Origin of the sequence: Siphonobacter sp. SORGH_AS_0500 (assembly GCF_002838835.1) — a bacterium.
Taxonomy (GTDB): domain Bacteria; phylum Bacteroidota; class Bacteroidia; order Cytophagales; family Spirosomataceae; genus Siphonobacter.
The window spans coordinates 115,344-173,014 of the sequence record NZ_NHPP01000002.1 but is presented as its reverse complement, the minus strand read 5'-3'; the positions used below and the strand labels follow the sequence as shown (position 1 = coordinate 173,014).

At 45.4% G+C, this 57,671-nt stretch carries 54 protein-coding genes and 1 pseudogene (2 of these 55 cut by a window edge); 30 read left to right on the top strand and 25 right to left on the bottom strand.

Translation table 11 applies throughout. The features are described from left to right. The 7 genes from BWI96_RS02860 to BWI96_RS02830 all read left to right on the top strand — a co-directional run. Nucleotides 1–14, top strand: the 3' end of a protein-coding gene (locus tag BWI96_RS02860; RefSeq protein ID WP_232793551.1) for a GtrA family protein. 529 nt of this gene lie to the left of the window's left edge; 14 of the gene's 543 nt are visible here — the last part of the coding sequence; its start codon lies beyond the left edge, outside the window; its stop codon occupies nucleotides 12–14. A 224-nt stretch (nucleotides 15–238) separates the two neighbouring features. Then, the gene (locus tag BWI96_RS02855; protein ID WP_106635352.1) at nucleotides 239–430 is read left to right on the top strand and encodes a hypothetical protein; all 192 of its coding nucleotides are present in this window, start codon (nucleotides 239–241) and stop codon (nucleotides 428–430) included. 50 nt (nucleotides 431–480) lie between these two features. Further along, a complete protein-coding gene (locus BWI96_RS02850) occupies nucleotides 481–1,089 on the top strand; it encodes a hypothetical protein (RefSeq protein WP_157830191.1) in 609 nt (202 codons plus the stop codon). A 36-nt stretch (nucleotides 1,090–1,125) separates the two neighbouring features. Next, the gene (locus BWI96_RS02845) at nucleotides 1,126–2,376 is read left to right on the top strand and encodes a hypothetical protein (protein ID WP_106635182.1); all 1,251 of its coding nucleotides are present in this window, start codon (nucleotides 1,126–1,128) and stop codon (nucleotides 2,374–2,376) included. 2 nt (nucleotides 2,377–2,378) lie between these two features. Next, on the top strand, nucleotides 2,379–4,403 hold the full coding sequence (porU, locus tag BWI96_RS02840) for a type IX secretion system sortase PorU (protein ID WP_106635181.1): 2,025 nt from the start codon (nucleotides 2,379–2,381) through the stop codon (nucleotides 4,401–4,403). A 131-nt stretch (nucleotides 4,404–4,534) separates the two neighbouring features. Further along, nucleotides 4,535–5,746 carry a type IX secretion system outer membrane channel protein PorV gene (porV, locus tag BWI96_RS02835; protein WP_106635180.1) on the top strand — a complete coding sequence of 404 codons (1,212 nt, stop codon included), beginning with the start codon at nucleotides 4,535–4,537 and terminating at the stop codon, nucleotides 5,744–5,746. A 148-nt stretch (nucleotides 5,747–5,894) separates the two neighbouring features. Further along, nucleotides 5,895–7,181, top strand: coding sequence for a pitrilysin family protein (locus BWI96_RS02830; RefSeq protein WP_106635179.1), 1,287 nt, complete (start codon nucleotides 5,895–5,897; stop codon nucleotides 7,179–7,181). A gap of 341 nt (nucleotides 7,182–7,522) precedes the next feature. Here BWI96_RS02830 and BWI96_RS02825 read toward each other — a convergent pair whose 3' ends face one another. The 3 genes and pseudogenes from BWI96_RS02825 to cysS all read right to left on the bottom strand — a co-directional run bounded on the left by BWI96_RS02825 (nucleotide 7,523) and on the right by cysS (nucleotide 10,568). After that, a complete protein-coding gene (locus tag BWI96_RS02825; RefSeq protein WP_106635178.1) occupies nucleotides 7,523–7,939 on the bottom strand; it encodes a hypothetical protein in 417 nt (138 codons plus the stop codon). A gap of 77 nt (nucleotides 7,940–8,016) precedes the next feature. Further along, nucleotides 8,017–9,030, bottom strand: a complete 1,014-nt coding sequence (locus BWI96_RS02820) for a M28 family peptidase (protein ID WP_106635177.1) — start codon at nucleotides 9,028–9,030, stop codon at nucleotides 8,017–8,019. Nucleotides 9,031–9,079: 49 nt separating this feature from the next. Then, nucleotides 9,080–10,568: pseudogene (cysS, locus tag BWI96_RS02815) on the bottom strand (cysteine--tRNA ligase). A 249-nt stretch (nucleotides 10,569–10,817) separates the two neighbouring features. On the opposite strand from cysS, the gene BWI96_RS02810 reads away from it, so the two are divergent. The 8 genes from BWI96_RS02810 to BWI96_RS02775 all read left to right on the top strand — a co-directional run bounded on the left by BWI96_RS02810 (nucleotide 10,818) and on the right by BWI96_RS02775 (nucleotide 18,459). Next, nucleotides 10,818–12,083, top strand: coding sequence for a hypothetical protein (locus BWI96_RS02810; protein WP_369804056.1), 1,266 nt, complete (start codon nucleotides 10,818–10,820; stop codon nucleotides 12,081–12,083). A gap of 186 nt (nucleotides 12,084–12,269) precedes the next feature. Continuing rightward, entirely contained in the window at nucleotides 12,270–13,700 is a 1,431-nt protein-coding gene (locus BWI96_RS02805) for a DUF1800 family protein (protein ID WP_106635176.1), read from the top strand. Between the two features lie 27 nt (nucleotides 13,701–13,727). After that, on the top strand, nucleotides 13,728–14,924 hold the full coding sequence (locus BWI96_RS02800) for a DUF1501 domain-containing protein (protein WP_106635175.1): 1,197 nt from the start codon (nucleotides 13,728–13,730) through the stop codon (nucleotides 14,922–14,924). A 38-nt stretch (nucleotides 14,925–14,962) separates the two neighbouring features. Then, the gene (recO, locus tag BWI96_RS02795; protein ID WP_106635174.1) at nucleotides 14,963–15,640 is read left to right on the top strand and encodes a DNA repair protein RecO; all 678 of its coding nucleotides are present in this window, start codon (nucleotides 14,963–14,965) and stop codon (nucleotides 15,638–15,640) included. A gap of 183 nt (nucleotides 15,641–15,823) precedes the next feature. After that, nucleotides 15,824–16,006, top strand: a complete 183-nt coding sequence (gene rpmG / locus BWI96_RS02790) for a 50S ribosomal protein L33 (protein WP_106635173.1) — start codon at nucleotides 15,824–15,826, stop codon at nucleotides 16,004–16,006. Nucleotides 16,007–16,098: 92 nt separating this feature from the next. After that, nucleotides 16,099–16,251 carry a DUF4295 domain-containing protein gene (locus BWI96_RS02785; RefSeq protein ID WP_106635172.1) on the top strand — a complete coding sequence of 51 codons (153 nt, stop codon included), beginning with the start codon at nucleotides 16,099–16,101 and terminating at the stop codon, nucleotides 16,249–16,251. Nucleotides 16,252–16,393: 142 nt separating this feature from the next. Beyond that, nucleotides 16,394–17,371: a signal recognition particle-docking protein FtsY gene (gene ftsY, locus BWI96_RS02780; protein ID WP_106635171.1), complete on the top strand. Its 978-nt coding sequence runs from the start codon at nucleotides 16,394–16,396 to the stop codon at nucleotides 17,369–17,371. Nucleotides 17,372–17,439: 68 nt separating this feature from the next. Beyond that, nucleotides 17,440–18,459, top strand: coding sequence for a restriction endonuclease (locus BWI96_RS02775; RefSeq protein ID WP_106635170.1), 1,020 nt, complete (start codon nucleotides 17,440–17,442; stop codon nucleotides 18,457–18,459). Between the two features lie 320 nt (nucleotides 18,460–18,779). Here BWI96_RS02775 and BWI96_RS02770 read toward each other — a convergent pair whose 3' ends face one another. Together BWI96_RS02770 and BWI96_RS02765 are read right to left on the bottom strand one after the other, a co-directional pair. Next, nucleotides 18,780–19,190 (bottom strand): VOC family protein, encoded by a 411-nt coding sequence (locus tag BWI96_RS02770; RefSeq protein ID WP_232793550.1) that lies wholly within the window; start codon nucleotides 19,188–19,190, stop codon nucleotides 18,780–18,782. 132 nt (nucleotides 19,191–19,322) lie between these two features. Beyond that, nucleotides 19,323–19,796 carry an Lrp/AsnC family transcriptional regulator gene (locus BWI96_RS02765; RefSeq protein ID WP_094808287.1) on the bottom strand — a complete coding sequence of 158 codons (474 nt, stop codon included), beginning with the start codon at nucleotides 19,794–19,796 and terminating at the stop codon, nucleotides 19,323–19,325. Between the two features lie 412 nt (nucleotides 19,797–20,208). Between BWI96_RS02765 and BWI96_RS02760 the strand changes: the two genes are divergently transcribed. The 6 genes from BWI96_RS02760 (at nucleotide 20,209) to BWI96_RS02735 (ending at nucleotide 26,675) form a co-directional block, all read left to right on the top strand. Continuing rightward, the gene (locus BWI96_RS02760) at nucleotides 20,209–21,336 is read left to right on the top strand and encodes a DNA polymerase III subunit delta' (protein WP_106635168.1); all 1,128 of its coding nucleotides are present in this window, start codon (nucleotides 20,209–20,211) and stop codon (nucleotides 21,334–21,336) included. A gap of 23 nt (nucleotides 21,337–21,359) precedes the next feature. Further along, nucleotides 21,360–22,283 carry a hydroxymethylbilane synthase gene (hemC, locus tag BWI96_RS02755; RefSeq protein ID WP_106635167.1) on the top strand — a complete coding sequence of 308 codons (924 nt, stop codon included), beginning with the start codon at nucleotides 21,360–21,362 and terminating at the stop codon, nucleotides 22,281–22,283. Nucleotides 22,284–22,287: 4 nt separating this feature from the next. Next, nucleotides 22,288–22,992 (top strand): peptidylprolyl isomerase, encoded by a 705-nt coding sequence (locus tag BWI96_RS02750; protein ID WP_106635166.1) that lies wholly within the window; start codon nucleotides 22,288–22,290, stop codon nucleotides 22,990–22,992. A 39-nt stretch (nucleotides 22,993–23,031) separates the two neighbouring features. Further along, nucleotides 23,032–23,946 (top strand): SDR family oxidoreductase, encoded by a 915-nt coding sequence (locus BWI96_RS02745; protein ID WP_106635165.1) that lies wholly within the window; start codon nucleotides 23,032–23,034, stop codon nucleotides 23,944–23,946. Between the two features lie 76 nt (nucleotides 23,947–24,022). After that, nucleotides 24,023–24,982 (top strand): aminodeoxychorismate synthase component I, encoded by a 960-nt coding sequence (locus tag BWI96_RS02740; RefSeq protein ID WP_232793549.1) that lies wholly within the window; start codon nucleotides 24,023–24,025, stop codon nucleotides 24,980–24,982. Between the two features lie 445 nt (nucleotides 24,983–25,427). Continuing rightward, on the top strand, nucleotides 25,428–26,675 hold the full coding sequence (locus BWI96_RS02735; protein WP_106635164.1) for a DUF58 domain-containing protein: 1,248 nt from the start codon (nucleotides 25,428–25,430) through the stop codon (nucleotides 26,673–26,675). 57 nt (nucleotides 26,676–26,732) lie between these two features. Here the strand turns inward: BWI96_RS02735 and coaE are convergent, their stop codons facing one another. From coaE to BWI96_RS02665, 13 genes are all read right to left on the bottom strand, one after another. Next, the gene (gene coaE / locus BWI96_RS02730; RefSeq protein ID WP_106635163.1) at nucleotides 26,733–27,323 is read right to left on the bottom strand and encodes a dephospho-CoA kinase; all 591 of its coding nucleotides are present in this window, start codon (nucleotides 27,321–27,323) and stop codon (nucleotides 26,733–26,735) included. A 61-nt stretch (nucleotides 27,324–27,384) separates the two neighbouring features. Further along, nucleotides 27,385–28,062, bottom strand: coding sequence for a hypothetical protein (locus BWI96_RS02725; protein ID WP_157830190.1), 678 nt, complete (start codon nucleotides 28,060–28,062; stop codon nucleotides 27,385–27,387). A gap of 98 nt (nucleotides 28,063–28,160) precedes the next feature. Further along, on the bottom strand, nucleotides 28,161–28,457 hold the full coding sequence (gene yajC / locus BWI96_RS02720) for a preprotein translocase subunit YajC (RefSeq protein WP_106635161.1): 297 nt from the start codon (nucleotides 28,455–28,457) through the stop codon (nucleotides 28,161–28,163). Between the two features lie 44 nt (nucleotides 28,458–28,501). After that, nucleotides 28,502–28,924, bottom strand: coding sequence for a DUF1573 domain-containing protein (locus BWI96_RS02715; RefSeq protein WP_157830189.1), 423 nt, complete (start codon nucleotides 28,922–28,924; stop codon nucleotides 28,502–28,504). 69 nt (nucleotides 28,925–28,993) lie between these two features. Then, nucleotides 28,994–29,290 carry a YtxH domain-containing protein gene (locus BWI96_RS02710; RefSeq protein ID WP_106635159.1) on the bottom strand — a complete coding sequence of 99 codons (297 nt, stop codon included), beginning with the start codon at nucleotides 29,288–29,290 and terminating at the stop codon, nucleotides 28,994–28,996. Nucleotides 29,291–29,482: 192 nt separating this feature from the next. Further along, nucleotides 29,483–29,842: a transcription antitermination factor NusB gene (gene nusB, locus BWI96_RS02705; RefSeq protein WP_106635158.1), complete on the bottom strand. Its 360-nt coding sequence runs from the start codon at nucleotides 29,840–29,842 to the stop codon at nucleotides 29,483–29,485. Nucleotides 29,843–29,883: 41 nt separating this feature from the next. Beyond that, entirely contained in the window at nucleotides 29,884–30,600 is a 717-nt protein-coding gene (locus BWI96_RS02700) for a hypothetical protein (protein ID WP_232793548.1), read from the bottom strand. Between the two features lie 440 nt (nucleotides 30,601–31,040). After that, the gene (locus BWI96_RS02695) at nucleotides 31,041–32,153 is read right to left on the bottom strand and encodes an MBL fold metallo-hydrolase (protein WP_106635156.1); all 1,113 of its coding nucleotides are present in this window, start codon (nucleotides 32,151–32,153) and stop codon (nucleotides 31,041–31,043) included. Nucleotides 32,154–32,196: 43 nt separating this feature from the next. Then, nucleotides 32,197–33,243, bottom strand: coding sequence for a bile acid:sodium symporter family protein (locus tag BWI96_RS02690; protein ID WP_106635155.1), 1,047 nt, complete (start codon nucleotides 33,241–33,243; stop codon nucleotides 32,197–32,199). 868 nt (nucleotides 33,244–34,111) lie between these two features. Beyond that, complete coding sequence (locus BWI96_RS02680; RefSeq protein WP_106635153.1) at nucleotides 34,112–36,220, bottom strand: M3 family metallopeptidase; 2,109 nt, start codon at nucleotides 36,218–36,220, stop codon at nucleotides 34,112–34,114. 93 nt (nucleotides 36,221–36,313) lie between these two features. After that, nucleotides 36,314–37,447, bottom strand: coding sequence for a glycoside hydrolase family 18 protein (locus tag BWI96_RS02675; RefSeq protein ID WP_106635152.1), 1,134 nt, complete (start codon nucleotides 37,445–37,447; stop codon nucleotides 36,314–36,316). Between the two features lie 305 nt (nucleotides 37,448–37,752). Beyond that, nucleotides 37,753–38,658 carry a DUF808 domain-containing protein gene (locus BWI96_RS02670; RefSeq protein WP_106635151.1) on the bottom strand — a complete coding sequence of 302 codons (906 nt, stop codon included), beginning with the start codon at nucleotides 38,656–38,658 and terminating at the stop codon, nucleotides 37,753–37,755. A gap of 415 nt (nucleotides 38,659–39,073) precedes the next feature. Next, nucleotides 39,074–40,156 (bottom strand): acyltransferase, encoded by a 1,083-nt coding sequence (locus tag BWI96_RS02665; RefSeq protein ID WP_255400559.1) that lies wholly within the window; start codon nucleotides 40,154–40,156, stop codon nucleotides 39,074–39,076. Between the two features lie 502 nt (nucleotides 40,157–40,658). Between BWI96_RS02665 and BWI96_RS02660 the strand changes: the two genes are divergently transcribed. Then, nucleotides 40,659–41,852 carry an MFS transporter gene (locus tag BWI96_RS02660; RefSeq protein ID WP_106635149.1) on the top strand — a complete coding sequence of 398 codons (1,194 nt, stop codon included), beginning with the start codon at nucleotides 40,659–40,661 and terminating at the stop codon, nucleotides 41,850–41,852. A 10-nt stretch (nucleotides 41,853–41,862) separates the two neighbouring features. Further along, complete coding sequence (locus BWI96_RS02655) at nucleotides 41,863–42,618, top strand: MBL fold metallo-hydrolase (RefSeq protein ID WP_106635148.1); 756 nt, start codon at nucleotides 41,863–41,865, stop codon at nucleotides 42,616–42,618. 26 nt (nucleotides 42,619–42,644) lie between these two features. Here the strand turns inward: BWI96_RS02655 and BWI96_RS23115 are convergent, their stop codons facing one another. Continuing rightward, nucleotides 42,645–42,992, bottom strand: a complete 348-nt coding sequence (locus BWI96_RS23115; protein WP_369804054.1) for an NUDIX domain-containing protein — start codon at nucleotides 42,990–42,992, stop codon at nucleotides 42,645–42,647. Between the two features lie 343 nt (nucleotides 42,993–43,335). Between BWI96_RS23115 and BWI96_RS02645 the strand changes: the two genes are divergently transcribed. Continuing rightward, nucleotides 43,336–44,088, top strand: a complete 753-nt coding sequence (locus tag BWI96_RS02645) for a DeoR/GlpR family DNA-binding transcription regulator (protein ID WP_106635147.1) — start codon at nucleotides 43,336–43,338, stop codon at nucleotides 44,086–44,088. 182 nt (nucleotides 44,089–44,270) lie between these two features. On the opposite strand, the gene fumC is transcribed toward BWI96_RS02645, so the two are convergent. The 3 genes from fumC to BWI96_RS02630 form a co-directional block, all read right to left on the bottom strand. Beyond that, nucleotides 44,271–45,674, bottom strand: a complete 1,404-nt coding sequence (gene fumC, locus BWI96_RS02640) for a class II fumarate hydratase (protein ID WP_106635146.1) — start codon at nucleotides 45,672–45,674, stop codon at nucleotides 44,271–44,273. A gap of 131 nt (nucleotides 45,675–45,805) precedes the next feature. Continuing rightward, a complete protein-coding gene (locus BWI96_RS02635; RefSeq protein ID WP_106635145.1) occupies nucleotides 45,806–46,546 on the bottom strand; it encodes a T9SS type A sorting domain-containing protein in 741 nt (246 codons plus the stop codon). Beyond that, complete coding sequence (locus tag BWI96_RS02630; protein WP_157830188.1) at nucleotides 46,528–47,787, bottom strand: sialate O-acetylesterase; 1,260 nt, start codon at nucleotides 47,785–47,787, stop codon at nucleotides 46,528–46,530. The genes BWI96_RS02635 and BWI96_RS02630 overlap by 19 nt, the downstream gene beginning before the upstream one ends. Before the next feature lie 266 nt (nucleotides 47,788–48,053). Here BWI96_RS02630 and BWI96_RS02625 point away from each other — a divergent pair, with 266 nt between their 5' ends. After that, nucleotides 48,054–49,493, top strand: a complete 1,440-nt coding sequence (locus BWI96_RS02625) for a serine hydrolase (protein WP_106635143.1) — start codon at nucleotides 48,054–48,056, stop codon at nucleotides 49,491–49,493. Nucleotides 49,494–49,686: 193 nt separating this feature from the next. On the opposite strand, the gene BWI96_RS02620 is transcribed toward BWI96_RS02625, so the two are convergent. Then, nucleotides 49,687–49,947 carry a response regulator transcription factor gene (locus BWI96_RS02620; RefSeq protein ID WP_232793547.1) on the bottom strand — a complete coding sequence of 87 codons (261 nt, stop codon included), beginning with the start codon at nucleotides 49,945–49,947 and terminating at the stop codon, nucleotides 49,687–49,689. A 142-nt stretch (nucleotides 49,948–50,089) separates the two neighbouring features. Here BWI96_RS02620 and BWI96_RS02615 point away from each other — a divergent pair, with 142 nt between their 5' ends. Genes BWI96_RS02615 through BWI96_RS02600 form a run of 4 tightly spaced genes read left to right on the top strand, consistent with a single transcriptional unit; the run spans nucleotide 50,090 to nucleotide 55,710 of the window. After that, entirely contained in the window at nucleotides 50,090–50,671 is a 582-nt protein-coding gene (locus BWI96_RS02615; protein ID WP_106635141.1) for an RNA polymerase sigma factor, read from the top strand. Between the two features lie 16 nt (nucleotides 50,672–50,687). Beyond that, entirely contained in the window at nucleotides 50,688–51,392 is a 705-nt protein-coding gene (locus BWI96_RS02610; protein WP_106635140.1) for a tetratricopeptide repeat protein, read from the top strand. Nucleotides 51,393–51,440: 48 nt separating this feature from the next. Continuing rightward, nucleotides 51,441–53,012: a S8 family serine peptidase gene (locus BWI96_RS02605; protein ID WP_106635139.1), complete on the top strand. Its 1,572-nt coding sequence runs from the start codon at nucleotides 51,441–51,443 to the stop codon at nucleotides 53,010–53,012. After that, nucleotides 52,978–55,710, top strand: a complete 2,733-nt coding sequence (locus BWI96_RS02600; RefSeq protein WP_106635138.1) for a CHAT domain-containing protein — start codon at nucleotides 52,978–52,980, stop codon at nucleotides 55,708–55,710. Before BWI96_RS02605 ends, BWI96_RS02600 begins: the two co-directional genes overlap by 35 nt. On the opposite strand, the gene radC is transcribed toward BWI96_RS02600, so the two are convergent. Further along, on the bottom strand, nucleotides 55,688–56,389 hold the full coding sequence (gene radC, locus BWI96_RS02595; RefSeq protein WP_106635350.1) for a DNA repair protein RadC: 702 nt from the start codon (nucleotides 56,387–56,389) through the stop codon (nucleotides 55,688–55,690). The two genes, BWI96_RS02600 and radC, sit on opposite strands and share 23 nt — an antisense overlap. Before the next feature lie 89 nt (nucleotides 56,390–56,478). Then, a complete protein-coding gene (rpsT, locus tag BWI96_RS02590; protein WP_106635137.1) occupies nucleotides 56,479–56,742 on the bottom strand; it encodes a 30S ribosomal protein S20 in 264 nt (87 codons plus the stop codon). Nucleotides 56,743–56,920: 178 nt separating this feature from the next. Here rpsT and BWI96_RS02585 point away from each other — a divergent pair, with 178 nt between their 5' ends. Next, on the top strand, nucleotides 56,921–57,671 hold the 5' portion of the coding sequence (locus BWI96_RS02585; RefSeq protein ID WP_157830187.1) for a zinc dependent phospholipase C family protein. 200 nt of this gene lie beyond the right edge of the window; the window shows 751 of its 951 coding nt (coding positions 1–751); it begins with the start codon at nucleotides 56,921–56,923; its stop codon lies off the right edge, out of view.

Below are 57,671 nucleotides of genomic sequence, written 5' to 3'. Positions count from 1 at the left end.
GTATTCCTGAATAACGCCCTTCTGGTTACTCTTCCATAATGAGCGTTTTAAAAAAATTTATCAAATTTTAAGGTTTCAGAAGCTAATTAATAGAACTATTTACAGAATTCATAGGTCATTATAAAGATAATATGTGCTTTTTGTTAAAATCCTTAAAAAAACCTTAAAAGCCCACTTGCTTTATTCAGAATTCGGGTTCAACTTTGTCTCGGCAATAAACCCTAAAATCATCACAAAAATGAAAAAATTGTTCGCCCTGTTCCTTCTTGGCACAATGGTTTCTCTGGCAGCTTGCCAAGAAAAGAAAACTGAGTCTACTGAGTCTACTGATTCTTCTGCTGTAGTTGTTGATACTACTACTGCTGTTGACACAGTTCTTGCTGTTGACACTACTGCTGCTGACACTGCAAAAAATAATTTTGTAGATTAGGAACACAGCCAAAGCCTTGCCCTCAGGTAAGGCTTTGTCGTTTTTACTGGATGGAATCTCTCTTACGCCAGCATCTTCCCTCCCTTGCCGTTTCTTATTGCCTGCAACTCTGGCAGGAACATCCTTTTCATTTCCACGTTTCCCGGCCCCGACGCACGAAGTTTGGTGACTATAGCTATTGCTCCAGCAAAGGCCATCGCATTTCAGTGAACGGTAATATGAATGCCTACGCCTTTCTCATTACCTATCTCCATGAAGTGGCTCACCAGCGGGTGTGTCTGCAATGGGGAACCCGCGTAGCCCCACACGGAAGATCCTGGAAAAAAACGTTTCGGGAATTATTAAAGCCGGTCATGACGGAATCCATTTTTCCCGTTGATATTCTGGCACCTTTACTGGACTATTCCTGCGATCCGAAGGCAGCTACGGCCTCTCATGCTCCCCTATACCAGGCCCTGAGACGATACGACCGACATCCCGAAGGAACGTTACGGCTTTCAGAGGTACCAGAAAATCAGATTTTCTTGCTGGGGAATCGTACCTTTATGAAACACCAGCGACGCCGAACCCGGTTTTTATGCACCGATCAGCAAAACGGTCGTCAGTACACCGTTCCGGCGGAAGCCCTGGTTCAGCTCTCTGATGTACGACCTGAGTAAAATCAACGTTATTGATACGTCCGGTTTTCTGCCTTTATGATTCGATTGTTTACTACCCTATTCTTTATCCTTTTCCTGAGTGCTCTGGTCAGGGCTCAGTCGTCCGTATTAGCTAACGGTCCCTGGCTAAAAATTGGCGTAACTCAAGACGGAGTTTATAAAATTGACGCCACCACTCTTCGAAAAGCCGGTTGGAATCCCACACAGATTAACCCCCAGCATTTGCGATTGTATGGCAACGGAGGAGCCCCGCTGCCTCAGGCTAACCAATCGCCCCGCCCGATGGATTTACTGGAAAATTCCATTCTGGTAACGGGCGAAAGCGATGGGTCTTTCGATGCCAGCGATGCTCTTTATTTCATTGGAAAGAGTCCTCACGAAATAAAACTGGATACCCTAGCCGGAAGATTTTCACACCAGCTTAATCCCTATTCGGATACTACTTTTTACTTTCTTACCGTCGGCAATACCCCTGGAAAACGAGTTCAGCTAGCGACGGCCTCTGGGTCAGGCCCCCTCCTAACCACCTACGATGATTATATTTTTCACGAAGTAGAAGAAATAAACCGGGTTAAATCGGGTCGCGTCTGGTACGGTGAAAGTTTTTATGTTTATACCGACCGAACCATTCCCTTCAACATTCCCGGAGCCTTACCTAATCAGCCCCTCTGGATTACCGCGGCCACCCTGGGTTATGCTTCTGTTCCAACGAATTTTACTTTTTCCTTAAATGGTCAAAGTATTGGTTCTCAAACCATCCGGGCTACCACTTACGAACGTTATGATTTTAAGGGAATTGATGCCGTAAATACCTTTCAAACGACCTTAAACAGCGTGCCTTCAGATGGCAAGTTTTCCATTCAGGTTACCTACAATCGAAATGGAGATAATGCTGCTCAGGGGGTTTTGAATTACCTCGGCATTCAGTTGCAGCGTTCGCTTTACTGGCAGGGTGATAACTTTCAATTCCGTTCGCTGGCGAGTCGAAATTTGCCCGCAGTGCAGATGACCATTGCCAATGCTCCGGCAGATATACAAGTCTGGGACCTTAGTACCCAAACGTTGCTGAATGTTTCGAACGGTACCTTCAGTTACCAGCCCGGAGGCCAAGTACACGAATATATGGCCTTCACGTATGCTAAGAGTCTTTTGCCTGTCTCCTTACAAAGCATTCCCAACCAGCATTTACACCAGCAGGAAACGCCAGATTTACTCATCATCACGGCTCCGGCTTTACGAACAGAAGCTGAACGGCTGGCTGATTTCGCCGAAAAAATGATCAATTAAGGGTGCTGGTGGTCTCAACGGAGGAAGTCTTCCATGAGTTTTCTTCCGGGAAATTGGACCCAACGGCTCTCCGGGATTACGCCAGGTATCTCTATCAGAAAAAGCCGGGTACCTTAAAGTACCTGTTATTGTTTGGCGACGCCACTTACGATTACAGAAATATTCTGAAGGAAAATCAGGGCAAGTCTTTCGTTCCGGTATATGAAAGCCGGGAATCACTGCATCCGATTTATAGCTACTCTTCGGATGATTACTTTGGCTTTCTGGAAGATGCGGAAGGCGAATGGTCGGAAGATTACGCTGGAGATCAGACCGTTGACATTGGCATCGGGCGTTTGCCAGTCAAATACCTTTCTGAGGCCAAACAGGTTGTTGATAAACTCATGCATTACGAGGACCCGGCAACCCGAGGGACCTGGCAAAGCAAGTGTACTTTCGTAGCTGATGACGGGGATTACAACGTTCACGCCGAAGATGCCGAGCGATTGGTTCAATTCCTTGAAAAAACGCCTTACCAAGCCGAGAAAATCTACCTGGATGCCTTTCCGCAAATAGGAACAGGCTTGGATCAGAAAAGCCCCAAAGCAAATGAGGCAATTACTTCAGCCATGAACGATGGTCGACTGCTGGTTGCCTTTGCGGGGCACGGCGGTGTATCGGGCTGGACGCAGGAACAGATTCTGATGTTACGGGATATTCTCGGCTGGCGAAACCGCGATCATTTACCACTCTTTTTAACTGCCACCTGCGAATTTGGTCGTTACGACGATCCAGGAGTCGTTTCCGGGGCTGAATTGGCTTTATTGAATGCTCAGGGTGGTGCTATTGGATTAATCACTACTGCTCGTCCCGTTTTTGCCAGTTCTAATTCGCTGGTAAGCGAGGCCTTTATGAAAGCCGCCTTTCAACCCATCAACGGCGTACTGCCTCGGCTGGGCGATCTCATCCGTCAAACTAAAAACAATAGTCTGGCGGGCCGAATTAATCGCAATTTTGCCCTTCTGGGCGACCCTTCCATGCGGTTAGCTTATGCCAGCGATTCCCTGAAAATCCAAAGTCCTGATACATTACGAGGCGGCGGGCAGGTTACCCTATCCGGCTCAACTTCGTTTGATGGCGAAGGCTGGCTGGAGGTTTACGATCAGGAAAAAACTTATCAAACTCTGGGCGATGAAAATCCGAAATTCAGTTATAAGGATCGGAAAAGTTTGCTTTATAAGGGTAAAATCAGCATCACCCAAAAGCAATTCAGCAGCAGTTTTATCTTACCTACGTCATTGGAAACCGGATCGGGCCGGGCATTGATTCGAGTATACGCTCAGGCCACTGACGGAAAACGAAGTGCTTTAGGAATAGCCAGACCGTTCATTAATGGTAAAAATTCAACCCCCATTACTGATCATACAGCTCCCATCCTGAGTTTATACATGAATACAGATGATTTTAAGAACGGTGGAGAAACGGATGACAGTCCGATATTATTCGCTCAATTAGCGGACAATTCAGGGCTTTCGTACACGGAATTAAACCCTATTTCTGCGGTTTTAAATGATACGTTAACCATCAATCTGAATTCCTATTACTTCCCGGAAAGTAATAAATTGGGTCAGGTAATCTATCCTTTTAAGCATTTACCCCCTGGTTCCCACCGCCTTCAGGTGCAGGCCTATGATGTATTTGGAAATCGGGTTAATCAAAGCATAGAATTTTACGTAGTTCCAAGTACGAAAACGTATCTTCGCAACGTTACGGCTATGCCAAATCCCTTCACGCAAAAGGCTCGTTTTACCTTCGAACATGATTTTCAGGACGATGATACCGAAATTACATTCTATCTGTACGATCTTTCCGGTCGATTGCTCCATCAACAGAGCCTTCAAAGTTACGTTACGCCCTCTCCGTACGAAGATTTAGTACTTGAAAAACCAGAATTGAATACGGGTTTATACATTTATCGTATTTTTGTACGCTCTCTTTCTACGGGGCGTTCCCTAACTGGAGGCGGAAAGATTTCCTACATCAAATGACTTTTGTTAGTTTTGCGATTAAATACATCCCACGAATGCGTAGTTCTCATCGCCTTAAAACAGGTCCTGTCTCTAGTACACTTTCACCAGAAGGCCCAGCCCCGGCCCCTCAACGTTTAACCCAATCTCGGATGAAAAGAATTAAAACCCGTATTTTGATCGTTGCAGCCTTCATTAGCTCCTCAACCTTAGCAATGGCTCAAAGCGGTAGCACAGTGATTGGGCAAGTCAACAGTGATCGAATTCCTATTCCTGCTGTTCCTTTTGTTAATATTACACCCGATGCCCGCTCTGCCGCTCTCGGCGATGCGGGTGTAGCTCTTAGCCCCACCGACCCCAGCGGAACGTACTGGAACGTGTCAAAATTGGTTTATGCTGAACAGGATGCCGGTGTTTCTGTTTCCTATACACCCTGGCTTCGTAACCTGATCGGTGATATGTGGCTGGGCCATTTTACTGGTTATAAAAAAATTGGTAAAAATCAGGTAATTGGTCTTTCCCTTCAGTATTTTAATCTGGGTAATATCATCTTTACCAACGACCAGGGCGTAACTACGGGTAGCTTCGATTCAAAAGAATACGCAGCCACGGGTTCTTACGCTCTGAAACTGTCGGATCAGTTATCGTTGGGTATTAACCTGAAATACATTAACTCCAACCTTACGGGCGATCAGGTAGTAGCAGGCGTGGCTTTACGTCCTGGTCAAACCGTCGCGGGTGACATCGCTTTATTCCGCAATGGCTACAGCCCCGAGAAAAAGTGGTTTGCCAACTACGGATTAATGATCCAAAACCTCGGTGGTAAAATTAACTACGGTGGAACGGCTCAGGCTCCTTACTTCATTCCTACAAACCTGAAATTAGGTACGGCCATTACCAACCGTCTGGACGATAAAAATTCATTAACCCTCACGGTTGACTTGAATAAATTAATGGTACCAACGCCCCCTCGTTACGACGTAACCACGGGCAAGCCTTTAGATGGGAAAAAACCAGTGGCGGACCGTAGCTTGTTTGAAGGCGTATTCGGTTCTTTCACGGATGCTCCTGGTGGCCTGAAAGAAGAACTTCAGGAAGTAACCGTTTCGGCGGGTCTGGAATACAACTGGAACAAAATTCTGGCGGCTCGTCTGGGTTACTTTTACGAAAATCCTAACAAAGGAAATCGTAGCTACGTAACGGCAGGTTTTGGCGTTCACTACCAGCAAATGGGTCTTGATTTTGCTTACCTTTTCCAGGGCGGCGGTCAGATCAATCCGCTCAACAACACCCTACGGGTAACGTTATCTTACCTGTTCAATAAAAAACAAAGCATCGGCGAAGCTCCCCGGGACGATTTCTAGGATTCTTTTACCCGATTTTTTTAAATGGCATTCTACGGGGTGCCATTTTTTATTATATCCCATGATTTCTATTTCGAGAGAAGTAGTACCTTGGCTTTTCGCCCATAGGAAAACCAGCTATCTGACTTCCTGAAGAGATTAATAAAAGATGATGATACAATTAGATCGTACGCAAGCTCCTGATTTTCACCTGACGGATACCGTTTCTCTGCTTCCGGTTCAAGCCTATACCCTTGATAACCATATTCCGGTGTATGTCATTGACGCCGGTGAACAGCCCGTTACCCGCGTAGAATGGGTGTTTGAAGCAGGCGGATGGGATGAAGCGTTACCCAATGTTTCAACCTTTACTTTACGGATGCTGAACGAAGGAACCCAGCAGTACACAGGAGCCGAATTAGCCGAATTCTTTGATCAGTACGGCTCATTTCTGGAATTAGGTGCTTCTGCTGATCGTTCTACCGTAACCCTGTACGCCCTTCGAAAACACCTTCCAGTCCTGTTACCCCGCATTCAGGAGTTATTACAGGAAGCTACTTTCCCGGCCGAAGAACTGGAAGTGCAACGAACCATTGCCTTGCAGAATCTTCAGGTTAATGAAGAAAAAACGTCATTTCTGGCCTCTCGGGGCTTCCGCGAAGCCTTATTTGGGAAAGATCATCCGTATGGTAAGAACCAGACGCAGGAGAACCTGAAGGCTTTCAGCCGGGAAGATTTGGTTACGTTCTACCAAAATCACATTGCGGGTCATGCTTTTCAGCTTTTCATTTCGGGACAGGTTGACGAACGAGAAGTAGCATTAGTGAATGAGATTTTTGGTCAGCAGGCACTTCTTCCCCAACCCGAACGTCGGTCTTTTGAGCTGCCCGTTGATGCCAATCCAGCGAAAGTCCTCATTGAGTTACCTGAAAAGACTCAGTCAACTCTTCGCATGGGTAAACGTATGATTAATCGTGTTCATCCTGATTATTATAAAGTGCTGGTTACCAACGAAATCTTTGGGGGTTACTTTGGCTCCCGCCTGATGAAGAATATCCGGGAAGAAAAAGGCTTTACTTATGGTATCTATTCGCAGATGAATAACTTCGCTCAGGCGAGTCAGTTAGTGATTGGCACCGATGTTAATAAAGAATTTACCAGCCAGACGCTGGCCGAAATCAAAAAAGAAAGCGAACGTCTGCAAACGGAACTCGTTTCAGAAACGGAATTACAAACGGCTCAGAATTACATGATCGGGCAATTCATTGGCTCTCTAAATACGCCTTTTGAAATTGCTGATCGGCACAAGGTTCGCATTCTTAATAACCTGCCCGATGATTATCATTTACGATTCATTGAGCGAATTAAAGCCGTTACGAAGGAGGATGTACTGGCCATGGCCCAGACTCATTTCCAGTGGAAAGATTTGGTTGAAGTAGTGGCTGGAGGCAAATAAAGCCCCTACTTTAGAGACGATCGTCTAACATTTATAATCGTTGGATCTGTGTCACGAATGCCTGAAGAAATCGTCTTTAACGCCAAGCATTACCAACGCTTTTTTCACGTATCCACGTTGATAACGCGGACTAATAGTGCAAAACTCTATTATTGCTGCCAGCTTTTTCGCTGGCAGCCCTCTTATGAAGTGGAGAAAGTCACCTGTTTACTCAAACCAACAGAGACCTTCACTCTGCTCTGAGTAATAGACTTAAAATGAATAAAGGTAAGATCCTACCTGCCGTTAGAGTAGAAACGAGAGGGCCCTATTTTAGTCATGTTCGGGCAGGCTCTTACGCTTTATTTACTATCCAATTTACCCGTCCGAAAAAGCTCGTACAGACTTTGAGCAAAAATGAGAATAAGAATGATGGGTAATAGGTGAGCTCCCCAGATGAATCCTTTCCCCGTGAACTGGTAGGTTCCCGAAGAAAACTGGATAAAAACATTCATAAACGCCATTGAGGCAATAACTAGCATCAAAGCCAGTACTAATACACCCGTTCGGATGGGTAAGTATTTTTTGACGAGTTCACTCACCAAAATTGACAGGCCTACCAGAATCAGTACAAAAACCAGAGCCCGGGAAAAGGTTTTAATATACGCGTATTTATATAACCAGATGCCAATACGCCCAATCAGATTAGGATGGGATAGTAACCAAGCATCCGTTACGGCTAGTACCAGATAAAGCAAAAAATGGGAACGAAATCGCATTAGAGTTGAGAGTTTTGAGTTTAGGGTTTTGAGTTTAAAACATTCAAACTCAAAACCCTAAACCCTAAACATATTAGTTATTCTTCCTGATAAAGCACTTGGGTTACGGTTTGACCGACGGCTTTCATGACGTTTTTGTCGATTACCTCCATGTTATCCTTGTGCGTATGATGATAATCTCCAAAAGTCTTCGGATTGTTTACTTTCATTTCCACAATGTCTACCATCGGAATCTTAGCTACTTCATTAACCGCTACGTGATCGTCGGTTAAGCCGCCGCCTTGTACGGGCAGGAAGTATTGGTTATACCCCAAACGTCCGGCTATATTCCAGATATTCTGAACGATGCTCGGGGCATACTGTAAAGAATAACTTTCCTGAGGGAATTGAGCCCCTTTCGCTCCTACCAGATCCAGCAGAATGCCATAGTAAGCGGAATAACCCGGCTTATGCAGATTTTTCGCCCAGTACTGCGAACCCAAGGCCCAGTTTGATCGCTCCTGCGAAGGCTGCATTCCTTCTTTTTCACCCCAGTCTTCGATGTCAAAGAAGATAATATCAATACCCACGTTTGGTAGCGGTTTCGCCTGAAGGTTACGGGCAATTTCCAGTAATACCCCTACGCCACTACCGCCGTCATTGGCTCCGTCGAAAGGTTTGTTTTTATACTGGGCAACGGTGTCTTTATCCGCAAAAGGGCGGGTATCCCAGTGAGCCGTCAACAAAATGCGTTTGGCCGCATCGGGGTTGATGCTGCCAATGATATTACGGGCATTAAGCTTGGTTCCATCAAAAGCCGTTTCGGTGAATTTCTGTTCGGTCACCGCGAATCCGTAGCTTTTCAGCTTAGCAACCAGCCAGTCGCCGCAAGCCTGATGAGCTTTGGAATTAGGAATCCGTGGGCCAAAATCTACCTGTTTTTGAACAAAAGCATAGGCTGAATCGGCGTTGAAGGTAGGAGCCGGAGCTAATTTAGGTTCTTCGGTACTGGTAGTGCTTTCGCTTTTTCCTGATTTATCGTCACAGGACTGAACCAATAAACCCGTTGCCCCAAGAGCAAGGAGCAGAGCCAGAGTTGATAAACGTTTCATGAGGTATGGTTTGAAAATCGGCGTAGAGAGTTTCTCTACGCCGATGCCTTTATTCTTCGTAAGCCCAGTCGATCTTGTGTTTGAGATCTTTAATAACCAGACCATTCTGTTTAAATACGGAACGAACCTGATCCACTTTATCGTATTGCTTCTGCGTTTTGAAATCACGATACAAATCCAGCAGACCATCAATCAGCGGCTCAAACGCCTGATTACGTTCTTCCTCCAGACCCAAAATATCCGCCAGGAAGGTCATATACGTAGTCTTCAGTTTGTTGAAAACCTCTTCGCCTAACTGAGCGGGCTTCACCTGAAGCATGTATAACTGATTGATTTTCTTCAGCAACGCAAACAAATGAGCAATGGCAACCGCCGTGTTCAGGTCGTCATTCATGCCTTCATAAGCACCTTCGATGGCCTTCTCTACTTCTTCAACCTGTTTCACATCCACAGCAATGGTTTCGTCTGCCACAAATTCCATATCGCGAATCAGCCGCAGGCCATTAATTAAACGCTTATACCCTTTCTGAGCTGCTTTCAGAGCTTCGTTAGAAAAGTCCAGCGTTGAGCGATACTGACTTTGCAACATGAAAAAGCGAACCGTCATCGGCGAATAAGCCTGTTCCAGCAAATGGTGACTTCCCGCAAATAACTCGTTCGGTAAAAACGAGTTACCCAGAGATTTGGACATTTTCTGACCATTAACCGTCAGCATATTCGAGTGCATCCAATACTTCACGGGTGATACTTCATTCAGTCCCGTGCCCTGAGCGATTTCGCATTCATGGTGTGGGAATTTCAAGTCCATACCCCCACCGTGAATATCAAATTGCTTTCCTAAGTATTTGGTACTCATGCAGGTACATTCCAAGTGCCAGCCGGGAAAACCGGAACCCCAGGACTAGGCCAACGCATGAGGTGATCGGGAGCGGCTTTTTTCCAGATGGCAAAATCCAGCGGGCTTTTCTTTTCTCCAATCCCATCCAGATCGCGGGTTTCGGTTAATAAGTCCTCCAGAATCCGACCTGACAATTTGCCGTAATCTTTATGTTGCTGATTATAGCGTTCAATATCAAAATAGACCGAACCATTCGATTCGTAAGCTAAATTTTTATCAAGCAATGTCTTTACAGCTTCAATCTGCTCGACAATGTGCCCCGTAGCGTTGGTTCTATGCTGGGAGGCAGAATATTAAACTGCTCCAGCACTTTATGAAAGTCGTCAGTATACCGATGAACGATTTCCATTGGCTCAATCTGCTCAAGGCGAGCCATGCGACCAATTTTGTCTTCGCCTTCGTCACTATCGCCCGTTAAGTGTCCTACGTCGGTGATGTTCCGCACGTAACGAACTTTATATCCGCTGTGACGCAGGTAACGTACCAGGGTGTCGAACGTCAGGAATGTGCGAACGTTTCCTAAATGAACGTAATTATAAACCGTTGGACCGCAGACATATAAGCCAACATGTGGCGGATGAAGGGGTTGAAAAACTTCTTTCTCCCGGCTAAGGGTATTGTAGATTTTCAGGGATTGCATGCAAAAAATAATTGAATGAGATCAGTACTGAAAAATCAGCACATGCGAATAAGAACCGTCGAAGATTACAGACCGTTCCAACATCGTAATACGCGGTAAGAAAAAGAAGCTTGTGCCACGTCATAAAAGGTTTGATTGCAAAAGTAAGGAAAAGAGTTTAGGGTTTTGAGTTTTGGGTTCAGAGTTTACGAGAATTTGAAATACTAAGCTCATTTACAGAATTGTAACTCATGCACAAAGCACCTCTCTTTGGCAACTACACAACGCAAAACCCAAAACGCTAAACCCAAAACCCAAAACTCCCCTATCTTTGACCCAGGTTTCTTTCCCGATATCGTTATGCTTTTGTTTGAAGTCGGTACTAACCCTAGTGCCCAACGTGAGTTTTTGATGTTTCCCGTTCGTTTGTATCGCCATGATTTGAACTGGATTCGCCCTTTGGATCAGGACATTGAAGATGTTTTCGATCCGAAGAAAAACAAGATGTTCAAACACGGTGAATGCATTCGCTGGATTTTACAGAACGAAGCTGGACAAACCATCGGTCGTGTGGCTGCTTTTATCGATTATGATAAAGCTCGCAAAGAAGATCAGCCTACGGGCGGCATGGGCTTTTTTGAGTGCATTGAAGATGAAAAAGCCGCCTTTTTGCTCTTCCAGGCTTGCAAAGACTGGCTCGAAAGCAAAGGTATGGAGGCGATGGACGGCCCCATTAACTTCGGTGAACGCGAGGCCTGGTGGGGCTTAATGGTGCAGGGCTGGGACTTCGAACCTACCTACAAAATGCCCTGGACGAAGGAGTATTACATCGCCTACTTCGAGAAGTACGGCTTTCAGGATTACTTCAAGCAATTTGTCTACACTTCTCCCATTCGGGAAGTAGTCGTTTCTCCTAATGTGGAGGAAAAAGCTCAGCGGGTCTATGCAAACCCCGAGTTTACCTTTCAGCACATCGAAAAGAAAGACCTGGCTAAATACACCGAGGATTTTCGCAGTATCTATAATAAAGCCTGGGCCAAGTTTCCGGGTGTAAAAGAAATGAGCATCGAACAGGCCCGCTCGCTGGTTAATTCGATGAAGCCCATCATTGATGAACAGTTAATCTGGTTCGCTTACGCAGGCGGTGAGGCCATTGCTTTCTTCATTGTCATTCCTGATTTGAATCAGATTGTCAAGCATTTAAACGGCAAATTTGGGTTATTACAGAAACTGAAACTGTTGTATCTGCTGAAATGGAAGAAAGTAGTTACCCGAACCTGCGGCCTTATTTTCGGCGTCATTCCTGATTATCAAGGGAAAGGCGTAGAATCCGCCATCGCCCTACGTTTCCGTCAGGCAGGTCGTGACAATCCTGATTACCAATACGATACCATTGATATGAACTGGGTGGGTGATTTCAATCCCCGTATGAATCGCTTCGTTTCGCAACTAGGCACCCGCATTGATAAGAGTTATATTACCTATCGTTACCTCTTTGACCGCACGAAAGAATTCAAACGTTGCCCACGGGTTTAGTTTGGTTCAGAGGCACCGCAATGAAGGTTACTTCCCTGAGACGGAGGTAACCTTTTTTATTGGCTATTCCTGAAAATTAAAATTAGATCCCTGATTAAACTTCCTCGGCCGGAAATCAGTCTCAATACCGTACCATCTTCCTGACTATGAGCTTATTCTTTACTACATCTCGTTTTTAATAAATCGATGAAAAGTAACCTCAGTCAGCTAAAGCATTTATACCTGCGGGCGGGTTTCGGAGCCAGCCCGGCAGCGTTACAGGAAGCCAGCCGCCATTCGCTTTCCAAAGCGGTGAATCATCTTTTTGAAGACTCCCAAACCAGCTCTCCGCTGCATGTGGCAGATCCCCAGCAATTGGGTTACACCCGTAAAACGCTGCTGGAAATGGTCATGCAAAGAGATAGTTTATCGCAGGATCAGAGAAAACAGATGGCACAGCAGATTCTGCGGGAAAATCGGGAGCAGATTGGTGACATTAACTACGCCTGGGTGAATCAAATGGGTTCAGGGAAGGAAGCTTTACGAGAAAAAATGACGCTTTTCTGGCACGGCCATTTTGCCTGCCGCAGCCTGAATCCAGCTTATGTTCAAAAGCAGAATAATGTCCTTCGCGAAAATGCTCTGGGCAAATTTGGGGACTTGCTCGGAGCCATCTCCAAAGATCCTGCCATGCTTCAGTTTCTGAATAACCAGCAGAATCGCAAGCAGAGTCCAAACGAAAATTTTGCCCGGGAAGTCATGGAGTTATTTACGCTGGGCCGGGGTAATTATACCGAAAAAGACATTAAGGAAGCCGCCCGCAGTTTTACAGGTTGGGGCTTTAATGGTCGGGGCGAGTTTGTTTTTCGGAAAAATCAGCACGACAATGGCCCGAAAACCATCTTCGGAAAAACCGGAAACTTCAGCGGAGAAGATACCCTGAATTTATTACTGGAACGACCCGAAACGGCTACTTTTCTGGTAACTAAAATCTATCGCTTTTTTGTAAATGACCAACCCGACCAGGCCATTATCAATCACTTAGCTCCGCGTTTTCATCAAAAGGAGTACGACATCAGTTGGCTAATGAAGGAAATTTTTTCTTCCGACTGGTTTTACGACCCCAGAAATATCGGTACAAAAATTAAATCTCCCGTGGAGTTTCTGGTCGGCTTGCAACGCACGTTTGGATTAACCTACGGTAGCAAGCAGTCCGTCTTGTACATTCAGAAAGCTCTGGATCAGGTACTATTTTACCCACCTAACGTAGCAGGCTGGCCGGGTGGCACGGCTTGGATTGATTCCTCCAGCTTGCTCCTGCGGATGAAGTTACCCGAAGTCATCTTCAATTCGGCTGAGCTAAACTTCAAAGCAAAAGCCGACGGCGATGTAAATACCGATTACCTCACGCAGAAAAAAGGACGACAGTTTGAGCAGGCCGAACTCAACTGGCAAGCTTTTGGCACCGCCTTCGAAGGCCTTCAGGGCGAAGCTTTGGTAACCGCCTTAAGCACACACTTACTGCAACGTCCGCTTCGCTCAGCTCAGCAAAATCTGATTCTGAAGCGAAAAAAAGAATCGGAATTGAAAGATTATACGCTGGCTTTACTTACCCTGCCAGAGTACCAATTGGGTTAAACTTTCCACCCCTAGACATAATGCTTTATGAATCGTAAAGAATTTCTTCGTCAATCGGCTCTGGCTACGGTAGGCACCTGGCTTATTCCCGACTTTGTTAAAGCGTATGAACAGCATCAGTTGGGACAGACGCCTTCTTCCCGGAAGACGCTGGTAATCATTCAGTTTTCCGGTGGAAATGATGGGTTAAATACCATCATTCCTTACCGAAACGATATTTATTACCGCGAGCGGCCCAAACTGGCCATTCCTGAGGGTAAGGTCCTGAAAATTAACGATGAGTTAGCCTTTCATCCGGCTCTGGAAAAACTTCGCCGTTGGTACGATGACGGGCGTTTTTCCATTCTCAATAATGTGGGTTACCCTAACCCTGACCGTTCGCACTTCCGGTCGATGGACATCTGGCATACCGCCAGTAACTCTAATGAATACCTAAAAACAGGCTGGATTGGGCGTTACCTCGATTCTCAGTGTTCTGGTCAATGCCAACCTTATCAGGCTCTGGAAATTGATGATCAGTTAAGTCTATCCATGAAGGGTGATCAGGTAAAAGGCTTAGCAGTGTCAGACCCGAAACGCCTGTACAATCAGACGCAAAACAGTTTTTATCAGCAACTAGCCCGGGTTAATCACGAAGAATATGAAAACGTGGATTACCTCTATAAAACGCTGGCTGAAACGATTTCTTCCGCCGATTATATTCATGCCAAGACGAAAGTTGCCAGTTCTTCCACCACCTATCCATCCCACGAATTAGGTCGTCGACTGAAAACCATTGCTAACTTTATTCGCACGGGCGTGGATTCTCGTGTCTATTACGTATCGCACGGCAGTTTTGATACGCATGTGAATCAACAACCTCAGCAGCATAACTTATTAACTCAATACGCCGAAGCTCTCGACTCCTTCTTACAGGATTTAAAATCGCAGGGTCAGCTTGATAACGTGGTCGTTATGACCTTTAGCGAGTTTGGTCGCAGGATTAAACAAAATGCATCGAACGGAACGGATCACGGAGCCGCCAATGTGCTATTTCTGGCAGGCTCGTTGCTGAAACCAGACTCCAGTCTGACGGCTTCCCCTAACCTGACGGATACGGATCAGGGAGATTTAAAGTATACCATTGACTTCCGCGATGTGTATGCCACTTTGCTGGATCGCTGGCTGGATGTTCCATCAGAAGCAATTTTGGGACGAAAATTTGCAGGTCTGAAAATGGGGTAATCTCCTCGATATCGCCTCAAAAAATCGTATTTTTGTACATGCTTCAAAAAACCCGCGGCTTAGTTCTTAATTACCTGCGTTACCGAGAAACGTCGATCATCGTCAAGATTTATACCGAGGAATTCGGCGTTCAGACCTATATCGAGAATGGAGTTCGGAGCAGCAAAGGCAAAAACAAAATTGCTCTTTTTCAGCCCCTTACCTTATTGGATTTAGTTGTCTATTTCAAAGACAGTGCCGGAATTCAGCGGATTTCCGAAATTAAGGTCAACCACCCGTACAGTACAATTCCTTTTGATATTACCAAGTCAACCATTGCCCTTTTTATTACCGAAGTACTCAGCAAAACGCTGAAGGAAGAAGCGGGGAATCCACGGTTATTTCAATTTCTTCGGGAAAGCCTAATCTGGCTGGATCAGGCAACCGAAGGATACGAAAATTTTCACCTCTGGTTTTTGCTTCGGCTGAGTTTTTATCTGGGTTTCGAACCCACAACGGGCCAGCAACTGGCTCAAGAGTTAAGACTAGCAGGTTATCCCATCCACGACGAGTCGGAATTACGGAAATTGGATGAGTTGAATGTGAATCCGGAAATCCGCATAGGTCGATCATCCCGCAACTATTTACTGGAAATGGTCTTGAAGTTTTATGAGCTTCACGTCGATGGTATGGGTGAAGTTCGGTCTCTGGAGATTCTGCGTACGGTTTTTTCCTAATATTATTTACATTACTTAATAACCTATAAATCAGAATATTTAGTCATCCATAATCTAAATAATGATACTTCTAAATAGAAACGTAAAACAAATTTCAACGGTAAGCTTGTCCACTCGCTGAAATATTGCTACTTTTGCGTTCCAATTTTTGAAAAGCACTGATTTAAATAACGCAATAAGCTCATGGCTAAGAAAGGCAACCGCATTCAGGTAATCCTCGAGTGCACCGAGCAAAAGACTTCTGGCGTTCCTGGCATGTCACGATATGTCACGATGAAAAACCGGAAGAATACTACGGCTCGTATTGAACTCCAGAAGTACAACCCTTTCCTTAAAAAGCATACGCTTCACAAGGAAATCAAGTAATTTCAGACCCCAGTTATTCGTTGTTTAGGTGGTTCCTAGTCCGGCGATAACTGTCAACTGGTTAGTGATCCACTGTATAACATTTTACTGAAATGGCAAAGAAAGTAGTAGCGACCCTGAAAAAAGAAGGTGGCGTTAAATACGCTAAAATCATCAAGGCGGTGAAAAACCCAACCACAGGTGCTTATACCTTCAAAGAAGAAATCGTTCTTCAGGACGAAGCTCAAGCAGCTCTGAAAAACTAGTCTGCTGAGACTCAAAAGTCTTATTATGATCCTCCGAACGTTCTTCGGGGGATTTTTTGTTGTAGATTTGGAGTATTAGTGACTCAGACTACTTCAGTTGACCAAAATAGCCGGGTCCTAAGCATAGATAATCAAACCAAAAATGGGCTTATTCGATTTTTTCACGAAGAAAAAGGAGCAAATCCAGGAAGAACAGGCCGAGTCGCTGGACAAAGGTCTGGAAAAAACCAAAGATGGCTTTTTCTCTAAACTCAGCCGGGCCGTCGTCGGAAAATCCAAAGTAGATGACGAAGTGCTGGATGAACTGGAGGAAATTCTGATTTCTTCGGATGTGGGGGTAGAAACCACCGTCAACATTATTCGCCGGATTGAAGCCCGCGTTGCCAGAGATAAGTTCATGAATACCAGTGAGCTGGATTCCATCCTTCGGGAGGAAATCGCAGCTTTGCTGTCTGAAAACCAGTCTACCGATATTTCGGGAGATTTTGAAACACCCCTGGGCACCAAACCCTACGTCATTATGGTAGTGGGTGTAAATGGTGTGGGGAAAACGACGACCATTGGTAAACTGGCCGCCCAATATCACAAAGCCGGAAAGAAAGTGGTGTTAGGGGCAGGTGATACCTTCCGGGCCGCCGCCGTAGAACAGTTAAAATTATGGGGTGAACGCGTAGGCGTACCCGTAATTGACCACGGCATGAACACCGATCCTGCTTCGGTAGCTTATGATGCCGTGAAACAGGGTACTGAAACTGGAGCAGACGTTGTAATCGTCGATACCGCCGGACGTTTACACACGAAGGTGAACCTGATGAACGAGCTTTCGAAAATCAAGCGGGTTATGCAGAAATTCTCTGTGGAAGCTCCACACGAGGTATTACTTGTGCTTGACGGCTCGACCGGACAAAATGCATTTATTCAGGCTCAGGAGTTTACGAAAGCTACGGAAGTGACTTCGCTGGCCATTACCAAGTTAGACGGTACCGCTAAAGGCGGCGTAGTGATTGGTATTTCTGATCAGTTTAAGATTCCTGTAAAATATATTGGCGTAGGTGAGCGAATTGAGGATTTACAGGTATTCAATAAAAAAACCTTCGTCGAGAGTCTATTCAAAAAATAACTCCCATTACGAAAACCACAAAAGCTGCCGGATAATCCGGCAGCTTTTTTTAGTTTTGAATCATACCTATGAAAATTCCGGTTCAAAATATCTATTATCTGCTTTGTTACGCCTGGGACAAACTCGACGAACGTGAACTGGTTCATGTCGCCGCTGACGACCAGATTAGTTTGCTGGATTTACTAATCGAAGTATTAATCACAGCCACTCACCGTCTCTTCAGGCAAGGTTTGTTTCATGCGTATCAATCCGAAAAAGTACAACTGGCGGGCATTCGTGGGAAGTTATTACTGACGGAAAGCTTACAGAAAAATGAATTCCGGCAGGGAAGAGCCATTTGTGAGCAGGATGTTTATTCAGCGAATCAGCCCGTAAATCAGATTCTAAAGACGACGCTCAACTCTTTATTACGTCTCCCCTCTTTACCACAACAGTCCCGCATTCGTCATCTACACATCCGCATGACGGATGTCGAGGAAATCAAACTCAACGAAACGATTTTCACTAAGGCAAGCATTCCAAGGCATCCTTCTACTTATCGTTTTGTGCTGAATGTGTGTGAATTACTTTACAAAAACTTACTAGTTAACGAAGAAAAGGGTACCTACCAGTTCAAGGATTTCTGGCGGGACGAGCGGCAAATGGCAGTTCTTTTTGAAGCATTCGTTCGAAATTTCTATCGTCACGAATTACCACAATGGAAAGTACGACGGGAAACCATTCACTGGAAATTAACCGCCAGTGAACAGGATCGCACGTTGTTACCTCTCATGCAAACCGATTTAACCCTGGAGCAAAAAGATCAGAAAATCATTCTGGATACGAAGTATTACGCCGAAACGTTTCAACGACATTTTGAATCCCGCAAGGTACATTCGCCGCATTTATACCAGTTGTTTGCTTACCTGAAAAACTATCCGGCTTCCGGCAAGCTTCGGGGCATTTTATTATATCCAACGGTTACGCAATCCGTTTCCGCTTTCTTTTCCGACGAAGCCCATCAGATTCAGGTGCAAACGCTGGACTTAAATCAGCACTGGTCGGGCATTCACCGGGATTTACTGAGATTAGTTGAGGTTAAAGATTAAATGTCTAGCGTAACCCTTGCTATCCTTTTACTATCTGTCTGGGCATCTGAATTAATGGGTTAGCCTACAATTAGTGCTGCCAGCGAAAAAGCTGGCAGCGGTCACTTCGGATATTCGTTACTAGCAACCACTTCGCAATAACGATTCAGAGGCCTATCTAATACAATGCTACCAGAATAAAAGGCGGGCTATACCGATAGTGGTTACCCTAGATGTTTAATTGTTAACATTGCCGCTGCCAGCTTTTTCGCTGGCAGCACTACCTTAGGATAATCAATTCAGGTACTAGGTATATAACTGATTGTTAATATCAGCGAAAATCATTTCTTCGCAGGATCTTTCCACTCGTTTAATTCTACCAAGTAACCATCAGGATCGGGTAAGTAAATCTGTTTCACTCCATCAAAACGAACCTGAGCGTGATAAGCTAAGCCCTTACTTTTCAGAAAAGCTTCTGCTTGATCCATCGACTCCACAAAGACGGCAAAGTGAGAGCCATTTCGATCATTATTCACCGGAACTGTACGACCGGCCAATAAATGTATCTGCTGATCTGGGCCAATTTTAAACCAGGAGCGGATCGCTTTGAGATTATCAGGGACTTCCAGCCGCTCAAGACCCAGAATTTCGGAATAGAATTTGGTAGAAGCAGGTAGATCAGCCACTTGCAAAGCCAGGTGATTATGTTTGACAATGCCTAATTTCTCCTGAGCAAAAGCAGCCCTACTCATACCTGTGAAGCAGATTATGATAAAAAGGAAACGAAATAACATGTGACTATAGATTTGAGAGGTATAAAAAAATCGTTACCTGAATTTTGACTCTCAGATAACGATTTTGTAAAAGGCTAAAACTCTTACTTATCAAGGAATAGGTAACACTTTGCTTTCTTTGAATGTCGACAAAATTACCATGGTTTGCGTGCTGGCTACTTCTTCGATTTCGTTGATTTTTTCCAGCATCAGGCGTTGATACGAAGCAATATCCTTTGAAATTACCTTTAACAGGAAGTCGCCAGAACCCGTAATGTGGTGGCATTCTACTACTTCGGGAATTTCATTGATTTTTTCAACGAAAGAATCTGTTACCTGCTTTTTGTGACCAACCAGCGTAATCTGAACGAAAGTCGTTACTCCCAGCCCTACTTTCTCACGATCGAGTTGAGCGTGGTAACTCTGAATAATCCCTGACGTTTCTAATTTCTTTACCCGTTCCAGCGTTGGAGCAGGCGATAAACCAATTTCTTTCGAGAGTTGAGCATTGGTAATTTTTGCGTTGGATTGCAGTATTTCAAGGACTTTGCGATCAATGTGATCCAGTTTCTGAAGTGTGTTCATATGGTAGTACGCAGTAAGCGAAAATATTATTTGGTGGATAGCCTGACTTTCGCTGGCAAATTTCATAAAAATACCGCGGATAAGCACAATCGTAAAATATAATTTTTTTTAATCCTAAAAAATTAGTGTAAAATCCCAATAAAAAAGCTATCTACTAAACAAATATGTTTCCTTTATGAACTTGATTTTCAGCGTAGAAAGGCCCTTTTTCTTCAAAGGGCTGCAAATGTCGTCTATTTTCACTGGCTTTTCATAGCATTTAACGGAATAATTAATTAAACTGCTTTCGTTGCCTTATTTTTTATTTGGTTACGTAATTATTAAAAAATTAAGATTTTCTCTTTGCCCTTTTCCGTGCCGACATGCGGGTTTCAGGCCTTACCTTTGTAGGGATCATCTATTTATTACATCCTTGTTTTTTCGAGAAGTCCCCGGTTTATCAGATTTAAAAAACACCCTGATTCAGTCCGTCAAGAGTCAGCATGTTGCCCACGCCCAGCTATTTCATGGGCCTTTAGGCAGTGGGAATCTGGCTCTGGCTCTGGCTTATGCCACGTACCTGAACTGCGAAGACCGGCAGGAAGACGATTCCTGCGGGCGTTGTGCTTCCTGCGTGAAGATGAAAAAACTGGCTCACCCGGATGTACATTATATCTTTCCGGTAGCGGTAACCAAGAAAATCAAGGATAATGAATCGGATGCTTTTATGCCCTTGTGGCGGGAGTTTATCGACGCTCATCCTTTCGGCACGCTGTCCGACTGGTTGACGTTTATTGGCGTAGAAGGGAATCGGCAGGGTAATATTTCGGCGGAAGAAGCCCGTAACGTTATCCGAAAAATTTCACTGAAAGCCTACGAAGGTGAATACAAGATTCTCATTCTGTGGCAACCTGAGTTACTGAATGTCTATTCGGCCAATGCTTTGCTGAAGATTCTGGAAGAACCACCCGCCAAGACCATTTTCCTACTGGTTTGCACCGATGCCAATCGTCTACTCACCACCATTATTTCCCGTACCCAACGCATTGGCGTTCCTGCCTTTACTGAAACGGAAGTATCATCTTATATTCAGCAAAAACTGGGAACGGAAGAAAAGCAGGCTCGTCACGTAGCGTACCTTTCGGAGGGAAATCTGGGTTATGCTCTGGAGCTAGCCAAAGGTGAAGGCAACGAGCAACATCCCTGGTTTGCTCAGTGGATGCGGCATTGTTACCGAGGCATTCCAGCCTTTGGTGATATGCTAAAAATGGCCGATGAGTTTGATAGTCAGCCCAAAGAGCAACAAAAAGGGATGATGGAATATAGCCTGAGCGTCTTTCGGGATCTGATGCTCTGGCAAAATGGCGTGGAAGCTCTTGTGCGACTGGAAGGCGATGAGCTTACCTTCGTTCAGAATTTTTCGAAAGTAATTCCCCCCGAACGCTTACCTCTGATTACAGAGGAGTTGAACACGGCCTTTTTCCAATTGGAAAGAAATGTTCGGGCTAAAATGATTTTTCTGGATTTGTCATTAACACTGGCCAAACTTCTTCGGAAGTAAGAGCTGTTTGATAGCATACGCGTATGAAAGTTAGAATTGGATCACGGGGATCGAAGCTGGCCCTCTGGCAGGCCGAATACGTGGCCGAACAACTCCGGCTGGGTGGCATGGAACCCGAAATCGTAGTGATTGATACCAAAGGCGATAAAATTCTGGATCGCTCTTTATCTAAAATTGGTTCCAAAGGCGTTTTTACGGAAGAGCTGGAAGAACAACTCCGAACGGGTGCCATTGATATTGCCCAACACTCTGCTAAAGATTTACAATCTTCGCTGGCAGATGACCTGGAAATCATCGCCTTCACACCCCGCGAAGCCGTCAATGATGTCTTAATCAGTTTCAATCCAGAGTTATCGCTGGAATCGGGTGAAACTTTTGTGGTAGGTACTTCCAGCACGCGTCGCGTCGCTACGCTGAAACGGTATTACCCGCACATCAAAGTAGTAGACATGCGGGGTAACCTGCAAACTCGTCTGGATAAATTGAGAAGCGGTGTTTGCGATGCCCTCATTCTGGCTTACGCCGGTGTGCACCGCATGGGTTACGAAGAATATATTGCCGAGCATTTATCAACGGAAACCTTCACTCCCGCCGTGGGCCAAGGTAGCGTAGCCATTGAATGTGCTACTAGCCTGGACGCAGATAAAAAAGCACGCATTCGTGAGTTACTGAACGATCCCGTAACGGAAAGCTGCATTCGGGCCGAGCGTATTTTTCTGGCTACCCTACAGGGCGGTTGCAGCATTCCAGTGTTTGGACTGGCATCGCACGTGAATGGTCGCATTAGCTTAACGGCTGGGATTGTCTCACTGGATGGTCAGAAGGAGTTACGCCGCACCGAAATTGCTGATACCGCCCAGGCAAATAGTATGGCTCAGAAACTGGCCGATAAAATCGCCTCTCAGGGAGGTAATAATATGGTAAGAGAAATACGAGCCAATTTATAATACCATGCGAAAATCATCCTCTATGATGGGTCTCGGGTTAGCTTTGTTGCTTGCTCTCCCAAGCTTTGCTCAACGCAAAGAAAAACTGGTAACTATTGAAACCAAATACGGCCCTATTCGGCTGATTTTGTTTGATCAGACGCCTAAGCATAAAGCCAACTTTTTGAAGTTAACAAAAGAGCATTTTTACGACGGCATATTATTCCACCGTGTCATTCCGACTTTCATGATTCAGGGCGGTGATCCTGAGTCAAAAAAAGCAACGCCCGACGCGATCCTCGGCTCGGGAGATATGGATTATACCATTCCGGCAGAGTTCGTGCCCGAATTGTTTCATCAACGGGGTGCTGTAGGTGCTGCCCGGGAAGATAACCCGGCCAAAGCCTCTTCGGGTTGTCATTTTTATATTGTTCAGGGGAAAACCTATGATGAGGTAACCCTGGAAACGCAGGCTAAACGGGCCGGTCGTCCTCTTACCGATGCTCAGAAAGAAGTTTATAAAACCAAAGGAGGCACTCCCCGGTTAGATGGGAATTATACGGTATTCGGACAAGTAATTGACGGAATGGCCGCCGTAGATAGCATTGCAGCTCAGCCCCGAAATGAAGCCGATCGTCCTAACGTTGATATTTCGATGATGAAGGTTACAGCTAAAAAAATGAGTAAGAAAAAAATAACCCGTCGATATGGTTATGTTTTTGCCCGTTAACTTCTCTACTTTGTACGTCTTTCTCCGCTGTCTTTAACTATGACTCCCAAAAAGATTTTAATTACCGGAACCAATGGCCTGCTGGGTCAAAAACTGATTACGCTTTTACATAAAAACCCAGATGTTCAACTGATTGCTACCGCTCGTGGAGCCAATCGCCTGCCCTTCACAGATGGGTATGAATACCGGGAAATGGACATTACCGATGCTGCTCAGGTAGCTGAAGTAATGGAAGCCGTTCAGCCCCACGCGGTTATTCATGCGGCAGCGATGACGAATGTGGACCAGTGTGAATTCGAGAAAGAATTATGCTGGAAAATGAACGTGCTGGCCGTAGAATATCTGGTAGAAGCCTGCAAAAAGTATGATACCTTCCTGTGCCATGTCTCTACCGATTTCATTTTTGACGGTGAAAACGGTCCCTATCCCGAAGACGCCATTCCTAGTCCCTTAAGTTTCTACGGCTGGAGTAAATATGCGGCTGAAGAAGTGGTGAAACGCTCGAATATTCGCTGGGGCATTGCCCGGACGGTTCTCGTCTACGGCATTGCGGCGGACATGAGTCGGAGTAATATCATTCTTTGGGTGAAAAAATCACTTGAAGAGGGAAAAACGATTAAGGTAGTTACGGATCAGTTCCGCTCTCCAACGCTGGCTGAAGACTTGGCGATGGGTTGCTGGCTGATTGCAGATAAAGAAGCTTTAGGCATCTATAATATTTCCGGAAAAGAGGTAATGACGCCTTACGAAATGGCGATTGCCACGGCAGATTACTTTGGCCTGGATAAATCATTTATTACCGAAGCTGATTCGAGCACCTTCACGCAACCCGCGAAGCGTCCTCCCCGTACAGGATTCATCCTTGATAAAGCTCGGAATGTGCTGGGTTACGAACCTCGTAGCTTTACCGAAGGCATCGCTATTTTGGCTGAACAAACTGCTGAACGCGTTTAACGTAGACTGATTACCGACGCAGATGAAACAGGGTATTCGGAACGGAATCCTGCTTCATCTGCGTTAGGTGTATACCATGAAAACCATTGAAGAGCAATTGAACATCTGGGGTCGCGAGCGTCGTCCCTGTTTGTTTGTGCTTGATTTTGAGCTTCGGCGGCCTCTACTCTGGCCCCTGGACGAAGTGCCGCAGGATTCGGTTTGGTATAATCTGAACGGAATTTCAAACACCTCAGAAGACATCTCCGCTTCTTCGGATTTTTATTTTCACAAATTCCCCCTCTCTTTTCAGGAGTTTGATCAGAAGTTTCAAAAAGTACATCGTGAATTATTAGCCGGGAATTCATTTCTGACGAACCTAACGGCTCGTACTCGCGTGGAGACGAATCTGAGTTTTCAGGAAATTTTCCAGCGAAGTGAGGCAAAGTATAAGGTGTGGTTACGTCTTTCGAATGATTCTGACGTAGAGGAAATCGTTTGTTTTTCGCCGGAAATTTTCGTTCGTGTTCAGGATGATTTCATTTCCAGTTACCCCATGAAAGGAACGCTGGATGCGGCCCTACCTAATGCTCGGGAGCACTTGTTAGCCGATGAAAAAGAACGCTACGAACATGCCACTATCGTGGATTTGATTCGGAATGATCTGGCTCAGGTAACAACTGAACGTTGGGTAGAACGCTTTCGCTACATCGATGAAGTGCAAACGCACGATAAAACGCTATTGCAGGTAAGCTCGGAAATCAAAGGTCGGTTACCCGAAAACTGGGCCAACGCGTTAGGTACCTTGCTCCTGCGACTATTACCTGCCGGTTCGATTACCGGGGCTCCCAAACCTAAAACGGTAGAGATCATTCAGCAAGCCGAAGCCGAACCACGTGGGTATTACACGGGAATTGTCGGCATTTTTGATGGTAAAAATCTGGATACGGGTGTGATGATTCGTTTTCTGGAGCAAACTTCGTCAGGCACTTTTTTCCGCTCCGGCGGTGGCATTACCTTCCGTAGTGATCGAGGAGGAATACCAGGAGTTGATTGATAAGGTATACGTGCCGATTTGGTGAGTTACTGTTTGACATTTTCTGTTTACAGATAATACAAACCCAAATTGTCATTTAGGGCGATCTCTCCGCCGCAGTTGATGTCCTCACCAGCCACGGCGGGAGAGTCCGCGTTTTAAAGGCAGATTCCTAAAAAGAGATAAACACCCGGATTATCATCCGGGGCTATCCAGCCTGGGGCTATCCATATTGAACCCCTCCGGGGTTATACCTCCCATTTCAAACAAATCCTTTACCTTTATGGGTTTTCCCTTTCAAACCCTAAACCCTAAACCCTAAACCCTAAACCCTAAACCCTAAACCCTAAACCCTAAACCCTAAACCCTAAACCCTAAACCTGCTTGGCCTTCTTCCGTTCTCTTTACCTTTCCCGACTGTTCTTCACGGTATTAATCAGTATCGTTTTCTGTTTTGCTGGCATTTATGATGCCTTGGCTCTTCAGTATCATACAAGTCGCCTTACTGGTGTTTGGAGTGCTGATTGTAATGGATATTTTACTGTTATACCTGCCTGGACAAACCCTAATGGCCCGACGGGACGTAGGTGAACGCTTTTCCAACGGTGATGCCAATCCGGTTTCTATCTTCCTCGAAAACCACTATAATTTTTCAGTTAAGCTGGAGATTATTGATGAAATTCCTTTTCAGTTTCAGAAGCGTGACGTGCTCTTCAGAACCGAGCTAGCTACCGAAAGTCAGCAGATTATTCGGTATGAGTTACGACCCGTAGAACGTGGCGTTTATGCCTTCGGAGCCGTTAATATCTATGTTCAAAGCCCCATTCGATTGGTGAAGCGTCGGCATCGTTTTTCGCAGGATCAGCAGGTAGCGGTTTATCCTTCTTTTCTGCAAATGAAGCAGTACGAATTCATGGCTATTTCGAGTCGATTAACCGAATTGGGTATTAAGAAAATCCGGCGGGTTGGGATGAGTCAGGAATTTGAGCAGATTCGCCCCTACGTGCCCGGCGATGAAGTGCGGACGGTCAACTGGCGAGCAACAGCCCGACGGAATGAGCTGATGGTTAATGCTTTTCAGGAAGAAAAATCTCAGGCGATTTACTGCCTGATTGATAAAGGCCGCGTCATGCAAAGCCCTTTCAACGGACTAAGCCTATTGGATTATGCCATTAATTCTACGCTGGTCATGAGTAACATTGCCCTAATCAAACAGGACAAAGTGGGCGTATTTACCTTTTCCGATAAAAAAGGACAAATCCTTCCCGCCGAACGCAAGCCTGGCCAGTTGCAGCGGATTATGGAGTTACTGTATCGGCAGAAAACCCGTTTTCTGGAAACGGATTATGAACTGTTATACGTAAACCTGAAAACGCAAATCCGGCAGCGGAGTTTGCTGTTGCTATTCACGAATTTCGAAACGGTAAACGCCATGCGACGGGTACTTCCTTACCTGCGTCGCCTAGCCAAGGATCATCTCGTTGTCGTTATTTTCTTTGAAAACACGGAGTTACGCTCCTTACTTACAAAGCCCGCTCAAACTACCGAAGAAATTTACCTGAAAACCATTGCTGAGAAGTTCTTCTACGAAAAGCAGCAAATCATGCGTGAACTTCAGCAATACGGCATTCAGTCGGTATTAACCCCACCCGAAAAATTAACGGTAAATACGATTAATAAATACCTGGAAGTAAAAGCTCGGGGAATGATCTAAGCGTGTGAAGTTATGGATTTAGAGTTTTTATACTCTTTTACCTCTGTAGTTTACCAATTACTTCCGTAGCTCTTCATCAAGGTTCAGCACTTGCTCGATGACGGATGTTTTTTCGTCGTTCCAGATGATGTAGTCCGCTATTCGCTGGCGTTCTTCTTCGGAGGCCTGACGGGCTATAATGTCCTGAATGGCTTGTTCTGTGCGATTATCCCGCTGCTTTACCCGCCGAATCCGTAACTCCAGCGGAGCTTCCACGACGATCACTTTTTGAAAGTTATTGCCTTCTCCCGCCGCTTTCATAATCGCCGCTTCGTATAACAGATAGGGAGCCGAGGCATGGCTCTGAGCCCATTCTTCGCCATCTTTTCGAACACGTGGATGCACCCGTTCATTCACCTGTTGTAATAACTCCGGCTTATCAAAAATCTGGCTTGCCACCCATGTCCGGTTGTATTCGCCCGAAGGTAAATAGGCTTCTGGACCCAGCAATTCCAGTAACTGATTTTTCAGAACAGGATCGTTCTTAATTAGCTGTTTGGCCCGGTCATCCGCTTCGTAAATGGGAATACCTAAACAGGCAAAAACCTTAGCAATCAGGCTTTTGCCCGAGCCAATTCCACCCGTAATGCCAATCACTTTAGGACTCATTTCCTGGATTATAAAAAAACGCGAACCGTACCTTATCCGTACTGATTCGCGTTTGACATTATTATTTTTTTACTGGTAAAGGACTCAGTAATTCAGCAATTTCAAAACTAATATTTACCTGTTTGGACGAAGCATTTACATGGGGATTATTGACCAGCGGAATTGGAATTTGTTCATCAAAATCACCCGTAATTTTTTTAGGTAATGGAATCTGAATGATGCTGGGTATTTCCCTCATGGCTGACTCCGGCCCTTCGACCGTAATCGTTTGTGGAATGACGTTAATAACCGTTGATACAACAAATCGGCTCGGAAATTTCACACCACTGGTGTCCGCCATCAGTTTAACCGTCTTCACTACTCTTCTTTCAAAACTAATATTCAGCGAGTCGGCAATGATGTAATTCACGTGCGTCTCCTGTAAGCGATTTGAAAGTAAATCCGTTAACGAAGTCGTATTAATAAATTTCGTATGTAACGGATTAACGACGGAGTAACGAATGGGCTCATTTCCGAGGGAAATCATACGCCATAGTAAATCCCAGCCACTGCCGGTAATACTGGCCTGAATTTGACGCGGAAGCGGAGAAGTAGGAACATACAATGAATCATCGTAAGCTACTTGTAATGGATACGCTAATCGGGTTGAATAGCCCTGTTTATTCAAAGCATTCATCAGCCAGAAAAGCAGAGCCCCTAACATGCAGAGACCCGCAACTTTCCAGTCAGGTTTCATCATTTCAATGATCAGTGATCAATTATCAGTGAACAATTCATTTCGTCGGAAACAGATAAAAACCTATTCCTTACCCGAAATGCATCAACTGATCTTTGGAATTATTGAGCCAGACGCTGGCTGCTTTCGCGAGAAATAGCCGTTTTTTCGAAAACCAGACGCATGCCACGTCCTACGTCAAGGGTAACGGTTTTATCGGTCGTTTCAACGATTTTACCGTGTAAACCACCAATCGTGATTACCTGGTCGCCTTCTTTCAGTTCGTCAACAAATTTCTGTTGATCTTTCGCCTTCTTCTGTTGAGGACGAATCATGAAGAAGTACATAACTACGAAAATACCGCCCATCAGAACGAGGCTGTACCAGTTAGTTCCGCCAGCGGGTGCCTGCAATAACATATCTTTACTTAAGTTAGGATTAATGGTTCGTTTCGAGAAAAGCGTTATTTGGCTTCCAGCACTTCTACCTTAAAAGCCACCGTAGTTGTTTCTGGCTTGGTATTCGCCATCACCGTAACCGTCTTGGTATTCGCTCCTACTTTATTTTTACTGTTGAATTTGACCAGCAAACTGGCCGTATCTCCCGGAGCAATCGCCGCCGTAGGAATAATGGGAACCGTACAGCCACAGGAAGCGGAAGCCGACTGAATGACCAGCGGAGCATTCCCCGTGTTTTTAAAAGCAAACCGATGCAGAAGGGTATCTCCCTCGGTTACTTTCCCCAGATCTACTTCGGGCTGATTGAATTTCAGAATTGGGAATTTCGTGGGGTCATCTGAGGCAGAACCTTCTTTCTTGCCATCTCCGCAAGAGCTAAGTCCCAGAAGGCCCATCAAAGCCAGTCCTAGTACTAATGTGCTTTTCATTCCTCGTGTGAAGTCCTGCATATGAGCTTTAAGCAAACCTTAAAGCTCATATCAAGCCCAATTATGATCTTAGTTTCCTTTGATTTGGCCCATCAGCATTTCGACATCTGCCAACAAGCGTTCCGCTTTTTCGCGAGCTTCGTCTACTACTTTTTTACCTTCCGTTTTTGCCAGACTTTCGGGTAAATCGCCCTGAACAACCAGATCTGAAATCAGACGCTGTAACTGCTCACGGTATTTCGAAAGACGGTATGCTAAACGGTCACGTGTATTTTCACCTGAATCGGGTGCGTATAAAATTCCTATAGAGGCCCCAACCGCGGTTCCGGCTAAAAAGCCAATTAAAGCAAGGGTTGATTTTTTCATAACATTCGCTGTAAAATTCGGATGCCTTTAAAAGTAAATCCACTCCGTTTTTGTTTTTAAAACTAGAAAACAGAAACAAAATCAGACATCCTGGACATTCAAACTGGCTTTTACTTACTGATAATCAGTACTAGGTTTCTAAATTTAGCCCTAAGGCCCCTGAAAACTAGAAATAGATTGATCAAAATCCAATTATCGATTGTCAATCAGCCCCCGACCGCTCTTACGAATAGTACCGTTTTCACGCAGTTTTGCTGATAGTGTATCCAGTACACCATTCAAAAACTGGCCGCTTCGGGGAGTGGAATAATCTTTGGCTACCTCAATAAACTCGTTGATCGTCACTTTCACCGGAATACCTGAGAAGTAAATCATTTCAGCCAGAGCCATCATCAGCAGGATACGGTCCGTCAGGGCAATCCGTTCAGAATCCCAGTTCGTAACCTGATCTACAATAAACTGCATGAAACGCTCTTCGTTATCTAAGGTATGACGAAGTAAATCTTTGAAGAAGGTAATATCATCCTCACCGCCGGGCAGTAAAGTCTGCAAACGGAGGTCGCCATCCTGGTAGGATTTAACCGTTTTCGTACTTAAGCTCCGCAGGTGTCTTTATCTTCTGACCATTGCAGGTTTTGCTCGTCGAAGATTGTTTTAATCATTTCATTCTTGAAAATCACCTGCTTCAGTAAGTGCATCACCAGCTCCGCATCCTCTTCGGGTGTGTGATGATTTTTTTCGCAATACTTCTGGAAGGTTTCGTCCTGACGTACGTCTTTGAAGAAAGGACGAATGTATTGAACCCGATCTTCTTCCGTCCACTTCAGGTTTCGGCGAATTACTTCGTTTTCGAAAGTAGTGTTCTGGCGAAGGGCCTGAATGAATTGATTATTGGCTAATACTTTCGTGTTCAGACCATCGTCAAGGTAACGACGCTCCTGGAACAACTGAGCTTCATCGGCCAACTCCAGCAATAAGAGCAATATGGTCAGATACTGATCATAGATGTGCTCGATGGAATTCGTAGCATCACGTACAAACCGTAAGCGATCCTGCTGCGTTTTCTGGCGGTAAAAATTCAGGGCTTCCGTAGCCACCTGACGGGCCATTAAGGGAAGCTCCTCTTCCGTTTCTTTCTTATTGACCGACTCTTCCAGTTGCATCAGGGCTAACTTCCGAAGGCCTTCAAAGCGTTCGGGGTCCTGGCGTTCCATGGAGTTAAGGTCGGGTTGCAGGGTTTCAACGATGAAATCCTGGGCTAGTTGGTAGTTGGAACGTTCGGCCTGATGGATCGCATAAAGCGTTTGCATGGCCTTGATTCGCAACGTCCTCCGATTCAGCATATTCGGTAAAAGCGATTAGTCAAAGAACTTATTTTGGGTTCGCAAAGGTACGAAATGAAGGGCAGAGTTTTGAGTTTTCAGTAGACTGTTTTCAGTTTTCAATGCGTAGAGCCACCGATTTATCGCGTCTTCTTTTGCCGTGGTTAGAGCTATTTCACAATCCTAATTTTTCTTAGCTAACTTTCTGATACAGATTCCTTTCGCCAAAAATCCTTTCTGAAAAAGGAAATTTGGCAAAGCACAAAAAAGACGTTACCAGAGCAACGTCTTCATGCTAACTCAAAACAATCAGGGACATGGGTACAGCAACCTAAAACTTTATACTCCCAACGCGAAACACTGGAAAAATAAAAGCGATGAATAGACAGCACTACAAACGAATAACCATTAACTAACTACGAAGAGAATTAATAGCCATTCCACCAATGATCCGTAGGATAGTTACTGCCAATGTGTACCAACTCCCCAATGCGGGGTGTAGTGATGGGTTGCTGAAGCTCCTGAGCTTTTTTCGTTACACGCTCAATGGGTTCTTTCCAAGGGTGCAGGGCCAGCGTAAACTTGCCCCAGTGAACGGGCATTAATACTTCGGTTTTTAAATCTTTCGCCGCCTGAGCCGTTTCTTCGGGCATCATATGAATGAGGTGCCACATGGCATTATACTGTCCGCACTCCAGTAGGGCCAGACTGAAAGGGCCATATTTCTCACCAATTTCTTTAAAGTGAGGGCCATATCCCGAGTCACCTCCCAAAAAGATCTTCTGCGTTGGTGTTTTCAACACGTAAGAATTCCAGAGTGTTTGCCCCCGTTTCAGTGCCCGCCCGGAAAAGTGTCTGCCCGGAGTAGCTGTTAACTCCAGATCATCCGAAATTTTTCCGGATTCGTACCAGTCGTATTCGGTAATAGCCTCGGGTTTTACGCCCCAGCGTTCCAGGTGCGAACCTACGCCCAGGGCCACATGAAAATGTTTGGTTCGGGAAGCCAGTTTCAGAATGGTATCGTAATCCAGGTGATCGTAATGATCGTGGGAAATGATAATGGCATCCAGCTCCGGAAAATCATCTGCTGCATACATTTCGGTGCAGGAGTAAGCCTTTGACCCAACAAACTGAAAAGGCGAAGTCCGTCCACTAAAGACGGGATCGACCAATAGATTTTTTCCATTGATACGAAGAAAATAGGACGAGTGACCAAACCAGACCAATACGGGTTCTGCCCCGGTTAAAGTTTTTAAATTGGTTTTTACGGATGGCAAAGGTCGTTCCGGCTCTCGACCTTCCGATGGTTTCAGGTATGCCTGAAGAAGTTTGAACCAGGAAGATTCCGGGTTCATCATCGGCGTTTCGAGCGGATAGGCAAAGGTGCCGTTTTTGTATTGCGGAGAGTGTTGAATTCGCTCCAGTCGGGCACCCGAAGCCGTTCCACCAAAGGTGGGTAGCTGCAACACCAACACCGTTACCAGACCTAAAATCACAAGAATACTCAGCAGAATAATCATGCCTTTTTTTACTTTTTTCATGGGGGATAAGCGAAAGTCCAATACTTTCAAAATCAGGTAATTCTCAATTCGCTAAAGTAGTTCCCGCTGACAAACGATGAGCCGCCGCCATGCGTTGAGCAATAACGCTAACGACGATCAGTTGCAGGGCATGATAGAGCATTAACGGTAATAATATAATACCCAGAGCAGCACTATTCGTAAAGAGTACTTTTGACATGACTGTCCCATGAACCAGTGATTTTTTAGATCCGCAAAAAACAGCCGTAATCCGATCTTCCCGGTTGAAACCGAGCAAATTACATACGCCCGTAATAATGAAGTAACCGGTAAAGAACATGGCTAACATTCCAGCTCCAAGCATTAGTAGGTCGCCCCAGCTTAAGTTACTGAACAGGTGCTGATCGAACGATTCACTAAAAGCCGTATAGACAATAATTAAAATAATCGTCTGGTCAAAATAACGAAGAAACTTCTTCTTGCTTTCGGCCCAGGCTCCGCCGTATTTATTCAGCAAAATCCCCAAAACAACGGGTAATAACACCTGCAAGACCAGTTTTCCCATAATGTCGCTCAGGTGGCTTTCGCCGCCTTCCGCCGAGGTGTTCACTATCTGCATCCATATGGGCGTAATGAATACGCCCATAATACTGGAAATACTCGCATTGAAAATGGCCGCCGGAATGTTTCCCTCTGCAATGGAAACCATCACAACCGAAGACGAAACCGTAGAAGGCAAGGTTGATAGGAAAAATACACCCATCCACACCATTTGATTATCGGCGTTTTCGAATAAGGTTTTGGCGATTAACACTAGCACTGGGAAAAGAACGAACGTACTCACATGAACGACGATGTGTAACCGCCAGTTGGTCAGCCCCGCCTTGAGTTTCTCCTTACTCAGACGCAGGCCGTAAAAAAAGAAAATCAACGAAACGCCGTAATTAGCCAGAGTAGACAATGAAAAGGGTCCTTCGCCCAGTCCGCCTTCGGGCCAGAGATACGCCAGGCCAATCATGCCCAGTAAAGCCAGAATGAAGCCATCGAGGCCAATCTTACTGAGGATTTTCAATGGATTAAATGAACGGGAGGATGAAGATAGAGTAGACATAATAAAGCAGTTAGTGGGATAATTTTCGCATCGGTATTTTTAAATAAGATCGTACCGATCCATTAGACCTTTCATAATCAGACGCCAATTACGTGGGTAGGTAACAATTTCTTGGCCATAAATCTGAAAAATAAAAAGCAGGATGCTGAAACCTTCACCGATGAAGAATCGGCGAGCCAAGCCAAGCCCCTTCTCTCTGGAGACAGCTTGAGGTATAAACTAACTCTCCCATCTGTCATCTCGAACGAAGTGAGAGACCTTCTGAAGGCATGGGACGGATTCAAGGAGAGACTGATTAATTCCCAACGAGAAAGTGTTATCCAATACTACTATAAGGTTCTTATGTTTTGAATGAAAGTGGAGGATTGTGGGGAGTACCTCATCTTTTTATTAGACCGCTGGTCATCCTCACAGTCGCTCGGCCAGAGCCGAGTGACTGCAAGAAAATGCGAGGGACAAATCCATAGACTTCAGCCCAACCGATGCCAGCTTTTTCGCTGGCATCATTCATCTAACATCCAATTGTTGATACCCAACCCCACAGTCTCAGCTCTAGCCAAATAACGCTGTAGTTGTGCAGGCTTCTGCCCGATGTGTACAAGCCTGTTTTGAAGGCGATAAAGATGTCTTATTACTACCTAAGGGTTCGCATTCTACCGGCCAGAGGCCTACAGCTAATTGGTCCCTCGGCCAGAGCCGAGGGACGGCGGGAATAGCAAGGGCCTTCACTGGATGAAAGGCTTGAGGATAATGGCAGGCAGGAACCTGCCATTAGTGTAGGAACGAGAATGGCGTTAGTCCAAGACAGTGTCTTGGACTAACGCCATTCAACCTCAATTTTATTTAAAATGTCCTTTCAGACCGTCGCTTACATTTCCGTTAATAAACCCCGACGACGCAACAGCGGTTTGATGTCAGGTTCGGCTCCACGGAAGTTTTTGTAGAGCTTCATGGGTTCGTCAGTACCCCCACGTTCGAGAACATTCTTACGGAACGATTCCGCCGATTTTTTATCGAATAATCCTTTTTGTTTGAACACTTCAAAGGCATCCGCATCCAGCACTGCCGACCAGATATAGCTGTAATAACCAGCCGAATACCCCCCAGAGAAGGAGTGCTGAAAATACGTACTACGGTAACGGGGAGGAATCTGCTCGATCAGGCCGATTTTATTCATGGTCTCTTTCTCAAACGTCAAAACATCACTAGGCGTCTGACCAGGAGCCAGCGTGTGGTACGCCATATCCAGAATTGAAGCTGCCAGGTATTCGGACGTCAGGAAGCCCTGATTGAACAATCCACTTTTTTTCAATTTTTCTACCAGAGCTTCTGGAATGACTTCACCCGTTTGGTAATGTTTTGCGTAGAGTTTTAGCATTTCGGGTTCCGTCGCCCAGTTTTCCATGATTTGAGAAGGTAACTCCACAAAGTCACGGGGCACCGATGTTCCAGACAAACTACCGTAATTCACATTCGAAAGTAAGCCGTGCAACGCATGCCCAAACTCGTGGAAGAACGTGGTCGTTTCGTCCATACTCAGTAAAGCCGGTGCATTACCTACGGGCTTCGAAAAGTTACAAACAATGGAAACGACAGGAGCGATAAACTTGCCGTTTTTCACTTCTTGCTTGCGGTAACTTGTCATCCAGGCACCGCCACGTTTGCTGGCCCGTGGGAAGAAGTCCATGTAAATAATACCCACGTGTTTGCCATTGGCTTCTTTTACTTCATACGCCATCGCTTCGGGATGATACACCGGAATCTCAGGGCGAGCCTCAAATTTCAGTCCGTACAAGCGTTCTGAAAGCGTAAAAATGCCCTGCTTCACATTTTCCAGTGAGAAGTAAGGCCGCAGTTCTTCTTCGTCGAGGTTATACTTTTCCTTACGGAGTTTCTCGGCGTAATACCGCCAGTCCCAGCCCGCGAGTTTTTCGTTTTTACCTTCTTTGTCCATCATAGCCTGCAAATCAGTGGCTTCTTTCTTCGTTACCGGAACCGTAGCCGACCATAACTGACTCAGCAGCTCATTTACCTTCGCGGGCGTTTTCGCCATGCTTTCTTCCAGCACATAAGCCGCGTGGTTTTCGTAACCCAGTAGCTTTGCCCGTTCTGCCCGCAGAGCTACGATTTTCTTAATGTTCTCCTTGTTATCGCGAGCATCATCATGATTGGCCCGTTCGATATAAGCCTTGAAGATTTTCTCACGAAGTTCCCGGTTATCAGCGTATTGCAGGAAAGGCATCACGCTAGGATTTTGCAGCGTAAAGACCCATTTACCCGCCAGCATACGCTTTTTAGCTTCCTCAGCTGCGGAAGCAACTAGTGAGGATGGTAATCCGCTTAAATCAGATTCTTTGTCGATGACCAGTGCAAAAGCATTGTTTTCGCCCAATAGATTCTGACCGTATTTGAGCGTTAAAAGCGATTGTTCCTGATTAATCTCCCGCAAACGAGCCTGTTTTTCGGGGGATAAAGCAGCTCCGCTTCTGACGAAATTCTTGTACGTTTTTTCAAGTAAAGTCAGTTGCTCAGTGGTCAGTTTCAGAGACTGACGTTTGTCGTAAATGGCTTTGACACGTTTGAATAAATCGGCATTGAGCTGAATATCATCGTGGTGTTTCGATAATTTGGGAGCCAGTTTCTGAGCAATTTTCTGGATTTCATCACTCGTATTAGCCGAGTTCAGGTTATAGAAAGCGGTACTAACCCGATCCAGAATATCGCCGCTGTTATCCAGAACGACAATCGTATTTTCAAACGTTGGCATATCCCGGCGACGCAGCATATTCTGAATCTGGCCGGTCTGCTGACGTATACCTTCTTCAAAAGCAGGTTCAAAATGCTCCGTCCGAATTTTGTCAAACGGTGGTACTCCGAACGGAGTCGTATAGGTAGCTAAAAAGGGATTGTCTGTGGCGGGACGAGGCTGCCCAAAAGCCAGCGATGCAGTGACCATTAGCGGTAACAGGAGTTTCATTCGTAAGCTTTGTTGATGCTGAAAAAGAAGCAAGGTACACTTGAAAGTTTGCTCTGGCAAAAAAGACCCGGGGCAGTCCCAGGGTCTAATGGGTTACTTCAATCCTTTTTCAATGCTGGTCATCAGCGTGCGGGCGGGCAAATCGTGGTTATACTCCCAGAACATAATTCCCGCCATGCCCTGATCTTTGATGTATTTTGTTTTGTACTTGAGCGACTCTTCATCAGCATACGACAGGAAGGATTTCTCTTTTTCATTCCAGAGGTAAGGCACCTTGGCGGCATCGTCCCAGTACCTTTTCCAGCCGTTTTTATTGATGTATTTATCCATCAGCTCGGTGTAACTGATGAAGGAATGCTTGGTATTTTCCGTCTTCTGAAATAAGCCCTGATTAGCCGGATTCACGTTCGTCCAGCCGCGACCATAAAACGGAACGCCCAGAACAATTTTGTTGATTGGAACCCCCGCTTGCACGTGCCCTTTCACGGCATCATCCGAACTGTTCCGCGAACGATCGCTCGATTTAGATTGATACAAAGGACTGTGATGGCCCGTTACAACGTCATTACCGTGATACAAATCATACGTCATGATATTTACGTAATCGAGATATTTGGCGGCATTACCCAGTTCAGTGTGATTGACAAAAGCCGTGTCGCCACCCGTGGCTGAAGTCAACAGGTAATGATTTGCGTTTAGTCGCTTATCCTTTTTGCCCTGCTCATCCAGTTGCTCGCGTAAGGTTTTCAGTAATAAGGTATAATTCTGCTTGTCTTCGGGTCGGAAAATGTTACCTGCTCCAATCTGATCAGGGTATTCCCAGTCAATGTCCACGCCATCCAGGTGATGCGTATTTAATAAGTCCAGACAACTCTTGGCGAATTTCTGGCGAGCTACTTCATTCAGGGATACATCTGAAAAGTATTTACAACCACCCCAACCGCCAATCGAAATCAGGATTTTCAGGTCTTTATTTATCTTCTTCAATCCCGTTAGCGTGGTGAGGGTTTTGATGGATTGCTTGTCTAAATGAGCCAACACTCCCTGCTCGTTAGGAACGGCAAAAGCGAAGTTAATATGGGTCATTCGCTTGGCATCGGCTTCGAGGCCTTCTTTCGTCCAGCCGCCTCCGGTTACATAACCAATGACTACATATTTTCTACTTTGAGCGAAAGTAGTCAGGCTCAGGCATGCGATCAGTATGCTGACTATTAGTTTTTTAGGCATAGTTGTTAAGTATGAAATGTCAATCAAAAACTAAAAATACAAATCCCTGATGACTAGCAGTCTGAGTTATTAATTTTTTTTATAAATCATTGTCTAACACCATTTTTAGTAGAAACGCGACTTCATCGCATCTGGAGTATAGGCGACTTTCTGATTTGTTGACGAGTATACGTTTAATTCAGAGACGAGTACGGTTACCATTCAACTGAATATCATCCTCTGACTAGACGCGATGAAGTCGCGTTTAACAAACAAAAAGCGGCTGGTGAGGACACCAGCCGCCGTATACCTATTCCTTTAACGGATTATTTCTTCCGAAAAATGCTCAGGATTTTATCGATAACAAAACCCAGGATTACCCCACCAACGGCACAAACCAGAGCTTTGGCAATCCAGGCCAAAGCAGCTCCGGGAATGGCATGTTCGAAATGTTCCAGAGCATGGTGCAGGAATGGAACACCGTGTACGATGATCTCAGCCCCTACCCAAAGCATGGCTACAGTACCGATGTAACCCAGAGCCGTTAATAACTTAGGCATGGCTTTCACCAGTCCACGACCAAATTTCTGAATGGAAGCCGGACGATTCGGGCCGGCCAGGTTAACCCCCACGTCATCCATTTTCACGATCACCCCTACCGCACCGTACACCCCTACGGTGATCACCACCGCCACGATTAACATGACAATGATCTGGTTAAACAGCGGCTGACCCGTCACCGTACCAAAGGTAATCACCATAATTTCAGCCGACAGAATCAGGTCCGTGCGAACGGCACTGTCTACACGGACTTTCTCCAGTTCTTCTGGAGTTATAGCTTTAATATCCTCATCCGACTCGTCGTGACCTTCGTGTTTGCTGAACATCGAGTGTACTTTTTCGTACCCTTCGAAACACAGGTACGCTCCCCCCACCATCAAAATGTAAGGAATAACCCAGGAAACGTAGAAGCCCAGTAGTAACACGACGGGCGTCAACAGGAAAACTTTATTAATCAGCGATTTCTTGGCAATCTTGAAGATGATCGCAAGCTCACGCGAAGGGTCTAGACCAACCACGTACTTAGGAGTTACAGCGGTATCGTCGATCACTACGCCCGAAACTTTACTGGTAGTTTTGGCAACCTGAGTAGGAACGTCGTCCAAACTTGCCGCACTGGCTTTCACCAGAGCTGCCACGTCATCTAAAAGAGCTAAAAGGCCCGAAGCCATTGTTTGTTGTTTGTTTTGGTAAAATATATTGTGTTGAAAATGATTGTTCCATCTGTATGAGTGAGAACGGGGACGAAGATACAAGTTCCCCTGAGCAATCAATGAACTTTACTAGATGGATGGTAACAGGACTGGACCAAACTGGTTCTTTTAACGATGAGATTTGGGTTTTGCTGTTTCCAGCCATCCATTTCGCTCTCCTAACGTTCTTTCTACGTCGGTCATAGAAAACCCCGTTAATCCGTCCAGGAAAACAAAATAAATGGATTGTATCATCTATCTGTAGGAATGATTGCGATTCAAGAAATCAGTAATCGATAAAAACGAATAAGGCATAGCTCATACTTGGTCGGATGCAAATCGAATTCAACTTAAAGATTTACAATCCGATAGAATGTAATCATACATCGCTGAGCTAATGAAGCGACGTTTGCTCAGCGATGGGTTTCTTTTTACCTATAAACTTACTGAGGTTTTTAAGCTTCAAGGCTGGTTTCTCAATCCAATGCCAGGATAAATAGGCAAACACTGCTGATACCAGAAGGCTTGAGATAATCAAGGTATTAGCACCGGGTTTGAAGAAGTAAACGAGTGTCTGCTGCACCGGGAAACCGTAAATATAGAGTCCGTACGAAAGGTCGCCTATGTATTTAGTAATGGTACTAACTCCCTTTACCGGGATTAAACTGGCACATAAGACGATGAGTGGTAGCATACTAACGCTCGCATACAAAAAGCCCGGACGGCTTGTCATGTAAATAAATACACTCAACGAAACGAGAAGAATTCCAGTTAGATAAGCAATGGGTAATCGTTCCAATCCTAATACGGCTAGTAACGATCCAGCGGCGAAATAAACGCCTAATTCAATTAAATACCAGTCAAGAATTGGGTAATTCCATTTCTGAATTTCTTCAAAATTTACGGTATCAAGTTTAGCTAAAATCAGGTAGATAACTGCCAGAATTGGAATAAGAAGGTTCCGTTTATTTTTAATAAAAAAGAATGCAGATACGGCGATGTACATCGTAAACTCAAACGCAATTGTCCATAAAGAACCGTTAATAGCGAATGGGTGAGGGTTGTGTTCGAAGATACCTGGAATCGCGTATTGAATCCGATAAAGGCCCAGATTATTTGTAAAATAAGTTTTCACGGCCTCATTCTTCCAGTAAGGTATCTCACCCTTGTAGACGAGTGGCCCTAATGCAATTGTCAGTGTAAGCACTACGATCAAGGCGGGATAAAGCCGCAAAACACGCTTCCAGTAGAAATCCAGCAGGTTTCGGGATCTCTGTAAACTTTGAAAAATCAGATAACCGCTAATGACAAAAAATCCTCTTACGGCAATCCAGGAAAAGGAATATTGCCCGTGAGACATCTTGCAAAGCCAGTCGCATTCCTGAGACGCTGTCAGTGGATACGCGTGAGTAATAATTACGCCTGCAGCAAAGACTAAGCGAAGAAAGTCAAAATTATTTTTTCTAGAATTTTCTATGACTGAAATACTTTTAGTTCGCGAAAAGCGAAATTAAACTAAAAATCTGATTTCTATTTCTTCGATTTTTATGTTTGAATTATTGATAATTAAAAAGTAACATTATTCAATAAATTTCTTCCAGTAATCGTCTATAATTTATTTCTCCTTTCTGGAGTATAGCACTTATTTCAAAATTCTTCTAAAAAGGTCATTTGCTATATCGTTCATCTCCAATTTGCCAAGAATGATTTGCCGCCCTTTCTCAAAGCTGGCCTTTCCTTGAAAAAGAATGATCTGTTTAGCATATGCATTGTGTCCTCTTAACTCCATTTAAGCGAAGCAAATCCTGAGTATATATGAGTATATAGTTGAAATGGATAGCAGAAAATAAATTGCCATAAATCATTCCATAACTCTTTGATTATGAGATACAAAACATTCAATAATTATTATAAAAAATAGTCTTTCACAAATAAACCAGACTTCACGAACTTTGTAGCCGCAATGTGTGACTGGAACGATGACTGATTCTGAAATACCTTATACGCCCTCGTGGCTGCGTAGTTTGTTACTGGGACTATCCCAGATTTTTGCCTGGGGCGGTTCTTTTTTCCTGATGGCCGTCCTCATCGGACCCGTTACCAAAGAAACAGGCTGGCCTTCTTCCTGGGTATACGGCTCTCTTTCGTTAAGCATCTTTATATCGGGACTATTAGCCCCAAGCGTGGGTCGACAAATTGCCCGTCAACGTGGCAAAGCTATTTTGATGCATAGCGGCTGGGTCATTGGATCAGGGTTAGTTGTGGTTGGTTTGGCTCCGGTCTTACCCTTGTTCATACTAGGCTGGTGTCTGATTGGTGTGGGTATGTCGATGGGTTTATACGATGCCCTTTTTGCAACGTTAGGACAACAGCATGGACTGGAAGCGAAAAAAATCATCACCCATATTACCCTTATTTCTGGTTTTGCGACGACTATTACCTGGCCAAGCCTAGCCTGGTTAATTGAACAGTTCGGCTGGCGACATACTTGTACAGGTTATGCCGTCTTTCTGAGTGCCATTCTCCCAATTTTGTATCATTGGGGTTGCAGAGGGCAAACCATCCCTCAAACCATTCAGACTCAGCATCACGCTTCGTCTTCAGGTTTATCGACTGAAAACCAGCTTATGTTTCGCTGGGTGGTCATTAACTTCATGATTGCGGCAGTACTCATGACGGCCATTTCCGTTCAACTTCTATCCATTTTACAGGCCAAAGGATTAACCCTTAAGGCAGCCATTCAGCTAGGGGCCTTGATTGGTCCCTGTCAGGTTGGCGTACGATTGCTGGATTTGATGGGTCCCAAAAAACATCCAATCTGGAGTGCCCTGATTTCATCCATTCTGGTTTTAGTCGGATTACTACTGTTAGGTTTGGACGTGAGTCTGGCGACGATTGGCGTGGTTTTATATAGTTTAGGAAATGGTATTCGCTCCATTCTGAGGGGAACCTTACCGCTGGAGCTATTTGGCCCGGAATCCTTTGCGGTTGTACTGGGTCGATTGGCTCGTCCGGCTCTCATTGCTCAGGCCCTTACGCCCTTACTTGGAGGTTATCTTGTGCAACACGGCGGGCCTCTAACTTTACTGGCCGTTTTAGCTGCTTTAGCCTTTTTAAATATCGGCGTTACCGTTGCCATCAAACAGCAAATGACGCCACGGCTCTCGCATTAACCCTGAATGTATGAAAATCACTGCTTTATCTGAAGGTCCGTTTTCCGTTGATTTTAGTAAAGTATTTACGCCCGTCGAGCTGGATACGTACGTTCCAGAACATCACCTCGCCGGAACCACGCTGTTATCGGTACATCCGTTTCTAGTCGTTACTTCGGAAGAGGTCATACTACTGGATACAGGGTTGGGGTTGAGTGAAGGCCATGAACTTCAATTGTATCGTTCCCTTCGCCAGGAAGGACTTGAGCCCACTCAGGTAACGAAAGTATTTCTATCCCATTTGCATAAAGATCATACGGGCGGCGTGGGCACCATTCAGGCAAACGGGACGTTTCAGTTTAACTTTCCTAATGCCATTTATTACGTTCAGGAACGGGAGTTAACCTTTGCCCTGGCTCAAAAGGATAACCCCTCGTATCATCCCGCTACACTTCAGGCTTTAGCTCTACATCCCAATGTTCATTTTCTGAATGAAGAGGAAGGGGCATTAACTCCAGATATTTCCTTTCAGGTTACGGGCGGGCATACGCCTTACCACCAGACGTTGACCATCACCCATGATGGAAAAAGGTATTTCTACGGAGCGGATGTATTACCCCAGAAAAGTTACATCCAGCAAAATTTCGCCTATAAAAACGATTATGACGGTAAACGAGCCAGAGCCTTTCGGAAAGAATATGCTGAACAGGGTCAGGACTGGATTTTCCTGCTTTGTCACGCCTTGAGGAAACCCATGGTTTCCTACCCGGATTTAATGAAAAAGTAAAAGGCCTTCTTTGGTAGTAACCTTGGTTACGCTTTCATCCGATCTTTCAACTGCAAATGCTGAAGTAACAAAACGGTTTTGGCGTCTTTGATCTCACCCGTTTCAATCATCTTCAAAGCTTGAGGGAAAGGAAGTTCCAACACCTGAATGTCTTCCTCTGCCTCCACTCCTCCTCCTTCATTCATTTTGTGGGCTTCCTGATATTCGGCGATAAAAAAATACAGAATTTCGGTAACTGACCCCGGGCTCATGTACAGCTCAAATACTCGTTCGGGTTTAGTAATGCGATACCCTGTTTCTTCCTCGGTTTCCCGTCGAATGCAATCTTCAGGGCTATCAGCGTCCAGTAATCCGGCACAGGCTTCAATCAGCATGCCATCCTTATTCCCATTGACGTACGTCGCATACGAAATTGCCGGGTTAGAATTACTGTATTTTTTTCTCCATTGTAAAGCAGAATGACCGCCCCGTTTCCTCGGTCATAGCATTCTCGCGACTGTCGCTGACTCGACCCATCTTTCCTGATATAATCGAAAGTAACTTTGCGAAGCGTATACCAATGATCCGAAAGTACTTCTGTGCTTACGATTTGAACCGTATTCATAAATGTTCATTTTTGTTAGTTGATTATTATTTATTCGCAATATTCGATCATTTTTGATCAAAATAAAATATTAACTATCAAAAATAACAATAAATGATCAATAATAATCAAAAATGAGCATTACCAGACATAGACAAATTCTGGCGTTTTTGGCTGACGGTGACGAGCGAAGCGTAAGCTTTCTAGCCGAGCAGTTGGATACCTCCGAAATAACCATTCGCCGGGATTTGAATACCTTGGCGGAACAAGGCAAACTAATTCGCACCCACGGCGGAGCGATGCGTAATGAGCTTCCCTTTATTCCTTTCGTACAAAAAGCCTCCATTCAGACGCAGGCCAAGAGGCAGATTGGACAGCGGGCGGCTTCATTAGTAGAAGAAAATGACGTACTTTTTCTGGACTGTGGGAGCACCGTGCTAGCCATGGCTCAGCATTTGAAAACCTTCCGAAATCTTAAAATCATTACGAATTCATTGCCTCTGATTTGGGAGCTGCGAGAAGCTCCTCATCTGTCTATTAATCTCATCGGCGGTGAACTGGATCTTAATCGTCAAGCCGTACATGGATCCGTTGCTCTTGAACACGTTGCCCGGTATCACGCGACGAAGGCGTTTGTGGGCGTAGATGGTATTTCGCTAAAAAACGGGTTAACGGCCCGCAGCGAAACGGAAGCGTCCTTTACCAACGCTCTACTGACCCATGCGAAAGAGCGTTTTCTACTGGCTGATTCTGAAAAATTTGAGAATGATAGTTACCTGAAATTTGCTCCACTCACGGCTATTCACCACATCATTACCAATGCCGGGCTGGATCAGAAACTGATCCAACAGTATCAGGAAGCGGGTTGCCACTGGATTGAAGCCTAACCCGTAGAGACACGGCTTCATCGCGTCTGGGGAGAGGCTTTTTTTATTACTAGTCTGCACCATGGTTGGTGAGACACTAGGCATGGCGGGGAAGCCAGACGCGACTCCATCACGTCTCTACGATAAGGATATAAAAAAAGCGTCAGACTTTCCGTCCGACGCTTTCCTGATTCGTTGGAAAACTAGATTTCGATCTTTCCAACCATATTCTCTGGTTTCACCCACTCGTCGAATTCTTCAGAAGTCAGGTAACCTAAAGCAATGGCCGTTTCTTTCAGCGTAGAGCCGTTTTTGTGAGCGGTCTGAGCGATTTCGGCAGCTTTGTAATAACCAATTTTCGTATTCAATGCCGTGACCAGCATCAGGGAGTTGTTCACGTGCTTTCTGATATTTTCCGTCAGAGGCTCGATCCCTACCGCACATTTGTCGTTGAAGGCCACGCAAACGTCACCAATCAGACGAGCCGAGTGCAGGAAGTTGTAGATCATAACGGGCTTGAACACGTTCAGTTCAAAGTGACCATTCGAGCCACCAATGTTAATGGCCACGTCATTACCTAAAACCTGAGCGGCTACCATCGTCATCGCTTCGCACTGAGTAGGGTTTACCTTACCGGGCATAATCGAGCTGCCGGGTTCGTTATCAGGAATGAAGATTTCACCGATACCCGCCCGTGGGCCAGACGATAACATTCGAATATCATTACCGATTTTCATCAGACTAACCGCTACCGTTTTCAACGCTCCGTGAGCTTCCACAATAGCATCGTGAGCCGCCAGTGCTTCAAATTTGTTTTCAGCCGTTACAAAAGGTAAGCCCGTCAGGTCAGCGATGTGCTTCGCTACCAGCTCCGAGTAACCTTCTGGGGTATTGATACCCGTTCCTACTGCCGTTCCACCTAATGCCAGTTCCGATAAATGCTCCAGCGTATTTTTGATGGCTTTCAAGCCGTGGTTCAGTTGAGAAACATACCCTGAAAACTCCTGACCGAGCGTCAGAGGAGTAGCATCCATGAAGTGCGTACGACCAATCTTCACTACGTTTTTGAACGCTTCTGCTTTCGCCTGTAACGTATCCCGCAGTTTTTCGATACCGGGAATCGTGATTTCGATCAGGATTTTGTAGGCCGCAATGTGCATGGCCGTTGGGAAAGTATCGTTCGATGATTGTGACTTGTTCACGTCATCATTTGGGTGAACGAATTTCTGTTTGTCTCCCAGATCACCCCCGTTAATCACGTGAGCACGGTAAGCTACTACCTCGTTCACGTTCATGTTGGACTGCGTACCTGAACCCGTTTGCCAAACCACCAGTGGGAACTGATCGTCGAGTTTACGATCCAGAATTTCGTCACAAACCTGAGCAATTAGATTTTTCTTATCTTCAGCCAGAACGCCCAATTCGAAGTTAGTAATAGCCGCCGCTTTTTTCAGGTAAGCAAATGCCGCAATGATTTCTTTGGGCATTTTATTGATATCCTGAGCAATGGGAAAGTTCAGGATTGAACGTTGGGTTTGAGCTCCCCAGTACACATGAGCGGGCACTTGCACTTCGCCCATGGTGTCTTTCTCAATACGGTATTCCATGATTTGTCTGTTAACAGTTCAGCGTTTCAGGCCCATTCGGGTATGCAACCAGATCGGGCCTGATTTTTGCCGCAAAGCTACCAAGCGAACGGAACGCTCGATGGATTTTTTTCAAAAATTCTGGTAATTTATTAATGGTGAACCAGTAAACGTTGCGTATGCATTCCCGCCGAACTTTGTACCCGCAACACATAAACCCCATCAGGAAGGTTACCAAGCGATACCCGAACCTGACTTTCGGAACTGGTTTGGTGCCAGCACTGGCGTCCATTTAGGTCGTAAATAGTGACTTCAGAAACCATTGCCCGATTGAATTTCAGCAAAGCCTCCTGTTGAACAGGGTTGGGCGATACGATCACCTCCCACGATTGTAATGATTTCGTCATAGTAGGTAAGGGCATGATAACCAGCAAACGGCATTCAATTTCTTCACCCGTGGTTAAGCTGGTTCGAAGTCGGTAAATGTAGCGTTGCCCCGGCAGAGCACTGTCATCGGTGTAATTTGAGACTCCTGAAGCAAGGGTAGCAATTGTTTTGAACGCTTCCTGATCACCCTGCCGTTCCAGTACCAGTTGCCGTGTATTGGCCAGCGTATTCCATTTCAACTGCGTTTGGTATAAGCCTACCTGAACCAATTGCAGGGTTTGGGAAGGTCGATAACTTTCAATTGGGACTTCGTAAAAACTAAAGGCATAAAGATTCCGCTGATTCAGCATGTACGGCCCTGGGTAAACATCCGTATGCCCCACCGGAAAATAATCCGGCAAATAGGTAAGCTTCTGAGCGGAAGATGGTTGCTTCAATTTCAGATGCACCTTATACCCTTCTACCCAACCCGAATCCAGTTGGTTATTTACCCCATCGAAATACATAACTCCCGCATGTGATAGGTAACAACCCAGCCATTGAGTTTAGAGATAACATTGACCTGGTTCTGAAAAACCATTTGCTGATCCACGTCGAATTCTAACGTTACCTGCGTTCGTTCGGGATTGGAGTAATAAATCCGGCGAGGGTCGGGCGATTGGATTTGAAGTGTATCCGTTGAGTTATAGAAATCTCTGTCAACCAGTGGGTATAAATTATGGGCAAACTGCACGTGTCCGCCGCTTCCATAATGAATTCCGTCTGACTCTTTCAGCCCGATGGCGGTAATCGTCTGTACATCCGGGTAAATCCGGGACGTGCGTCGCTGAAAATCCCGCAGGGCCGGAGCTAAAGAACTCGTCATCACAGGCTGAATGCCCGTCTGCGTTACGTATACTTTCTTAAGATTCGGATAATCCAGATGCCAGCCTTTGTAGAGTCGGTCAAAATACTGGGGATAACTAGTGATTTCAGATGAGGTACCTCCTACTTCAAATTCCCCCTGTCGCCAGAAAATGGCTTTTACAAAATCCCTGACTCCCGCCTGAATACTCCGATTGAGCGATTGCCCGTACGCCGTGTTATCATCCGTGGGGTTATCATCATTTCGATCACTAAAGTAACGAATCGGCATACCGCCATTCCCATTATTCAGAATACAGGTTGGCATCTGATGATTCTGGTGAATAAGCCGCTGAATTTCCGTTCCCCAAACCCCTACGTTGATATTATTCCCATTGGCAACAGCCCATTTCGGGCCTTCTCCGGGGTAATTGGTAGTAAAGGTTCGACAAAATTCATTCAGTTGCGGATTGTAGGATTGGTAACTTCCGCCCTCGCCCCCGGCAACGGCGTTGGATTGCCCGCCAATCAGAAAGACATCGCCTGCTACCAGATTCATACGCGTCATTACCAAAGAGGAATCCCGATTTTTCACCAGATAAATGCGAGCCAAATATTCCACGGCTTCGGCTTTGATGGAAGGTTTCAGTGAAAAAGCAGCCTGGCCATTCTGAAAAGTTAAGTTCTGGGAACTATAGCGATACGGTTGTTGACCTCTCAGAATCAGTACCGAAACCCTGGTTGCTGCCGCGTCGGTTACGGTTCCTTCAATGAGAATCTGCCCCTCCGACTGATCATTTCGGGGAAATAGCTGATAATCGAGTGGAGCTTTAGTAAAGGTGATTTGGGCGTTTAAGAAAGAATGAGTCAATAGTAAGAACAGGCAAGTAAAGAGTCGGTTCATTGAGTTAAAGATGATGGGGCTATTCGTGCGGGAATTCGGAAACAATATGCTGAAATATGGTGACATTCAATCCATCGTAGCACTAAAATAGCTCCATAAACTTTCACTTTACTTAAAGCCAGCCCAGGTGTCTATCCGTATATGCCTGGACTGAATTTCAAATTAATTCATAATCTACCTGCAACATTTTCGTTGTTGGCTTGTATGATTTAAAAAAGATTAACGGTTAATTTTGTTCAGTTCCCATATTAAAACTCCGATTTGCTGTGTCTGTTGCTCGTTTCTGTTCTGTTGTTATCATCTCGGGTTTATTTTGTTTGTTAGGCTGTTCCCAGGGTCCCAAAGACGCCTCGGAAGTAACTGTGGCAGAAAATCCGATGCTAGCTCATTATAACGACAGCATCGCCAAACGCTTCAATCCAATCGAGGCAACCCGGAAAGCAGGTCAGCTCGATACGTTCTTTCATAATTTACACAGCAAATACGGTTTTAATGGAACCGTGCTCGTCGCTCAATACGGGCAGGTGATTTACAAAGGAGCGTTTGGTTACAAAAACCTGACCTTACGTGATACCCTTACGACTACCACTCCTTTTCAGCTGGCTTCGGTTTCCAAGCAATTCACGGCGATTTCTATCATGCAGATGAAAGAAAAAGGCTTACTGAATTACGACGATCCGGTTTATAAATACATTCCCAATTTCCCTTACGATTCTTCGATTACCATCCGGCTTTTGCTCACCCACCGCTCCGGTCTACCGAGTTATCAGTATGGGTTAGAAAAATATTGCGACAAATCACAACCGCTGAGTAATAAAGAAGTAGTAGAAAAGCTTTGCCAGTACAAGCCCGTTCCGTATGGTCACCCCGACGTTCGGTTTCATTATAATAATACTAACTACGTCTTGTTATCATACATCGTCGAAAAGCTGAGCGGAAAGCCCTTCAGTAAATATGCGGAAGAACATCTGTTCAAGCCACTCGGCATGACAAGTACCTTCGTTTTTGACGGCACCAACACCAATCGCTTACTCACCGCCGCCACGGGCTATACCGGCAGCAGACGTTCTTTTGCGATTGATTACCTCGACAGCGTTACCGGCGACAAAAGCCTGTATTCCACCGCAGAAGATATGTTCAAGTGGGACCGGGGTTTGTATACCGAGCAGATCATCAGTCAGAAAGCCTTGCAGGAGGCCTTTTTACCTGCCAGCAATGACACCCGTCTCGTAACTAAAAACTACGGCTTTGGCTGGCGTTTACAAAAAGTCCCCAATAACCAGTGGTTAACGTTTCACACGGGCTGGTGGCATGGATTCAAGAATTACTTCATGCGAAATCGCCCCGATCAAAGTACGATTATTCTACTTTCAAACGTGGCCAACAGTTACCTTTCTCAGGTAAAAATGGTGCAGGCCATTTTATATCCCGAGAAGGCCCGGTTCTTCTTGCGGGGCGAAAACGTCGATCCGGAAAATGGCGATGATACCATGATTAGCGAGGGCCTTCAGGGTGGCGGCGACAACGCTCCCGAGTTATCTCTCGCCGATCTTTACAAGATGTTACCGGCAGCTCCGGTAGTCAAGAAAAAAGTGGTGCATCGTTCACACCTCAGAGCGAAAGGGGCCGTGAAGAAAAAAGCCGTTTCCCGCCGAGCACCCATCAGGAAAAAGGCGGCAATCCAGAAAAAAAAGAAGAAAAGATAACGAAAGCAAAACCGGATCAGGAATTAACTGATCCGGTTTTTTATGGCTCACTATACTCACTTCTGCTTCACAAGTTCTTCAATTATTTTGAGTATGCTTTTCTTTCTCTAATTACCTATTCACAAGTAATAAAGGGCTGATTCCTGCGGAGTCAGCCCTTTATTGTTCATCAGTTGAAGGTTGAACTTTACTACTATAAGGAGATAATTCCCTTACGCAAACCCGTCAGAATGGCTTCTGTGGCTGAGTTTACGTTCAGTTTCATGTAGATTCGTTTCAGGTGGGTTTGCACCGTATTGAAGGTAATGCCGCATTCAGCCGCAATCATTTTGTAACTCATTCCCTGAGCTAGACAGGCCAGAATTTCGCCTTCCCGAAGGGTTAAAGAGGTATTGGCAGACTGCAATTCTCTCGGAGAGACGTACAGACGATGAGACTGAGGTAGACTTGACATGACAAAGCTGTTTTTTGCGTTCTGCTTTCTTAGTCGATTATTCAGGCACTTCGGGTAACAACTTTTCAAAAAAATCCACATTAAATTAAACAATTCCAGTAACTCCCTAGTTTACAGGAACTCTAAGCTTAACTTCAGTTACATGATTTTTTTTAAACGTACCCTTTCCGATGCTGATCTCATCGCAGGAATCCGGGCTGGAGGCCTGAATCGCCGGAATTGTGAAAACTGTTTGTACGATCAGTTTCGCTATCTGATTCGGGAAGCCACGTTTAAGCATCAACTGCTCCCCGACGAATCTGCCAGTGCTTATTCCGACGCCGTTCTTACCGTCATTGAACATATTTCTTCCCAGCGTTATGAAGGCCGTTCGGGCCTGAAAACGTACCTCTATCAAATTTTTTATAATAAATGTGTTGACCTCGTTCGTAAAAATTCGACTAATCGCGAAAGTGTCCATCAGGGCCTCTCACTCGATAATCTAAGCATTGCAGACGAAACCCGTTCCATCCTGCAAAACCTGATTTCGGACAGTGAAATAAGCTACCTCCGACAACAATTAACCCTGCTGGGCGAAAAATGTCAGCGTATGCTATTGGCCTGGGGAGAAGGATTCTCTGACGAGGAGATCGCCCGGAATCTGGATTACCAAAGCTCGGCAGTAGCCAAAACCAGCCGACTGCGGTGCCTGGAAAAGTTAAGGACACTCTACCGTACCCGTTAACGAGACCCACCATCCAATGAATGAATTAGAACAAATTGAACGTTTTTTTCAGGGAGAGATGTCAGCTACTGAACAGGCTTCCTTTGAAAAACAAATTCAGGAAAACCCTCAACTGGCTTCGGCAGCGGCTTTTTACTGGCAAGCCCATCAGGCCGCCCGGCTGGAAGTACTAGCTGAAAAGCGAAAGCAATGGGAAAAAGCACCTGCGGTTAAACCCCTACGAAAACCCCGCTTTTCCATCGCTGCGGGCATTGCTGCTGTGGTGTTATTGGCCATTCTTTGGCTCGTATGGAATCGTAGTCAACCGAATCTGACGGAGCGTGTCATGGCTTATTCCAACACGAATTTCCAGCAGTTAAGCTTAACGATGGGAAACGCTACGGATTCATTACAGGAAGGAATTATCCTTTACAATCAGGGGAAATTCCCTCAGGCTGAGCAGATTTTTGAAGTCCAGTTAACACACGCCCCAAAAGATGCCCGAGCTCTGAAATTTGCCGGAATTACGGCGATGCGTCTCAAAAACTATGATAAGGCGATTCAGTATTTTCAGCAATTAAGTCAAACGGATTTGTACGAAAATCCGGGGCCCTTTTACGAAGCCCTGGCTCGTATCCAGCGTAACCAGGCTGACGATCAGGCCAAGGCTCAACAGTTACTGAAAAGGGTCGTTCAGGAAAACTTACCCGGCAAAACCCAAGCCACCGAGTGGCTCGATTAACCCATTATTTATCCCAACCAATCAACCTTTTTCTACCTCATTGCTTCTATGAAACACTACTCCCCCGATGGACCGGAGCGTCCTTCCAGCCATTCCGAAAATTTTCCAAAACGACTCGCTCCCTCGCCCACTTTTCGAAGTCGAAAGCAGATTAAAACTTTCCTAGGAAATGAACGCAACTACCCTCACGTTACGGAAGTTTCTTCAGGAACGGGCTTTGCCGTTAGAAATCAGTTGTTAATTCAACTGGATTACCTCGAATTTCCCGCTGACTCCTCGAATGAATATAAGATCATTAAGGGCCGGACAGCTTTACTGGAATTCTTTAACAACGCTACCCAACCTGGTGCCCCACAGCCCTTTTTACTGGACGGAAATGGTAAAAAAATAATACTTCAGTCCGTAGAAGAATGCCTGTGTCTGAACGATAGTACATTTCTGCTGAAGGGCGAAGGGCTACACGAATGCCTGGAAATCAAAGCCGCGGGTGAAGAGCCGCCTGGACGACACACCACGCAGCCTCCCATTCGGGCTTCCCTGAATTATATCATTCCTTCGGCCTGGGCCAATGAAGATTCGCTGGAGGTAGAGCCCCTGGAACGCTGGAATGATTACGCAAAGGACTGGAGTCAGATTCAGGCCAAAACGGATGGTTTAGTAGTTGCCATTCTGGATACGGGTATTGAAGATAATCCTCGTTATCCACTGCCTTTCTGGTATAAAAAATTCGAAGACCCCTGCCGCCGTCAGCATGAACTTGAACAGATTGGCTGGAATTTCTCCACGCTTGAGTCGGAGTCTGGTAATCAGCCTACGGATGATAATGTGCTGCGTCATGGCAGTAAAATCGCTCATATTATTCATTACCTGGCTCCCGGAAATGCCGCATTGATGATTCTCAAAACGTTTGATCATTACGGCTTCGGATCACTGGATAAGGTCTTTTGTGCTCTTCAATACGCCATGGATAACGGAGCCCGAATAGTCAATGCCAGCTTTGGGTATTATGGTAGTGAAATTCCATTGTTGCGGGATTTACTGGAACAAATGAACGAGCGGAAAATCCTGGTTGCCGCCGCGGCGGGTAACCATACTGATTTTGATGGATTCCCCAATGATATTTCCGTACAGCGTTTATACCCTGCCTGTTACAGTCTGGAACTGGACAATGTAGTAACCGTCACCACCCTGACCTGTGAGCCAAAAGAGGAATGTGACTGTCAGGAAAGTAAGTCAGAACGGTTGCTGAATTCTATTACCAAAGTCATTGATAAAGCCCTCGACATTAAGGGTCACGAGCGGCTTCCCTACGAGAATTACTCTTCCAGCTTTGTCAATCTGGGTATCGAGACTCAAGACGGAAGTTTTCGGAATCTCTATCCCATTCAAACGCCGGGCTATCAGGAACCCGCTTCCATTCAGGGTTCATCCTACGCTACGCCCGTTTTTGTGGGCATTGCCGCCCGGTATTTCCTGGATATTCAAAGAGCCATTCAGCAAAGCCCGAATGAGCCCTTGAAGAAAATATACTTCTCGGTTCTTCAGCAAAAAGGAGTGATTCGGAAAGATCAATCCCTGAGGCAATATGTCAGAGGCGGCTTCTATATGCTTTCGTATTAACTTACTGCTGGTACTCCTGATCAGCGGAATTGGGGCGTTCGGACAATGCCCTGATTCCGCTTTTATGCATCGGGAGTGGTTTCGTATTAAAGTTCAGGATTCGTCGCGAATAAAATTGGAGAAACTCCGAACCCACTGGCTTCGCTGTCGCATTCCACAGGACTCCATTTACATTGAGTTATTGGGGGAACTAGCCTGGCAATACTGGCAGGAAAAGAATTTCTCAGCGACAAAACAATTTGCCGAGGCGGCCATTCAGGGTGCAAATCGCGGCGTACCCAATCTAAAACCCAAGCATTTATACTTCTACGGGGCTTACCTGGTTGGAATGAATCAGGACCAGAGAGCTCAGCAAATTCTTCAGGAAAGTATCCGGGTGAGTCGGCAATCCAATCAACTGGAATGGGCTGCCGCCGCGTCTTATCAGCTTTCGTTTGTTCAACATTCCTCCGGTGATTATCAGGCGGCCCTGAATTCCGCCACCGAAGGCGTACACTTCGCCCGACTGGCCAAAAAGCCACACCGCGAACTGGTGAGTTTATACCAGCAGGCTCAGGCATTGGTGGAGTTAAATCGTCTTGAGGAAGCTCAAGTGGTGATGACTTCGCTGCTGGAGGTAACCCGCAGGCACCCGCAATTACTCATTTGGGAGTATTACGAGTTAGCCGCCGATATTAGCCGGAAACGTAAGGATTATTTCACTAGCCGAGCTTACTTGCGGCAAGCCCAGGAACTTATTACTCCTCATCAAACAGAGGCCCAGGTTTCACTAGCTATCGTCGCTGGTTTATTGGCCGAAAATGAAAATCAGCCTGATCAAGCCCGGCAACAATACGAAAAAGCGTTAACCATAGCTCAGGATCCGCCCGCTAAAGCTTTACTATATAATCATCTGGGCAAGCTGGCTTCGTATCAAAGAAATTACTCGTTAGCCTTGCAATTAATCAGGAAAGGAATTAAAAGCATTATTCCCTCTTATGATGAAAATCAGCCAATTAACCCTACCGCAAAGGTTATCCAGAGTGTCTCTCGAAAGGAATATTTGTTTACGTTAATCAAGCAGAAAGCCTCGTTTGAATTATTGATTTATAAGCAAAAACCTACGGCTCAAAATCTAGCTCAAGCTCTGGCCACCTTCGCTACTGCCGATCAGATGGTGGACTATATGCGGATGAGTCACGAAGCGGCAGAGTCCAAATTGCTTTGGCGAAACAATACCCACCGTTTGTACCAACAGGCGATTGAAGCCTCATTTCTCCAGCAAAATGCCCCCTTAGCTTTTTATTACCTGGAAAAAAGTCGAGCCGTATTATTAAATGATCGACTCAATGAGTTATCCGCCAACCAAAAACTTTCGCCTCCATTGGCTGAAAAAGAACTGAGTTTTCGGATTCGGCAGGAACAACTATTAGCACAACTTCAGCAACACAAACCGGGCACGCCGACTTATACAAAATTATTCAATCAGTGGCTTAATCAACACGAAGCTCAGCAGGCATTCATTGAATCCTTACGCAAGAGTAATCCTGCCTATTTTCAGTATCGTTATGATAATCAGGTGCCGTCGATTACTACCATTCAGCAAAAATTATTAGCTAAAGATCAGGCTTTTGTGAGTTATTTTCTTGGGGATGACGCGATTTATGCCATTGGCATTACTCCAGACAAAACCGTTCTCCGCAAGTTACCTCTGACCGGATTTAATCACGAAGCCGATGAGTTCCTGAAACTCTGCTCCAGTCCTGACCTTCGTAAAACGGAAGTCCAGCAATTGCAAAAAAGGGGTTATCAGCTTTATCGTCGCTTAGTAACGCCATTGCGGTTGCATTCTTCCCGAATGATCGTTTCGTTGGATGGGGCTTTTTTACCCTTTGAAGCATTCAGTAATTCCCCCACCCAACCAAATGCCTATTTAGTACATCAGCAGGCTTTTAGTTATACCTATTCGGCCCGGTTTCTGCTTCGCGAACGACCTGTTTCTAGCTGGCAAAAGCCCTTTTTAGGCATGGCTCCTGAGCAATTTTCAGCCTCCTTGAAGCAATCAAATTTGCCGGGTTCCGCTCAATCGCTAACGGATATTGCGGAGTCCATCCCTTTTGCTCAGACCAAAACGCATCAATCGGCCACTAAAGCTACTTTTCTATCGGAAGCACCCGATTTTAGAATTTTACAGCTTTTTACGCACGCGGACGCCCATGTTTCAGATCATACCGAACCCGTGCTCTACTTTGCCGATTCGGCCCTGAAATTGTCAGAATTAAACATCAATCGCCCTTTTCGAACGCAATTATTAGTGCTCTCGGCTTGCCAGACAGGACTGGGGACGAACCAAACAGGAGAAGGGGTTTTTAGTCTGGCTCGCGGCTTTGCGGCATTGGGTATTCCGAGTACGGTAACGACCCTCTGGAGCGTACAGGATCAGGCAACTTATACACTAGTCGAACATTTTTACCAGCAATTATCAGAAGGATTACCCCAGGACATCGCTTTGCAAAGGGCCAAAATACAATGGCTCAATGCTCAGGAGCATCAGCTACCCTATTACTGGGCTGCTTTAATCCAGATTGGCTCTACCACTCCTATTGAAAATCCCAGCGTTATTCCTGCCTATGCGGGCATTGCAGCCGGAGTTATACTGGTTATTATAGGATTATTGATGTATCGAAAACGAACCGCTACAACAGTCCCTCATCCATAAAACTGAGGTATTTCTGATCAGAAATAATGAGGTGATCCAATACCGGAATGTCGAGTAACTTTCCTGCTTCCTTCAGCTTTCGGGTCAAATCTTTATCGGCCTGACTGGGTTGAAGATTACCCGAAGGATGGTTATGAGCCAGAATGATACCGCTGGACAAGTGTTCCAGAGCGTGTCTGAAGATTAATTTGGGATCGGCTACCGTTCCTGCGACTCCGCCCGTAGAAATCTGGACAGGACGAATCACATGATTGGCTCGGTTCAGCAATAGCACCCAGAATTCTTCATGCAGTAAATCCATCAAATGCGGGCGGAATGCCTGATATGCCGAGTAAGAACTGGTAATGGAGACCCGGGCCTGCGGTTCGGTTTCTTTGCGACGACGCCCTAATTCCAGAGCCGAAACGATGGTAATCGCCCGAGCTTCTCCAATGCCCTTAAATTTGGATAATTCCTTAATACTGAGCTTGGCCAGTTGATTTAGATCATGATTAACGCTGCTTAAGATCAGCTTTGCCAGATCAACGGCGGTGTATTGCTGAATACCGGAATTAATCAGAATGCCCAGTAACTCTGCATCGCTCAAAGCAGCTTTACCTTTTAGCATCAGTTTCTCGCGGGGGCGATCCTCTTCGGCCCAGGTCTTAATCGTTGGAGCCGCCGGGTAAGTAGTTTTCATGGGTGGATATAGCAAAAAAGCCTTACTCACAAAAGTAAGGCTTCCGAACAAACGGTGTCCTACCGTTCGATCAATGAGCAATCCGCTACTTAAGCTGCTACTGACAGTTTGTTGACAAATCTTGCCAACTTTGACTTGTTGTTTGCTGCTTTGTTTTTGTGGATAACATTTTTCTTCGCGAGTTTATCCAACATCGAAGAAACTTTTTTGTACAGATCCTGAGCTTCTACTTTATCAGTAGTGCTACGCAGTTTCTTGATGAACGTACGGGTCGTTTTATGCTGGAAACGGTTACGAAGGCGTTTTGTTTCGTTAGCACGGATCCGCTTCAGAGCTGATTTGTGGTTTGCCATGTCTTTATATTACTGGAACTATGGATTTTCGGAATAGGAATGCAAAAGTAAGTCTTTCTTTTTAAAACTCCAGCCGTTGTCTCAAAAATTCTTTACTAATCCGGTGAATTACTTCAAATTAGCTATCCAAAAAAGTAGTAACCAGCCTTCCTTCACCCCCCTAAGACTTGCTTCATCCATGAAACGTGTATCTATCTTTATTTTTTGCTTTCTTACTAGTCCTCTGGCTTTCAGTTGGGGTTTCTACGCCCATCAACGCATCAATCGCCTCGCCATTTTTACCTTACCCCCAGAAATGGCCCGCTTTTACAAAAAACATCTGGTGTATTTGATGGAGAACTCTGTCAATCCCGACAAACGCCGTTACGCGGTAGTGGGAGAAGCCGCCCGTCATTACCTCGACGTGGAAGCCTACGGCGACAGCGTCTGGGCGAAGCCTTACTGGAAAGAAGCCGTGGCTTTCTGGGGTGAGGATACGCTCAATGCTCACGGCATTGTCCCCTGGCAAATTCAACGGATGAAGTATCAACTAACAGCAGCCTTCAAGGAGCATCATACGTCCCGCATTCTCAAGCTTTCGGCAGAGTTAGGCCATTACATTGCCGATGGTAATGTACCGTTGCACACGACTAGAAATTACAATGGTCAATTGACGGGACAGGAAGGCATTCATGCCTTCTGGGAAAGTCGCCTGCCCGAATTATACGCCGAGCGATACGACTTCTTTGTGGGCCCTGCCGAATACGTGCGTTCGCCCGCCCAGCGAGCTTGGGCCAATGTGAAACAGGCTCATCATTGCCTGGATTCTTTGTTTTTACTGGAAACGCAGTTAACGCAGGAATTGGGTGTAACTCGAAAATACAGCATTGAAGAACGGGGAGCTACGCATCAGAAAACCTATTCCCGCGATTTTTCCGAGCGTTACCATC

What these genes read in the sequence shown, in the direction of transcription:
- BWI96_RS02855 (WP_106635352.1), top strand. Translation starts at nt 239, where the DNA reads ATGAAAAAATTGTTCGCCCTGTTCCTTCTTGGCACAATGGTTTCTCTG.
- BWI96_RS02850 (WP_157830191.1), top strand. Translation starts at nt 481, where the DNA reads ATGGAATCTCTCTTACGCCAGCATCTTCCCTCCCTTGCCGTTTCTTAT.
- BWI96_RS02845 (WP_106635182.1), top strand. Translation starts at nt 1,126, where the DNA reads ATGATTCGATTGTTTACTACCCTATTCTTTATCCTTTTCCTGAGTGCT.
- porV (WP_106635180.1), top strand. Translation starts at nt 4,535, where the DNA reads ATGAAAAGAATTAAAACCCGTATTTTGATCGTTGCAGCCTTCATTAGC.
- BWI96_RS02830 (WP_106635179.1), top strand. Translation starts at nt 5,895, where the DNA reads ATGATGATACAATTAGATCGTACGCAAGCTCCTGATTTTCACCTGACG.
- BWI96_RS02825 (WP_106635178.1), bottom strand. Translation starts at nt 7,939, where the DNA reads ATGCGATTTCGTTCCCATTTTTTGCTTTATCTGGTACTAGCCGTAACG.
- BWI96_RS02820 (WP_106635177.1), bottom strand. Translation starts at nt 9,030, where the DNA reads ATGAAACGTTTATCAACTCTGGCTCTGCTCCTTGCTCTTGGGGCAACG.
- BWI96_RS02805 (WP_106635176.1), top strand. Translation starts at nt 12,270, where the DNA reads ATGAAAAGTAACCTCAGTCAGCTAAAGCATTTATACCTGCGGGCGGGT.
- BWI96_RS02800 (WP_106635175.1), top strand. Translation starts at nt 13,728, where the DNA reads ATGAATCGTAAAGAATTTCTTCGTCAATCGGCTCTGGCTACGGTAGGC.
- recO (WP_106635174.1), top strand. Translation starts at nt 14,963, where the DNA reads ATGCTTCAAAAAACCCGCGGCTTAGTTCTTAATTACCTGCGTTACCGA.
- rpmG (WP_106635173.1), top strand. Translation starts at nt 15,824, where the DNA reads ATGGCTAAGAAAGGCAACCGCATTCAGGTAATCCTCGAGTGCACCGAG.
- BWI96_RS02785 (WP_106635172.1), top strand. Translation starts at nt 16,099, where the DNA reads ATGGCAAAGAAAGTAGTAGCGACCCTGAAAAAAGAAGGTGGCGTTAAA.
- ftsY (WP_106635171.1), top strand. Translation starts at nt 16,394, where the DNA reads ATGGGCTTATTCGATTTTTTCACGAAGAAAAAGGAGCAAATCCAGGAA.
- BWI96_RS02775 (WP_106635170.1), top strand. Translation starts at nt 17,440, where the DNA reads ATGAAAATTCCGGTTCAAAATATCTATTATCTGCTTTGTTACGCCTGG.
- BWI96_RS02770 (WP_232793550.1), bottom strand. Translation starts at nt 19,190, where the DNA reads ATGAGTAGGGCTGCTTTTGCTCAGGAGAAATTAGGCATTGTCAAACAT.
- BWI96_RS02765 (WP_094808287.1), bottom strand. Translation starts at nt 19,796, where the DNA reads ATGAACACACTTCAGAAACTGGATCACATTGATCGCAAAGTCCTTGAA.
- hemC (WP_106635167.1), top strand. Translation starts at nt 21,360, where the DNA reads ATGAAAGTTAGAATTGGATCACGGGGATCGAAGCTGGCCCTCTGGCAG.
- BWI96_RS02750 (WP_106635166.1), top strand. Translation starts at nt 22,288, where the DNA reads ATGCGAAAATCATCCTCTATGATGGGTCTCGGGTTAGCTTTGTTGCTT.
- BWI96_RS02745 (WP_106635165.1), top strand. Translation starts at nt 23,032, where the DNA reads ATGACTCCCAAAAAGATTTTAATTACCGGAACCAATGGCCTGCTGGGT.
- BWI96_RS02740 (WP_232793549.1), top strand. Translation starts at nt 24,023, where the DNA reads ATGAAAACCATTGAAGAGCAATTGAACATCTGGGGTCGCGAGCGTCGT.
- BWI96_RS02735 (WP_106635164.1), top strand. Translation starts at nt 25,428, where the DNA reads ATGATGCCTTGGCTCTTCAGTATCATACAAGTCGCCTTACTGGTGTTT.
- coaE (WP_106635163.1), bottom strand. Translation starts at nt 27,323, where the DNA reads ATGAGTCCTAAAGTGATTGGCATTACGGGTGGAATTGGCTCGGGCAAA.
- BWI96_RS02725 (WP_157830190.1), bottom strand. Translation starts at nt 28,062, where the DNA reads ATGATGAAACCTGACTGGAAAGTTGCGGGTCTCTGCATGTTAGGGGCT.
- yajC (WP_106635161.1), bottom strand. Translation starts at nt 28,457, where the DNA reads ATGTTATTGCAGGCACCCGCTGGCGGAACTAACTGGTACAGCCTCGTT.
- BWI96_RS02715 (WP_157830189.1), bottom strand. Translation starts at nt 28,924, where the DNA reads ATGAAAAGCACATTAGTACTAGGACTGGCTTTGATGGGCCTTCTGGGA.
- BWI96_RS02710 (WP_106635159.1), bottom strand. Translation starts at nt 29,290, where the DNA reads ATGAAAAAATCAACCCTTGCTTTAATTGGCTTTTTAGCCGGAACCGCG.
- BWI96_RS02700 (WP_232793548.1), bottom strand. Translation starts at nt 30,600, where the DNA reads ATGCAAACGCTTTATGCGATCCATCAGGCCGAACGTTCCAACTACCAA.
- BWI96_RS02695 (WP_106635156.1), bottom strand. Translation starts at nt 32,153, where the DNA reads ATGAAAAAAGTAAAAAAAGGCATGATTATTCTGCTGAGTATTCTTGTG.
- BWI96_RS02690 (WP_106635155.1), bottom strand. Translation starts at nt 33,243, where the DNA reads ATGTCTACTCTATCTTCATCCTCCCGTTCATTTAATCCATTGAAAATC.
- BWI96_RS02680 (WP_106635153.1), bottom strand. Translation starts at nt 36,220, where the DNA reads ATGAAACTCCTGTTACCGCTAATGGTCACTGCATCGCTGGCTTTTGGG.
- BWI96_RS02675 (WP_106635152.1), bottom strand. Translation starts at nt 37,447, where the DNA reads ATGCCTAAAAAACTAATAGTCAGCATACTGATCGCATGCCTGAGCCTG.
- BWI96_RS02670 (WP_106635151.1), bottom strand. Translation starts at nt 38,658, where the DNA reads ATGGCTTCGGGCCTTTTAGCTCTTTTAGATGACGTGGCAGCTCTGGTG.
- BWI96_RS02660 (WP_106635149.1), top strand. Translation starts at nt 40,659, where the DNA reads ATGACTGATTCTGAAATACCTTATACGCCCTCGTGGCTGCGTAGTTTG.
- BWI96_RS02655 (WP_106635148.1), top strand. Translation starts at nt 41,863, where the DNA reads ATGAAAATCACTGCTTTATCTGAAGGTCCGTTTTCCGTTGATTTTAGT.
- BWI96_RS23115 (WP_369804054.1), bottom strand. Translation starts at nt 42,992, where the DNA reads ATGCTGATTGAAGCCTGTGCCGGATTACTGGACGCTGATAGCCCTGAA.
- BWI96_RS02645 (WP_106635147.1), top strand. Translation starts at nt 43,336, where the DNA reads ATGAGCATTACCAGACATAGACAAATTCTGGCGTTTTTGGCTGACGGT.
- fumC (WP_106635146.1), bottom strand. Translation starts at nt 45,674, where the DNA reads ATGGAATACCGTATTGAGAAAGACACCATGGGCGAAGTGCAAGTGCCC.
- BWI96_RS02635 (WP_106635145.1), bottom strand. Translation starts at nt 46,546, where the DNA reads ATGTATTTCGATGGGGTAAATAACCAACTGGATTCGGGTTGGGTAGAA.
- BWI96_RS02630 (WP_157830188.1), bottom strand. Translation starts at nt 47,787, where the DNA reads ATGAACCGACTCTTTACTTGCCTGTTCTTACTATTGACTCATTCTTTC.
- BWI96_RS02620 (WP_232793547.1), bottom strand. Translation starts at nt 49,947, where the DNA reads ATGTCAAGTCTACCTCAGTCTCATCGTCTGTACGTCTCTCCGAGAGAA.
- BWI96_RS02615 (WP_106635141.1), top strand. Translation starts at nt 50,090, where the DNA reads ATGATTTTTTTTAAACGTACCCTTTCCGATGCTGATCTCATCGCAGGA.
- BWI96_RS02610 (WP_106635140.1), top strand. Translation starts at nt 50,688, where the DNA reads ATGAATGAATTAGAACAAATTGAACGTTTTTTTCAGGGAGAGATGTCA.
- BWI96_RS02605 (WP_106635139.1), top strand. Translation starts at nt 51,441, where the DNA reads ATGAAACACTACTCCCCCGATGGACCGGAGCGTCCTTCCAGCCATTCC.
- BWI96_RS02600 (WP_106635138.1), top strand. Translation starts at nt 52,978, where the DNA reads ATGTCAGAGGCGGCTTCTATATGCTTTCGTATTAACTTACTGCTGGTA.
- radC (WP_106635350.1), bottom strand. Translation starts at nt 56,389, where the DNA reads ATGAAAACTACTTACCCGGCGGCTCCAACGATTAAGACCTGGGCCGAA.
- rpsT (WP_106635137.1), bottom strand. Translation starts at nt 56,742, where the DNA reads ATGGCAAACCACAAATCAGCTCTGAAGCGGATCCGTGCTAACGAAACA.